66 protein-coding genes (1 of these 66 running past the window's edge) are annotated in these 54,452 nt (G+C 36.4%); all 66 read right to left on the bottom strand.

The window, feature by feature from the left end; translation table 11 throughout:
- Positions 1-669: the 5' portion of a HipA domain-containing protein gene (locus CQA40_RS06510; protein WP_115520094.1), read on the bottom strand. It extends 336 nt beyond the left edge of the window; the window shows 669 of its 1,005 coding nt (coding positions 1-669); its start codon is at positions 667-669; its stop codon lies beyond the left edge, outside the window.
- Between the two features lie 21 nt (positions 670-690).
- Complete coding sequence (locus CQA40_RS06505; RefSeq protein ID WP_115520093.1) at positions 691-1,890, bottom strand: HipA family kinase; 1,200 nt, start codon at positions 1,888-1,890, stop codon at positions 691-693.
- A 15-nt stretch (positions 1,891-1,905) separates the two neighbouring features.
- Entirely contained in the window at positions 1,906-2,205 is a 300-nt protein-coding gene (locus tag CQA40_RS06500) for a hypothetical protein (protein ID WP_115520092.1), read from the bottom strand.
- A gap of 5 nt (positions 2,206-2,210) precedes the next feature.
- A complete protein-coding gene (locus tag CQA40_RS06495; protein WP_115520091.1) occupies positions 2,211-2,705 on the bottom strand; it encodes a hypothetical protein in 495 nt (164 codons plus the stop codon).
- Positions 2,705-4,837: a Fic family protein gene (locus tag CQA40_RS06490; protein WP_115520090.1), complete on the bottom strand. Its 2,133-nt coding sequence runs from the start codon at positions 4,835-4,837 to the stop codon at positions 2,705-2,707. Before CQA40_RS06490 ends, CQA40_RS06495 begins: the two co-directional genes overlap by 1 nt.
- 11 nt (positions 4,838-4,848) lie before the next feature.
- Positions 4,849-5,232, bottom strand: a complete 384-nt coding sequence (locus CQA40_RS06485; protein WP_115520089.1) for a hypothetical protein — start codon at positions 5,230-5,232, stop codon at positions 4,849-4,851.
- A complete protein-coding gene (locus CQA40_RS06480; RefSeq protein WP_115520088.1) occupies positions 5,229-6,590 on the bottom strand; it encodes a HipA domain-containing protein in 1,362 nt (453 codons plus the stop codon). The genes CQA40_RS06485 and CQA40_RS06480 overlap by 4 nt, the downstream gene beginning before the upstream one ends.
- Positions 6,591-6,602: 12 nt before the next feature.
- Positions 6,603-6,983 (bottom strand): hypothetical protein, encoded by a 381-nt coding sequence (locus CQA40_RS06475; protein ID WP_115520087.1) that lies wholly within the window; start codon positions 6,981-6,983, stop codon positions 6,603-6,605.
- Between the two features lie 14 nt (positions 6,984-6,997).
- Positions 6,998-7,507 (bottom strand): hypothetical protein, encoded by a 510-nt coding sequence (locus tag CQA40_RS06470; RefSeq protein WP_115520086.1) that lies wholly within the window; start codon positions 7,505-7,507, stop codon positions 6,998-7,000.
- A complete protein-coding gene (locus tag CQA40_RS06465) occupies positions 7,504-9,366 on the bottom strand; it encodes a type IV secretory system conjugative DNA transfer family protein (RefSeq protein ID WP_115520085.1) in 1,863 nt (620 codons plus the stop codon). The genes CQA40_RS06470 and CQA40_RS06465 overlap by 4 nt, the downstream gene beginning before the upstream one ends.
- The gene (locus CQA40_RS06460; RefSeq protein ID WP_115520084.1) at positions 9,366-10,235 is read right to left on the bottom strand and encodes a hypothetical protein; all 870 of its coding nucleotides are present in this window, start codon (positions 10,233-10,235) and stop codon (positions 9,366-9,368) included. Before CQA40_RS06460 ends, CQA40_RS06465 begins: the two co-directional genes overlap by 1 nt.
- A 9-nt stretch (positions 10,236-10,244) precedes the next feature.
- Complete coding sequence (locus CQA40_RS06455; RefSeq protein WP_115520083.1) at positions 10,245-10,631, bottom strand: hypothetical protein; 387 nt, start codon at positions 10,629-10,631, stop codon at positions 10,245-10,247.
- Positions 10,632-10,724: 93 nt separating this feature from the next.
- Positions 10,725-11,903, bottom strand: coding sequence for a hypothetical protein (locus CQA40_RS06450; protein WP_115520082.1), 1,179 nt, complete (start codon positions 11,901-11,903; stop codon positions 10,725-10,727).
- Positions 11,904-11,936: 33 nt separating this feature from the next.
- Positions 11,937-14,324: a hypothetical protein gene (locus CQA40_RS06445; protein ID WP_115520081.1), complete on the bottom strand. Its 2,388-nt coding sequence runs from the start codon at positions 14,322-14,324 to the stop codon at positions 11,937-11,939.
- Positions 14,325-14,582, bottom strand: a complete 258-nt coding sequence (locus CQA40_RS06440; protein WP_115520080.1) for a hypothetical protein — start codon at positions 14,580-14,582, stop codon at positions 14,325-14,327.
- Positions 14,579-15,148, bottom strand: coding sequence for a transglycosylase SLT domain-containing protein (locus CQA40_RS06435; RefSeq protein WP_115520079.1), 570 nt, complete (start codon positions 15,146-15,148; stop codon positions 14,579-14,581). The genes CQA40_RS06440 and CQA40_RS06435 overlap by 4 nt, the downstream gene beginning before the upstream one ends.
- Positions 15,148-16,569 carry a BRO family protein gene (locus CQA40_RS11170; protein ID WP_181882864.1) on the bottom strand — a complete coding sequence of 474 codons (1,422 nt, stop codon included), beginning with the start codon at positions 16,567-16,569 and terminating at the stop codon, positions 15,148-15,150. The genes CQA40_RS06435 and CQA40_RS11170 overlap by 1 nt, the downstream gene beginning before the upstream one ends.
- A 168-nt stretch (positions 16,570-16,737) precedes the next feature.
- A complete protein-coding gene (locus CQA40_RS06420) occupies positions 16,738-16,992 on the bottom strand; it encodes a hypothetical protein (protein ID WP_115520078.1) in 255 nt (84 codons plus the stop codon).
- Complete coding sequence (locus CQA40_RS06415) at positions 16,989-17,189, bottom strand: hypothetical protein (protein WP_115520077.1); 201 nt, start codon at positions 17,187-17,189, stop codon at positions 16,989-16,991. Before CQA40_RS06415 ends, CQA40_RS06420 begins: the two co-directional genes overlap by 4 nt.
- Positions 17,190-17,198: 9 nt before the next feature.
- Complete coding sequence (locus CQA40_RS06410; protein ID WP_115520076.1) at positions 17,199-18,215, bottom strand: hypothetical protein; 1,017 nt, start codon at positions 18,213-18,215, stop codon at positions 17,199-17,201.
- On the bottom strand, positions 18,212-18,685 hold the full coding sequence (locus tag CQA40_RS06405) for a hypothetical protein (RefSeq protein WP_115520075.1): 474 nt from the start codon (positions 18,683-18,685) through the stop codon (positions 18,212-18,214). Before CQA40_RS06405 ends, CQA40_RS06410 begins: the two co-directional genes overlap by 4 nt.
- Positions 18,682-18,975: a hypothetical protein gene (locus CQA40_RS06400; protein WP_115520074.1), complete on the bottom strand. Its 294-nt coding sequence runs from the start codon at positions 18,973-18,975 to the stop codon at positions 18,682-18,684. Before CQA40_RS06400 ends, CQA40_RS06405 begins: the two co-directional genes overlap by 4 nt.
- A complete protein-coding gene (locus tag CQA40_RS06395; RefSeq protein ID WP_115520073.1) occupies positions 18,972-19,478 on the bottom strand; it encodes a hypothetical protein in 507 nt (168 codons plus the stop codon). Before CQA40_RS06395 ends, CQA40_RS06400 begins: the two co-directional genes overlap by 4 nt.
- Entirely contained in the window at positions 19,475-25,681 is a 6,207-nt protein-coding gene (locus tag CQA40_RS06390) for a DEAD/DEAH box helicase family protein (RefSeq protein ID WP_115520072.1), read from the bottom strand. Before CQA40_RS06390 ends, CQA40_RS06395 begins: the two co-directional genes overlap by 4 nt.
- The gene (locus CQA40_RS06385) at positions 25,678-26,277 is read right to left on the bottom strand and encodes a hypothetical protein (RefSeq protein WP_258864484.1); all 600 of its coding nucleotides are present in this window, start codon (positions 26,275-26,277) and stop codon (positions 25,678-25,680) included. Before CQA40_RS06385 ends, CQA40_RS06390 begins: the two co-directional genes overlap by 4 nt.
- Positions 26,274-26,870 carry a hypothetical protein gene (locus CQA40_RS06380; protein WP_115520071.1) on the bottom strand — a complete coding sequence of 199 codons (597 nt, stop codon included), beginning with the start codon at positions 26,868-26,870 and terminating at the stop codon, positions 26,274-26,276. Before CQA40_RS06380 ends, CQA40_RS06385 begins: the two co-directional genes overlap by 4 nt.
- 11 nt (positions 26,871-26,881) lie before the next feature.
- Positions 26,882-27,637 carry a hypothetical protein gene (locus CQA40_RS06375; RefSeq protein ID WP_115520070.1) on the bottom strand — a complete coding sequence of 252 codons (756 nt, stop codon included), beginning with the start codon at positions 27,635-27,637 and terminating at the stop codon, positions 26,882-26,884.
- Positions 27,630-28,202: a hypothetical protein gene (locus CQA40_RS06370; RefSeq protein ID WP_115520069.1), complete on the bottom strand. Its 573-nt coding sequence runs from the start codon at positions 28,200-28,202 to the stop codon at positions 27,630-27,632. Before CQA40_RS06370 ends, CQA40_RS06375 begins: the two co-directional genes overlap by 8 nt.
- Positions 28,203-28,212: 10 nt before the next feature.
- On the bottom strand, positions 28,213-29,301 hold the full coding sequence (locus CQA40_RS06365; protein WP_115520068.1) for a hypothetical protein: 1,089 nt from the start codon (positions 29,299-29,301) through the stop codon (positions 28,213-28,215).
- The gene (locus CQA40_RS06360) at positions 29,255-29,449 is read right to left on the bottom strand and encodes a hypothetical protein (protein ID WP_115520067.1); all 195 of its coding nucleotides are present in this window, start codon (positions 29,447-29,449) and stop codon (positions 29,255-29,257) included. Before CQA40_RS06360 ends, CQA40_RS06365 begins: the two co-directional genes overlap by 47 nt.
- Complete coding sequence (locus CQA40_RS06355; RefSeq protein ID WP_115520066.1) at positions 29,434-29,649, bottom strand: hypothetical protein; 216 nt, start codon at positions 29,647-29,649, stop codon at positions 29,434-29,436. Before CQA40_RS06355 ends, CQA40_RS06360 begins: the two co-directional genes overlap by 16 nt.
- Complete coding sequence (locus tag CQA40_RS06350) at positions 29,646-30,380, bottom strand: hypothetical protein (protein ID WP_115520065.1); 735 nt, start codon at positions 30,378-30,380, stop codon at positions 29,646-29,648. Before CQA40_RS06350 ends, CQA40_RS06355 begins: the two co-directional genes overlap by 4 nt.
- Positions 30,374-30,538, bottom strand: coding sequence for a hypothetical protein (locus CQA40_RS11165; protein WP_181882863.1), 165 nt, complete (start codon positions 30,536-30,538; stop codon positions 30,374-30,376). The genes CQA40_RS06350 and CQA40_RS11165 overlap by 7 nt, the downstream gene beginning before the upstream one ends.
- On the bottom strand, positions 30,535-30,873 hold the full coding sequence (locus CQA40_RS06345; protein WP_115520064.1) for a hypothetical protein: 339 nt from the start codon (positions 30,871-30,873) through the stop codon (positions 30,535-30,537). Before CQA40_RS06345 ends, CQA40_RS11165 begins: the two co-directional genes overlap by 4 nt.
- Positions 30,870-31,496 carry a hypothetical protein gene (locus CQA40_RS06340; RefSeq protein WP_115520063.1) on the bottom strand — a complete coding sequence of 209 codons (627 nt, stop codon included), beginning with the start codon at positions 31,494-31,496 and terminating at the stop codon, positions 30,870-30,872. The genes CQA40_RS06345 and CQA40_RS06340 overlap by 4 nt, the downstream gene beginning before the upstream one ends.
- The gene (locus CQA40_RS11160; RefSeq protein WP_181882862.1) at positions 31,493-32,701 is read right to left on the bottom strand and encodes a BRO family protein; all 1,209 of its coding nucleotides are present in this window, start codon (positions 32,699-32,701) and stop codon (positions 31,493-31,495) included. Before CQA40_RS11160 ends, CQA40_RS06340 begins: the two co-directional genes overlap by 4 nt.
- Positions 32,698-32,958, bottom strand: a complete 261-nt coding sequence (locus tag CQA40_RS06330; RefSeq protein WP_115520062.1) for a hypothetical protein — start codon at positions 32,956-32,958, stop codon at positions 32,698-32,700. Before CQA40_RS06330 ends, CQA40_RS11160 begins: the two co-directional genes overlap by 4 nt.
- Positions 32,955-33,572 (bottom strand): hypothetical protein, encoded by a 618-nt coding sequence (locus tag CQA40_RS06325; protein WP_115520061.1) that lies wholly within the window; start codon positions 33,570-33,572, stop codon positions 32,955-32,957. Before CQA40_RS06325 ends, CQA40_RS06330 begins: the two co-directional genes overlap by 4 nt.
- Positions 33,573-33,588: 16 nt before the next feature.
- Positions 33,589-33,825 carry a hypothetical protein gene (locus CQA40_RS06320; protein ID WP_115520060.1) on the bottom strand — a complete coding sequence of 79 codons (237 nt, stop codon included), beginning with the start codon at positions 33,823-33,825 and terminating at the stop codon, positions 33,589-33,591.
- A 97-nt stretch (positions 33,826-33,922) separates the two neighbouring features.
- On the bottom strand, positions 33,923-34,678 hold the full coding sequence (locus CQA40_RS06315) for a hypothetical protein (RefSeq protein ID WP_115520059.1): 756 nt from the start codon (positions 34,676-34,678) through the stop codon (positions 33,923-33,925).
- Positions 34,675-35,550: a Bro-N domain-containing protein gene (locus CQA40_RS11435; RefSeq protein WP_220271901.1), complete on the bottom strand. Its 876-nt coding sequence runs from the start codon at positions 35,548-35,550 to the stop codon at positions 34,675-34,677. Before CQA40_RS11435 ends, CQA40_RS06315 begins: the two co-directional genes overlap by 4 nt.
- Positions 35,547-36,056, bottom strand: coding sequence for a hypothetical protein (locus CQA40_RS06305; protein WP_115520058.1), 510 nt, complete (start codon positions 36,054-36,056; stop codon positions 35,547-35,549). Before CQA40_RS06305 ends, CQA40_RS11435 begins: the two co-directional genes overlap by 4 nt.
- Complete coding sequence (locus CQA40_RS06300; RefSeq protein ID WP_115520057.1) at positions 36,053-36,430, bottom strand: hypothetical protein; 378 nt, start codon at positions 36,428-36,430, stop codon at positions 36,053-36,055. Before CQA40_RS06300 ends, CQA40_RS06305 begins: the two co-directional genes overlap by 4 nt.
- Positions 36,431-36,442: 12 nt before the next feature.
- Positions 36,443-36,856 carry a hypothetical protein gene (locus CQA40_RS06295; RefSeq protein WP_115520056.1) on the bottom strand — a complete coding sequence of 138 codons (414 nt, stop codon included), beginning with the start codon at positions 36,854-36,856 and terminating at the stop codon, positions 36,443-36,445.
- Positions 36,857-36,866: 10 nt separating this feature from the next.
- Positions 36,867-37,181, bottom strand: a complete 315-nt coding sequence (locus CQA40_RS06290) for a hypothetical protein (protein ID WP_115520055.1) — start codon at positions 37,179-37,181, stop codon at positions 36,867-36,869.
- Positions 37,182-37,197: 16 nt separating this feature from the next.
- The gene (locus CQA40_RS06285; RefSeq protein ID WP_115520054.1) at positions 37,198-37,845 is read right to left on the bottom strand and encodes a hypothetical protein; all 648 of its coding nucleotides are present in this window, start codon (positions 37,843-37,845) and stop codon (positions 37,198-37,200) included.
- Between the two features lie 36 nt (positions 37,846-37,881).
- Positions 37,882-39,165, bottom strand: coding sequence for an ArdC family protein (locus tag CQA40_RS06280; RefSeq protein WP_115520053.1), 1,284 nt, complete (start codon positions 39,163-39,165; stop codon positions 37,882-37,884).
- 3 nt (positions 39,166-39,168) lie between these two features.
- Positions 39,169-39,315: a hypothetical protein gene (locus CQA40_RS11155; protein ID WP_181882861.1), complete on the bottom strand. Its 147-nt coding sequence runs from the start codon at positions 39,313-39,315 to the stop codon at positions 39,169-39,171.
- 10 nt (positions 39,316-39,325) lie between these two features.
- Complete coding sequence (locus tag CQA40_RS06275) at positions 39,326-41,662, bottom strand: ATP-binding protein (protein WP_115520052.1); 2,337 nt, start codon at positions 41,660-41,662, stop codon at positions 39,326-39,328.
- Positions 41,659-42,174 carry a hypothetical protein gene (locus CQA40_RS06270; protein WP_115520051.1) on the bottom strand — a complete coding sequence of 172 codons (516 nt, stop codon included), beginning with the start codon at positions 42,172-42,174 and terminating at the stop codon, positions 41,659-41,661. Before CQA40_RS06270 ends, CQA40_RS06275 begins: the two co-directional genes overlap by 4 nt.
- Positions 42,175-42,176: 2 nt before the next feature.
- Complete coding sequence (locus tag CQA40_RS06265) at positions 42,177-42,833, bottom strand: Rha family transcriptional regulator (RefSeq protein ID WP_115520050.1); 657 nt, start codon at positions 42,831-42,833, stop codon at positions 42,177-42,179.
- A 51-nt stretch (positions 42,834-42,884) separates the two neighbouring features.
- Positions 42,885-43,151, bottom strand: a complete 267-nt coding sequence (locus CQA40_RS06260) for a hypothetical protein (RefSeq protein WP_115520049.1) — start codon at positions 43,149-43,151, stop codon at positions 42,885-42,887.
- Positions 43,152-43,334: a hypothetical protein gene (locus CQA40_RS06255; RefSeq protein ID WP_115520048.1), complete on the bottom strand. Its 183-nt coding sequence runs from the start codon at positions 43,332-43,334 to the stop codon at positions 43,152-43,154.
- A 10-nt stretch (positions 43,335-43,344) separates the two neighbouring features.
- Positions 43,345-44,484 (bottom strand): AAA family ATPase, encoded by a 1,140-nt coding sequence (locus tag CQA40_RS06250; RefSeq protein WP_115520047.1) that lies wholly within the window; start codon positions 44,482-44,484, stop codon positions 43,345-43,347.
- Positions 44,485-44,664: 180 nt separating this feature from the next.
- Positions 44,665-45,075 carry a hypothetical protein gene (locus CQA40_RS06245; protein ID WP_115520046.1) on the bottom strand — a complete coding sequence of 137 codons (411 nt, stop codon included), beginning with the start codon at positions 45,073-45,075 and terminating at the stop codon, positions 44,665-44,667.
- Between the two features lie 11 nt (positions 45,076-45,086).
- Positions 45,087-45,593 (bottom strand): coiled-coil domain-containing protein, encoded by a 507-nt coding sequence (locus tag CQA40_RS06240; RefSeq protein ID WP_115520045.1) that lies wholly within the window; start codon positions 45,591-45,593, stop codon positions 45,087-45,089.
- 236 nt (positions 45,594-45,829) lie between these two features.
- Positions 45,830-46,654 carry a hypothetical protein gene (locus tag CQA40_RS06235; protein ID WP_115520044.1) on the bottom strand — a complete coding sequence of 275 codons (825 nt, stop codon included), beginning with the start codon at positions 46,652-46,654 and terminating at the stop codon, positions 45,830-45,832.
- 9 nt (positions 46,655-46,663) lie between these two features.
- Positions 46,664-47,533, bottom strand: coding sequence for a nucleotidyl transferase AbiEii/AbiGii toxin family protein (locus CQA40_RS06230; protein ID WP_220271900.1), 870 nt, complete (start codon positions 47,531-47,533; stop codon positions 46,664-46,666).
- The gene (locus tag CQA40_RS06225) at positions 47,530-48,177 is read right to left on the bottom strand and encodes a hypothetical protein (RefSeq protein ID WP_115520043.1); all 648 of its coding nucleotides are present in this window, start codon (positions 48,175-48,177) and stop codon (positions 47,530-47,532) included. The genes CQA40_RS06230 and CQA40_RS06225 overlap by 4 nt, the downstream gene beginning before the upstream one ends.
- 133 nt (positions 48,178-48,310) lie before the next feature.
- Positions 48,311-48,607, bottom strand: coding sequence for a hypothetical protein (locus tag CQA40_RS06220; RefSeq protein WP_115520042.1), 297 nt, complete (start codon positions 48,605-48,607; stop codon positions 48,311-48,313).
- Between the two features lies 1 nt (position 48,608).
- Complete coding sequence (locus CQA40_RS06215; RefSeq protein WP_115520041.1) at positions 48,609-49,322, bottom strand: nucleotidyl transferase AbiEii/AbiGii toxin family protein; 714 nt, start codon at positions 49,320-49,322, stop codon at positions 48,609-48,611.
- The gene (locus CQA40_RS06210) at positions 49,315-49,710 is read right to left on the bottom strand and encodes a hypothetical protein (protein WP_115520040.1); all 396 of its coding nucleotides are present in this window, start codon (positions 49,708-49,710) and stop codon (positions 49,315-49,317) included. Before CQA40_RS06210 ends, CQA40_RS06215 begins: the two co-directional genes overlap by 8 nt.
- A 9-nt stretch (positions 49,711-49,719) precedes the next feature.
- The gene (locus CQA40_RS06205; protein WP_115520039.1) at positions 49,720-51,561 is read right to left on the bottom strand and encodes a hypothetical protein; all 1,842 of its coding nucleotides are present in this window, start codon (positions 51,559-51,561) and stop codon (positions 49,720-49,722) included.
- Positions 51,558-52,586 (bottom strand): nucleotidyl transferase AbiEii/AbiGii toxin family protein, encoded by a 1,029-nt coding sequence (locus CQA40_RS06200; RefSeq protein WP_115520038.1) that lies wholly within the window; start codon positions 52,584-52,586, stop codon positions 51,558-51,560. The genes CQA40_RS06205 and CQA40_RS06200 overlap by 4 nt, the downstream gene beginning before the upstream one ends.
- Positions 52,573-53,136: a type IV toxin-antitoxin system AbiEi family antitoxin gene (abiEi, locus tag CQA40_RS06195; protein WP_115520037.1), complete on the bottom strand. Its 564-nt coding sequence runs from the start codon at positions 53,134-53,136 to the stop codon at positions 52,573-52,575. Before abiEi ends, CQA40_RS06200 begins: the two co-directional genes overlap by 14 nt.
- A gap of 71 nt (positions 53,137-53,207) precedes the next feature.
- Positions 53,208-54,005 carry a replication/maintenance protein RepL gene (locus CQA40_RS06190; protein WP_115520036.1) on the bottom strand — a complete coding sequence of 266 codons (798 nt, stop codon included), beginning with the start codon at positions 54,003-54,005 and terminating at the stop codon, positions 53,208-53,210.
- Positions 54,006-54,452 lie beyond the last annotated feature (447 nt).

The raw sequence follows: 54,452 nt of genomic DNA, 5'->3' as shown, positions 1-54,452 counted from the left end.
ATCTTGTGGATTGATTTTTTTGCCCTGTATTGTAATTGCGGAAGTTGTCTGATTTAGCATTAAGTCGTTAAAACTACCATTGTGAGTTAAATATCGCTTAATATCATCAATGCTTAGCTTTGGATACAGACTAGAACCACAATCGTAAATAGGGGCAATGTCTATTCCATTTTTGCTACTCAAAAATCCCCAATTTCCATTATGCCTATCAAAGTTTGCTATCAAAGTATCAGCTACAAACATTTCCCAAAAAAAATCTTTTAGCAGGGTAGGGGGGATTGCTTTTTGATTTTCTATCGTGTGTAAAGTCTCATATAGCTCTGTATCAGAATTGCTATTGCTAGATTTTGTATCAAATACCGAGTTTTTTATTTTTCCAAAACTAAAAAGTTGATTTTTGAAATGCTCGAAGTCTTTACACGCTACAACGACTTTATCTTGGTAATATCCTAGCAAAGTATCTTGTGTCTTAAAACCTAAAATCTTAAATATATTTGACGAGATATGCTCGTTAATAGTGCCACTTGCATAGCTATCATTATCGAGGTTGCTTTCTTTTGGGAACTTTAGCATATAAAGCTCATCATTATAATAAATTGATTTCTTTTTGCCATTTAGTCCATCATAATACTTTTTGTATTCTTCTTTGCAATTTGTAAAATCTATCATCTTAGCATTCCTGTTAAATTACTATCTGTGTTTTCTCTTGTGTCTTACATTTGGCTTTGATTGCTTCTTATGGCAAAAATCTATTGCTAGCCTAGCTCTATCTTGGATAGCTTTTTGGATAGATTCTAGCCATTCATCAGGGAGATTAAATTCTTTATGTTTTTTAAATTCAAAGGTTTGTAGTTTTTCTAGGTTTGGGATATGGCGTGGCTGGATTGAATACTCTAATTGATTGTTAAATGATATTTCAAAAGCACTTTTTTCAAACCCTAAAAACTCTTTATCATCTCTTAATTCGTCTGCACTTAAAGTTGTCATCATAGATAATCCATTATCAAATATCGGCGCAGGGCGTAGAAGCTCATTTGTGTTGTTGTCAATTATCATTCCAAAATTACCTAAATGTCTATCGACATTGCAAATGAGCGCGTCAAATAGCATTAAATTTTGCAATGATTCTTTCTCATATATTTTTTCCACTTCGTTAATAAGTGTAAATCCTTTCTCTTTCCTCGTGTTTGTATCTATGCAATAACCAATGGGCATATACCCCTCATTTTCATTAGTAAAGATAGGGCAAGTGCTTACAAGCCTGTTATGAAACATTTTCAAATCATAATGTGCGTGTGAAAAATCTAGTAATTTAGCAACTTGAGACATATAATATTCACTATACACTTCCCCATTTTCATAGATTTTGCTTGAGCCTTTGTAGAGATAGATTTCTCCACTATCTCTATGCCAGCATTTTGGTAGCATTCCATTTGTTGTGTATTCAGGAGAGCTAGTAAAGCCACTTACTTTTTGGGATTGTATTCCAAAAGCAGCTAGTTCTAAAGATTTTGCAAAATCATTAGAATATAGATTATATTGTTGCCACGAATATTGCTTATCTGCGGGAGTAATCCAATAAGAATCATTGAGTGATAAGGCAAATGAAATATTGACATAATCCATTATTTTTTCTTCTCTTGTATTATCTTTGTAAGTTGAAATAATTTTTTTTATATAACTTCTATTTGTAGGAGCTTTGCGCTTTTTAATCCAATTTAATAGATTTTTTTGAATGTTGTTAGAATCCATACTTATAGGTAGCAAATTTTTATCTTTTATGGCAATATTTTCTGCACTTTCTTCAATATTATTACTTATAGCGGAATGTTTGAGTGAAACCTCAAATTCCAAAACAACGCTATCTTTGTTTTTTAACAAATATTTCATATTTTGTTATCCTTATTATTTCTTCTGCTTCTTTGTTCGCAATGTCTTATTTAGTTTTGCTAGCCAAACATAGACAAAACTGCTTAGCTGATTCCCATCTTTTGTGAGATTAAATATCGCCTTGTAATAAAGGAGCAGTAAGACACCATAGGCTAAAAAGACACTCTGCCCATCAAAAAGCCAATAACTTGCAATAGCAATCACTAAAGAGCCTTTTGAGAGGATAAGAGGTAAAAATCCTAGCTTTAAGCGATATTGTTCTTTGTAAAGAATTGTGTAAATGTCATATTTACGCTTGTTAGGTTCATTATTCATTGTTTTTACTCCTTTGGCAATACAAATAGTCTATGCAAATGTGGTGTTGCTTGATTTAGATGAAGTGCACTAAATACAAAGATTTTACGCATAGATTTTACTTCATCGGGCTGAAAATTGATAATATCTTGTATGTTGTTGGCTACGAATTGATGAATTTCATCAAAAGTGCTTTCTACACCAAAATTCATATAGAATATATCACTTTTGATTTGTGTATAGGGTGTGTAGGGCTTTTGTAGCGTTTTTACGCTTTGTAGCAGTCGTTTTTGAGCGACTTCTCTAAACTTCCTATCATCATAGTTTTTACCAAATTCTACCTGTATTGCTTCTTTGATATTTTTGTATTCTCCATTTTCTAAGCAAAAATACAAATTGTGCTTTGTTTGCTCGTTTTCGTGCTTTTGGCTTATGTTGAATAGATATTTTGTAAAATTCTCAAAATGTCCTATACTAGAAAATCCAATCGCTTCATTATAGCAAATATCGATGTCTTGCATTATCTATTTCTCCTTGTTTTTGGTTTAGTTTGCTCGCTAAAAGTGGCTTGACTTTTGAAAATAGTTGTGGTATCATTGCCTAGATTAGTGGGAGATGGCACAGCAGGGAGTGCGGCGTTGTTGATACGCTTTATGTGTGGTTCGATACCACTCCCCACTAATTGATACTTATTCAAGTCTTCTCTCAATACTTTTCTAGTTGTTATTATATAGTTTCCAAATCTGTCTGCATTTAAGTGAAAAGTTACTACTTCTTTTTTATTCAAATCTTGTGTCAGGAAAAAGTTCCTATGCTCGCTATCTATATATGCTTCTTTCGCATTCTCAATAAGTAGTGGAAGTCTTTTTATTATGTCTTTTTCTACGCTTTGATTATATTTTTCTTTTCGTTCTGGTCTAAAATGGTGTAAATCATTTTTCCTAAGATAAGTTTTTGGGGTTTTTGGTATTCCTAAGGTGTGCGCTAGTGATTGTGATAAATTGCCCACATAAATAACATTTGGTGCTTTTTTTAATTTTTCCATATCGCCACTTAATACATCATCTACAAAATTCGCATATTCTTTTTGCGTGATTTTTTTAAGATTTTTGATTTCATTATATTTTAATACTGCGTAAATTTGTAGCTTTTTGGGTTCTTGTGCTTTATCCGCGCTAGCTTGTTCTTGCTTAGCCGCATCCAAAAACGCCCTAGCTTTTTGCCTTTCCTCTGGCGTTAGCTTAGGCATAGCGCGTATTTTATCTGCTGCGCTTTGTGGTGTTAGTGTTTGTTGTGTGGGCGCGGCGGCGTTAGTTTCACTTTGCGCACCTAGCGTGCTTTCGTTATCAAGGGGGTTTATCAAAAAATCGCTAGATATAACTTGACCTTTAAAGGCATTTTTGCTAACATTAACACCGCTAGTAAGAGATGACCCAGATGGGAGGGAGGGAGCTTGCTCCTCTATGTGCGGTTCGATTCCGCTCCTTACTAGCGTGTCTTTCTGCACTGCAAAATCTTGCGGTAAAGTAAAAAACTCATTTGAAAATGAATTAGTTTTTTTTACCAAACAGCCAAACCTGCAAAGCTCATCAATTTCCTTGCTTGCTGTTTGTATATCCACTTTTGAGATTCTGCTATATTTTTTTACACTCAAAAAGCCTCCAAAATCTTTAATACCAATATCTAGCATTTTGCCTAATACTTTATGCTGGCTTCTAGTTAGCCTTAATTCCTTGAAATTATCCCAAAATTTTGTCTTAAATATAATCTGATTTATTTTATCGATTCCTTTTTGCATTGCTGATTCTGTAATGGATAAATGCCATTGTAGCCATTCTGTAATATCACAATTTGCATTAAAGCGGTTTGTTCTTTCCAAAATATCATAATATGCTTTTTTGTTCGTGTTGATTTGACTTGAAATAGAATACAGCTTTACATTCTCATTTGGCAGTGCAAAATCCGCAATAGCCCTAGCTATTCTGCCATTCCCATCATCATAGGGGTGTATTATGACAAACCAAAGGTGCGCGATAGCACTCTTTGCGTATGGATTTATAAAAGCATTGTTGCAATAGTTCAAAAAGGCTTGCATATCCTTTTGGATATTTTTTGCAGGTATAGCTTCGTAGTGTATTTTTTCTTTGCCTATACCGCCCGAAATAACCTGCATTTCATCATTTCTAAATTTAGCAATATTTATTTTATGTAAGCCGCTATAACCACTCTCAAACAAACAATTATGCCAACCGTGCAGTCGCTCGATAGTCAAAGGATTTTTATTAAGATTTGTATCCAACAAAATGCTTGCATAATTGTCGCTTTGCTTTGTCGAGCTGTTATCATTTATGAAATTAAACTCTTTATCAAGTTTTTTTCTAAGGGAGCTTCTAACGCTTTCTCGTTTTAGTATTTCCCCCTCTATACTAGCAGAATTAACAATCTCATCTGTAAGAGCAGTAATCTTTGATTCTAGTAAAATAGGGCTTAGATTGCTTTGTGATATGATTTGATTTAGCTTTTTCTCGCATCTTGCAATCCTATCAAATATCGCTCCCAAGCAATCATCAAAGGTAAAATCAAATATTGTATAACTTTTGTCAAGGAAAAAATGTGGGTATTTTTCACTTTGCCAAATCCATTTTTTATCCATCGCTACTATCCTTACTTGTCCTTTAGTAGTGCAGCAGTAGCTTCCATATCGATATACACAGCTAAAAGTTTTTTGTATTTTTCATATTGAAATGCAAGTTGTTTCTCTTTCAAGGCATTCGCCTTAGAGAGTTCTGCTATGTTTTTAGTATGTGTTTGTTTTTTTTGTGCTTGTGTTTTTATTTGCCCTGTGGTGCTTTTGATTTCTTGGTATAGTGGCAATATATCAGTAGTTATATCCTGTGCTACATCAGTGCCTAGCTGTATAATATCACTACTTGCATCAGCTGAAGTCGAGCAAGTGTAAACTTGGTTGCTATAATATGTAGGACAAAACCCAACCCCCAAACTATGACTTAGTGCTAGTGCTATGAGTGTTGTTGTGAGTTTTTTCATTGCTTGCTCCTTGTTTTTGGTTTAGATTGACTTTGTGCGGATTCTTGTGCTTTATCCGCATTGTGAGCTTGCTTAGCCGCATCCAAAAACGCCCTAGCTTTTTGCCTTTCCTCTTGCGTTGGCTTAGGCATAGCGCGTATTTTGTCTGCTGCGGATTGTGTGGGTGTTTGTGGGGTTTGTTTGTTAGCTAATTTTCTACATTTTTTATAACTTTCATATAATCTATAATAGAAACTAGCGATATTTTTTATGCTAGGTGCTTGAAAAAGTTTCTCTATATAATGTGGATATTTTTCCAAATAGGAATTTTGCATAAATTCTAAATGTTCTTTTACTTTTTCAAAGTTAAGCCCTAGATTTTTGCTCGTCTTGTAAAAATCTCCTATCATTATTTTGTTATGCTTTTTATTGATAGATAATACACATTGCGTATTTTCAAGCCCTTTTACTGCGTAGATATTTAATATATCATACACAGGACTTATTTTAATTTGATTATCTTTGTAAATAAAACTAATGTTCTTTTTATGTAAATCATTGTTATACAATAATGCATTGGCATAAATATACTTAATAAACTTTACTTTTTCTTCTTCATCTAATCGATTGCGTAAAAATGTGGCAATATCCTCAATATTACCCTCGTATTTGTCGCCCCCTCCCATTAGAGAATTTAACGAAATTTGTGGCAATTTATCGCCATTTTCATCAATATCAAATCGCTTGATAAGATAGTGATTTACCTTTAATCGCTTATCATACACGAGCGCATTAAATGGCACTTCAAACCCAAGTTCACGCATAAAACTTACATTTAAATGTTCGTTTTCAGGGAGTTGCGAATAGCTATCGTGATAAGGTTTAATAATAAAATCTCCATAATTGTCTGTGATTATATTATCCACAATACTTGCTTGTAGCTTATGTTGATAGCCACTTAGCGATAGCCTTTGTTTTTTGCCAATGCTTAAATCAAGGTATTGTGGCGAGACTAAAAGACTGGTAGATATATTTATATCACAACGCAAAACATTTGGGAATTTATCAGTAATGTCTATGTTTGAAAGAATGATATTGTTATTGCCTTTAGCTTTTTCCAAGCGAGAAAAACTAAAATCCCCGATAGTGTTTTTAAGATAAGGCAAAAGCTCGATAGGACTTTGCTTATTAAATGCCCTAAGCATTATCTGCAAATCTATACCCTCTGGCAAAATATCAGTGATTTGCGCTAATCCTAAATCATCAAGCACATATTCATTATCTTTATAGGCAAAAAACTGCCCCCCATCGATTTTGCCATAAAGCTTGTTTTGCTTATAGATATATGTTTCTCGTGATTCATTAGTGCCTAAAGACATATATGATTCCTTTTAGCGCATCTTATTCCTAAACTTAGGCTTGCTTACCTCTTTTTGAATTTGGTCCAAGCCTTTAGATAGGGTTGTATTTTTTGTTTGTTCTGTGAGTATCTCATCTGTTAGTCCCTCTTTTTTCATTTTTTCATTTACGCTTTCTCTAGTTTTTTCAAACTTTTTTAGCAAGTCATCTAAGAGTTTGCAAACTGCTGTTTCGCTTAGCAAATCTTGTGTGGCTTGTATGCTATTTCGTGGTTTTTCTTCGCCTGCATTGCTAGCTTGCTGTTTTGACATAGCTCTTAGCTTATCTAGGGCAGGGGTTGCCTTTTTGCTAGCCACTTCCATTGCCTTATTTGTTCCTATTGCTTTTGCTGCAATCACTAATGGTGCTGCCATTTTTCACTCCTTTTTTAGTTTTTGGTAATTAAGAAAAACAACACAATCATACCAAATATCACGATAAAGTTAATGATATTTTGCGCTCCATTGCTTTTCTTTTTTGGTTGTGATGATTTGATTTCTTGTAAAATCTCCTCTTTCATTGCCTTTTCTCGCTCTAGTGTATCATCTTTGATTAGCTTATCGATATAAGCAAAATTATCACTGCTTGGTTTTGTTGCTAATTCTTGGAGTGAAACACCCTCTTTTTCTAGCTTCTCAACCTTTTCTTGTATCGATACTAGACTCACAGCTAATGTTTCAAAATCTGCAAGTAAAGCATTGCATTGCTGGGCTAATGCAAGTATTCTACTATACAATCCTGCTTCATCGCTAGAATCTACCTCATTAGCTTGCATATCGCTTTGTGGCTGTTCTTGGGTAGATTCTAGTTCCTGTGCTTGCGCGTTTTGCGCTTCTTGTGTTGCCTCTGCTACTTCTTGTGCTACCTCTTGGTAGTCTTGTTTAATATCTTCAATCACGCTACATTCTCCTTTTGTTCTTGGGATTGATGTTGTTGTTCTCTAAATTTTTTGTATTCGCTCATTAGTGCAAAAAATTGCTTTTTTGGCATAAATCTTGTTATGGGGAGTGGCTTTTGTATGTCCTTACCCTCATAAGTGATTTTTTTACCTGATTGTTGCAGGGAGTTTTCTGCTTGTGCGATTGCTTTATAAAGCACGCCATCAGCTAGCACAAGCATTTCGCCATTATTCATTGCCACAATGTCATTATGTTCAAAAGCTGGCACTTCTTTAGGGCTAAAGCTCTGTTCTGCTCCCATTTGTCCTTTTGTCCAATCTCGTTTTTCATAATAGGCTTTTTCCATTACTGTGCGCTTAGGTGCAAAGTCTTGGTAAAACTTCGTAGCTTCTGGGTCTGTGCATTTCATTATGATGTGTGTGCCTATCATACCCATAGCTTCTTGTCGCTCGCTGGATTGTCCGCTAAGCATTTTGCCGACAATATCAAGCTGGGCAAATGATTGAAAAATCAACCAAACACTTATGCCTAGTGCGCGAGATTTACTCATAAGCCTACCAAAGCCCTCAACAATATAGCTACCTACTTCATCAAGCATACATACAAAGGGAATATCTGGGTCTTTTGCTTTGCGAGCTTTCTCATCAGCAACGCCTTTGATAAGTCCTAAAATAAGTTTACCTAATTCTTTTGGTGTATCATCGCTTGCCATAGTAGGCAAGGTTACAAAAATGATTTTGTTGCGCTGCACTGCTTCCCACATAGAAATATCAGGTGTTTGAGTATTAAACACTTTTCCATAATTAGATTTTAGATTTGTTACAGGGTCGCGCCACGCTTGTGCGCTCATCGAAGCGTCATAGACACCTTGCAAATCTACATTTGTCGCTTCTTTGCGAACTTGAGCAGCAAACTCCTCACTTGTATCGCTTAAAAATTTGTCATAGGGTAGGGCGATAGAGCCACTTACAAATTGTATGAAGTCCTCAATATCGCCATATTTTTTAGCATATTTGCGATATATTAGTGCTTCTTCTACGAGTTTGGCAAGCGTTAAATATTCTGCTAAAATCCCAAAATCTAGTTTTAGATTTTCATAATCACGCTTCCAAACTAGCAATTTCAAAATACATTTCATAAATTCTTTTTGCTTAGCTTTCCACTCATTTTCTTCGCCTTTTAGCAGGCTTGAGAGAATCTCAAAAATTGCTATTGCGCTACCGCTAAGTAGCGGATTGACTGTATGAGTGTTATCCATATCTAAGAAATTGATATGGTAAAAATCATCTTCTCTACCATAAGCTGCTGCAATTCCATAGATTTCTTTTGCAAATTCTGCTGTGCCTTTACCATCGATAAATAATCCACCACCTCCTAAAATCATAATTTGTTCTATCATACCTTTCATAAGCACAGATTTACCGCCACCTGTTGTGGCAAGAATCACACCGTGCCGCTTGATTGTCTCTGCATCAAGCAGTAAAGGCTTAATCTTATTACCTTTTGCCCTGCCACTTTTGACTGCATCGCCATAGAATTTTTTTACTTGCGTGCCTATGTTTAGCATATATTGCTTTTTGGGTAGATTTTCTACAAGGCGAGAGTTTTCCTCGCCCTCTGGCTTTGGGCGTTGCCCAAAAGCTAAGCCCAAAAGCAAAAAACTACACCACAAAGACATTACAACTACAACTAGGAAGTTTTGAGTAAAAACTCCAAAAATCCCCACCACTGCAAAACAACAACAGATGAATCTCAAAAATTCATCTTCCATTAAGATAGTGTATAGCCTCTCTTTTCGTAGTGAAAAAACAATCTCTTGGACTTCTTTATGCACTCGCATTTTGTGGTCATTTGCCATTATTCAAACTCCTCATATTCTTGGTTTGTAGATTCTTTGTTTTCCTCATTAGATTGCGCTTGCGCTTCTTGCTCTTGTGGCAATTTGTCTCTAAATTCCAAATAAGAATAAAGCAAAGCCGCACCATTGCGACTTATGCTATTTAAGTCAATATTATTCAAAGCTCTAATGAGTTGTCTTTCAATATCGCGTTTAGCATAGACTTCTAGCCCTGCTACACCGATATTGATGTCTTGTGTATAGCATTCCCATAAATCAAGCAAAAAATACTCTGCAAAATTACCATTTCTTTCTAAAACCTCTTTCATATCCAAATCATCAATCTCTTTTTCAGTGATGATTTTTTTAAGTCTAGCAAAAATGGTGTTATATAGCCCAAACTGCGCTATATCATCGATTTTGCTAAGTTTTGTTAAGTGTAGATTCTCATAATCCAAAAATACATTAGCACTCATATAGCTTTCATTGTGAGCTTCGCCATATTTGCGTTGCCACACCTTTGTAAAACCATTGATTTGTATATCTACACGCTTTTTCTTGCTATTATCTCTGCGAAAAATGAAAAAATCAGTGATTATGCTAGGCTTAATCCCCCAATAGCATTCTTGCCTAGCAACGACATTTATGGGTAGTGGGGTTAGCATTTTTCTAAACGCCACTACAAAAAGGCAAAAAGCAAAGATAAACACAATGCCAATCCAAATATCTGCTAGAATCTTGTTTGTGTCATTATCCATAAGCATATAGCTTCCCCAAACAAAAGAAATGCCTAGTAGCGCACACATTGTGAATATTTCTCTGCGGCTTTTGTCGTTGTTAAAAAATCTAAACCACAGACAAAAAAATGTTGCCAAAATACAAAATATCATTTTGCACTCCTATTTTAGTAGCTCTTCTAGCTCTTGGCTAATTTCAAATCTCTTAGATTCTGCCTTAGTATCAACTAGCACCGATTCTAATTTGTTAATCACTTCTGTGTTAAACATAAGCTGATAACTGCTAAGCGTGCTGTCTTTATCAACTTGTTGTGTGTGTCGCAAATGTTTTTTTGCACCTGCAGTGCCACTTGTATCTGTTTCATTGTTTTTGCCTTTTATCTCATCTTCATTGCTTTTAATCTGGTCGATGATATTGGCAAGTGATTTATCCGCTGTTTTTGCGCTGTTTTTGGCTGTTGTTTTTGCTGTGCTTGCTGCTCCGCCAAAATCTTGGCAAGCAAAGACAAATTCCACACATAACACAACTAAAAGTATGCTAATCCTCATCATAGTCCTCCTCGATATTATCTAGCTCATCGCATTCTTGCATTTGCTTAATTTCATAGTCCTCATAGCCTGCTGCTTTTAGCAGATTTTCGTCTAGCCACTCATTAGGATAGACTTTTGATTATTTTGCGTAAGAGGTGGTATAATGTCTTTTGATACTGCAGATGACGATGTGCTGAAGTCATCGCCGCGAGCCTCGCTTTTGTGCGGAAATGCTAAGCGAGGGGTATCGTTTTTCTTGCTAGATTCTGCGCGTGTCGAGCAGCTGAAGTCCGCGCCGCGAGCCTTGCCTTTGTGCAAATCCGCTAGGTTAGGGGAATCTAGCTTATAACCTGTCAATACCCACTTATCATATTTGCCTTTGTAATCTAGCGCAACTATCGCTCTACTATCATCTGTCGTAAGCAAGATACGATTCTTTGTTTCATTTAATGTTGCTTTTCCTTGTGTTATTATTTCGCTTAGCTCATTTTTTACAAAATCTAACGCTTTTTGCTGTGCTTCTTTTTCGTCCAATTTTAGCTTGTCTATATTGTCCTGTGTCCTGCGCTCAATGATATGAGCTAATCCCTGCTTAGAATCCCCCCAAGTTAGAGTAATATCTCCTAAATCATCTCTAAAAAACGCTCCTGTTACCTGTCCTTGCTTCTCTGCTAGCAGTTTTTTTACTGCCCTTGTGCTATCGTGGTAAAATTCTGCATAGTTTGTGCCAAATTCTGCTAATGGCACAATATCAGCATATTTTTCAATCTCTGCACGCAATTCCTTAAAAAATTCCTCTGAGGCAAAGAAATAAGTATCAATGATTTCTTTGTCTGTGTGTTTAGGCAATATTTCACTATCAAAAACCATTTTACAATGTGAAATTTTGTAACCAAGCGAGTTCCACAAATCTTTATCTTTGTCTTGTGCTTTTGCTATTTTGTAGTCATTTTGAAATGATTTCATCGCTAAAAGCGGATATTTTACCCAGCCTTGCACTTCGTCCTCATCTAGTGATTTTATCCATTCTTTTTTGAAATGTTCTATGTTGTGCGGTGGTAAATATGGTGTTACGAATTTTTCTAAACACAACTCTTTGTATCTCTCTCTATTTGCATAGATTTCATTCAGCATTCTATGATGTCGTGCGGTCATATCGCCGCTCTTATCATATTTTTCTAACCAAATTTCTAGCTTGCTTAATTCTAGCTGTTTTTCTTTTGAAAACAGGCTAGGGGAGGGCATAGGCTCTTTGATTCTTTCGTAAAGTTCGTTTTGTAAAGCTGTCATCTGCGTTTCCTTATCTTAGGTTTAGTTTGCTCGCTATATGTGCATTGAGTAGCGTTCTAGTCTTTGAGAAATCCAAGAAGCTGTCGAGTTTGTATCTTTTAGTCCTATGTGTTCCATTATCGTGCCTACTCCTCCCATAATGGTTTTCCACACAATGATGATACTTGCGATAACTGCGATAATGCTTATTAGCGTTTCGACTAATCGCAACACGATACCTAACCAAAATCCTGTGTTAATCGTGTATAGAGTTGCGTATTGCAGTTTTGCAAACGCGATTATGGTGTCATTTATGAGTGTGTGCAAAAAGATTGCAAAAAATATCAATATCACTAGCAAAACAGGCTTAAAAAATAGTTTTAGCCCTGATACCAAAAATTCCACGATTTTGTTTGTGCTTCTCTCTGTCATCGCATACGCTACGACAAAAGGCGAAATATAAAAGTAAAATGCTAAATCCACCAAATACCCAACAAATACGATGATTCCACACACCATTGCAACGATTAGAGGTAAATATTTCAACACCAAATCAAAGATTTTTTGCATCATCACATACGCAATAACAAAATCCCCGCCCATTGCTACCAATCTTTTGCCTGCGGCATACCCTCCTGCTGCACCGCCTAGTGTGGTAACTATTGCCAATGCACCATTCGCTGCTTCATAGCCTGTAACAGCTCCCATCGCTGCTACAATTGCTCCTCCATATTCTTTAGCAGCATTTTTACCAAACTCATATATTGCATTTGCGCCCGGGAGTAAAAAATAAGGAGTGCCAGAAAATAGCCAACCGATTTTATCCGCACTCCAGCTTAAAAGAGTTTTATCGCTTTTTTGCTTGGCTTCTTCTACGATTTTCTCATTATTATCCTCTGTGTCTTGCATATTTTGATTTCCGTCTTCAATGAGCGATAATGCACTAATTAGTGCCGCAGTGCTAGGAATTATCACTGCATTTGCCCATCCTAGTTGTTCTTGTCTATTATTAACTTCTGTATTGATTGTGTTTAGCAATCCTTGCAGTTTTCCATTCCCTTTGTAGTTTGATTGAATCGTGCTAACCATTTTTTCAGATTGTTTTCTAAGTTTTTGTGTGCTTAAAGCCTTGTGTTCGACTTCAGCACACGCAGAGCCTGTAATAACATCGCTACTTTGATTTAAGTCAAAATCATCGCCAGCACTTACACCCTCATTGCCTACTACGCCATCATTGGCACTCACTGAAAACCAGCCTTTTCCTAAGCCTATGTCTCGATTATATGTCTTTCCTGTGAAGCGCAAATGCTGTGGATATGCAGTTTTGCAAAACTCTAGTGCAGATTTGTATTGCGCTTCTTGGGCTTTGTAGGATTCTACATCATCTCTCAAAGCCTTTTCCCCAGCTGTGCTTTGCAAACCTACACTATTATAGAGATATTGCAGATAAGTATTTACGCCTACTTGGCTAGCTCTATCTGCGATTGAAATACTTTGCTGTGTGAAATATCTAATGAGATTTTGTATAACTGTGCCATTCATACCGCTTGCTTCGGGTATCGGTGCAAAAAACACTGCAATAGATACAACAGGTATTGCAAATTGTTTTAGGTATTCACTCTCGCCCTTTTTGTCGTTTTCTAAATAGTTCATAATCTTTACGCTACCTAGCTTAAATAAGAAAAAGCCGCCCACAAGGATAAAAAGTAGATTTTGCAAATATGAATACACAATCTTTAAATCCATAAATAGATTTGCATAATAGCCTAGATTGGCTTTGTTTAGAGAATCAGTAGCAGAGAGAAGCTCTGCGTTGATTTCGCCAGAGCCAAAGAAACCACCAAAAAGATTTTTGAAAGAAGCCATAAATGGCGTTTGAGAAGCAACTGATGAAGTTCCATACACTGCGTGAGGGTCATTTAGTTTTAAAATCCCTGTTGTTTGTGTGGATTTGAAGTCAATATAATCCCCATCTAGCGTAGCCATTGCACCTAAGAATTTTGCAAAAGTCATCTTTTGCCCATCAAAAGTGCCTTTGTTGTAAGTAAATTGTGCGCTAGAAGCAGACAATCTACCTTGATATTTCTTGTTTGCATCATCTCGGCATTTGGTATTTGTTTGATTAGCATTGATTCCTGTTGATTTGCCTGCGGCATCAAACACTTCGCATTGTGTTGTTCCGCTTGGGCTATCAATGCCTATAATAGTAGCTTTATATCCTGCTGCGACTTCTCGGCACTTAAAGCTACAAGTGCTTGTCGTAACGATAGAATCTTGCTTAGTAAAGATTCCACCCTGCTCGAGCTTGCTTGTGCGCTCGCTTTCGTGTTCTTTGATGGCAGTATTTGGATTTGTGCCACTTGGGCTTGTTTGTGTTTTTTGTTGCGTATTAGCGCAATAGACTAGGGTAGAAAAAAGCAGTATTATCAAATATTTTTTCATTTAACGCCTCCTTATCTTAGATTTAGATTGCGCACCATAGTGTGTTATAATGGTGTTTTCAAATGGGGAAAGTGGAAGTTGACTCCCTCCCATTTGAAAAACCTTGTCTAATCCTTTTTGTGATATAATTACCCCAGCAATACTTGTGGCATTAGTCCCTTGATTTGTTAGAGTATGAGTTGCGGTGCAGTTGTCGCACGAGCTCATATTTGATTTTGGATTATCTACTACTACTCTAAATCTTAGTTGCTCTTTCATAACCCCTCCTTAGCATAGTATTTGTATGCTTTTAAGAATTTTTGAAAATATGCGTAATTTCTGTGTTTTCTAAAGCCTTTGTTGTAGCATTCAATAATTGATTTTGGGCTTATGCGATAGTATTCAGCGCATTGTGCTAACACATTGTTTGCCTTGATGAGATTGTATTTTGGTTCAAACATTTTAGGAATCTCATTTTCTTTGAAATTCACAGAATTGATTTGTGCTAGTCCTAAATCAAAATTGATTTTACGAGCATATAGCACTTGCGCGATAGAGATTATGGATTCTCTATCTGCGATTATCACTACTCGATTTGGTCTAATGAATTTTAGACTAATGTCGCCTATAATCTTTTTTAGTGGTTTTAGCTCGTTGTAAAATTCTTTGCTAGCGTTGAAAGCAACGATATTGCTTTCCCAATCGCTCTCTATTTTGATAATGGAGTAATACACTTTTTTATCTACGCCGCTTTGCCTTGCAATATCTGCGATAATCTCGCTCACAGGCATTGCAAAGGCACTACTGCTAAATAATGCAAAAAATATCAACATATATTTTTTCATTATCTTTTTCTCACTTTTGTCTTAGATTCTGCATTAGCAGTGATTGAGTTTTGATTCTCTCTTAGCATTTCATTTGGCAAATAACCTTTAGTGATGATAGGCTTTTTGTCGATAGGCACAGGTCTATCATAGACTAAACCTATCCTACTAGAGATTTTTGCCTTGCCTTTTTTAAACTCCTCTGTGTAATTGTATGAAACAAGCTCTGTTGCTATTGCGTTGTGTTTTGCTTCAGCTTTTGCTATATTTTGTATTATGAATTGCTTGCAAGGTGTTTGCACGCTAAATTTTCCACCAAACAATGCTTCATATCGCTTTAGTGATTCATTGATGCTTTGTTGTTGTGTAGCATTGATTTGATATGAACCACTCTTGCGTATGCTTGGTAGGACTTCATTCACTACCCATTGTCTAAAAGGTTTTGCTTTTGGCTTGTCGCTTCGCATAAGCACAAAATAGAGTTCAGGTTCATTGATAAAAGTAAAATTCTGCTTACCGCCTGCGGTTTCTAAAGGGTGTAGATTTAATCTACCCCCTTTGTCAAATTCCCTATCTAACGCGCTTGTAATATCTCTGCTATTTTGAATATCCAATACTTTGCAAATATCACTTAAACAAAATAATGGCTCAGTATCTTTTAAGATTGTCCTTACGCTTCCCAATTCTTCATTAGAGAATGTCTTAACGCTATTCTCTATTGTTGCCTCCTTTGTATTAAGGGTATAACTTTTGGTTATACCCTCTATGAATTGCTTGCAAGGTGTTTGCACGCTAAATTTTCCTCCAAACAATGCTTCATATCGCTTTAGTGATTCATTGATGCTTTGTTGTTGTGGGGTTTGACTAAGCATTTTGTTTAAAATTTGATTTTCTAGGTATTCTAATCTGTCAATAATTTTTGCACGAAGTTTCACATTGTAACCACTTACCAAAATAAGAGCTTCGCGCTTGGGTAAGTGATAGCACTTGTAAAACTGCTTGTTTTGGGGGTTTTGGTAGGTGTGCGCAAATTTGCGCACACCCCCATCATCATAAATTTGTCCTAATTGTTCCTCAATATCCCGAGTTACATCTCTATGATTTTTCCCTGTCAATTCCGCTATTTCTAGTGATGAAATTGTTATATCACGCATATTTTGTGGAATATCACTAAATTTAGTGATATTGTTGTTAGGGGTGTATCCAAATTTGGATACACCCCCCTCATTTGTTACCTTTTTACCCCTTTCTAAAATCTCTTTCACACGACTAACGCGTGGTTGTGGGATTTGTGAGATTTGCGCTTGTTGTGTGGGCGTAGTAGTGTTTTGTATCTGCTCTCTTATATAGGCTATTTTACTCTCTGCGTTAGCAATAGCTTCTTTAGCAGCTACAATCTCATCACACGCTTTTGTTAGTAAATCTAAGTGTTGTGTGTTCATCTCATTCTCCTTAGTTTAGGTTTAGATTGACTTTGTGCGGATTCTTTGGTAGAATTAGTGCTGTCAATCTTGTTGGTGGAATATCGCGAAGCCTGTAAAAGCGTTTGCAAGATAGAATTGGCGTTTGGAGATTGATATATGATTTTTGCCCCGTTTGCTATTTTGTTTTTAATTATGTGGGATTAAAAATTCTCGTTTTTGTGAAACAATCTTAAACAAACTACCTTTTTTGATATATATGTCTTTGCCTAACTTATTTCGCAAATCCTGCGGAATGTTTGCAATAACCTTTTCATCAATACTGTCCAAATCAAAAGTCTTTTTCCATAGCTCCTGTATTTCTTTGGTTAATATATGCTCTCTATTGTGGTTATCTGTGAATACGATAGAAACTATTTCATAATGGTTAAAATTGTTGTTCATTTTCTTTTCCTTATCTTAGTTTGACTTGCATTTGGGATTGTGGTAGAATCTGTGTTGGGATTTGTGCCAAAGTCTTGGTTAGCAGTGTATTTAATCTGCAAGTGGGAGGGCTTAGAGACTTCACCGCCCGATTGTAATATATCACACGCGCCAGCAACTTCACTGCCCTCAAATCCTCTATTTACAATAACTTTCATTGCACTTCCTTACCTGCTTGCTACTTTTTGCCCTTGTGTAACCACTTGCATATCCACATAGATTTTTGTGCCTCCTACGATTTGATATAGATAGGGCAAATCTTTCTTAATCGCACTAGCCAAAGCCTTGCCCGAAGCTGCAAGTATGTTAATCCCACTCTTTGCTAGATAAAGCAGTGGGTCTGGCTCTAGGTAGTTAGTGCTTTGGAGTGGATAGGCAGTTAGCCCTGTTGAATACACTTGTGTGGATTGATAGCGGCGTGATTGCTCGTAAGCTTGCAAATATTGATTTGAAGCGGTTTTGATTTCATCTAGCCCATCGCTTGTGGCAGTTAGTGCCACTTCTGTTACTTTTCTATCATTGACATAGGTAGCTATGTTGTAGCTTGTTTTTGCTTCATTTGTTACATAGCTTGATTTGATTTGGTATCGATAGTTTTTAAACTCGATATACACAGGGTCTACAAATAGCGTAGCGATTTTGTTTTCTGCTCTTAGATTGGCAAACATCGTTACATAGCCTATGTTTGTTTGGCAATCAATACCCAAACTCCCGGGCTGTTTGCCAATATTTACATCTTCTTTGATAAGGCAAAAGCCTTTAACCGTAGTTGTAGGCACTTCATTTTTGCCATTATCCTTGCCATTGGCATTGCCATTTGCATTTACAACGACTTTTACCATTTCGCCTTTAGCACCATTGACTTCAGGGCGTAGTTTGACTTTTTGGGCTTGTATGTAGAAATTGTGCATTATCTCTCGCGTATAGTCTATGCGCTGATTATTATCGATGAATTCCGCTGTGGATTCCTTTACCGCGCTAGTGCCATAAGCACTAGATTCTATGATATTTTGCGCTTCATCGCCCTTAGTGGCGTTAGCAGCTTCTTGTTCTGCTTTGTTATCAATAGGCAGGTTTTCATTGGTTGTTTCTATCGGTGGAGCTAGTATGCCTTGTTGTGCTTCATCAGCCATTATCATTGTTACGCACAATGTAAGGCATAGTGTAAGTGTTAGTTTTTTCATTTGCTATCCTTTGTCAAATTAAAATGCGACACAAGTTTCCCTCTGTCATAGAGTGAAAAAGCCTTAGTGTGCTTATAATCAAAATACGCACTTTTGATAAGCAGTGCTATTAGAAAATATTTCACACTAAAAGCAGCTACTGCTGGCGTCATAAACACTGCGCAAGCAAAAAATATCAGCACAATGACAAATGCTAAGAAAAGCTCTTTTTTGTAAGCTATGAGTAACGCTAAGCCTAAAAACCACTCTGTCGCTCTCTCTAGCGATAGAGAGAAGTCATAGCGAGTGCATATCAAATACACAAACACGAAAGGAATGAAGTATTTAAGTAACAAAAACTTCTTATTTGAAAATTCTTTGTATTGATATGCTTTTGCATTTACTTCTATTTGTGTGCCTAGCTCGCTAGCCTGTGCTTTTTGCATAAACCAAAAAACAAAAGGAAATTTGCCTATTTTGATTTCAATCATCTTACTACCTCTCGTATGTTTATTGGCATTGCTTGCAAATCAACCTGTTGCCAAATATATATTAGCTTGACTTCTTTTGTTGTGTAGAAATTGACACCTGTTAAATTCAAAAGATATTTTGCATTTAGCTTTTTTAGGTTTTTAATCTTTTGATTTTGGTCATCGTAAATCTCTTGTCTGCTTTTTACTACCGATTCGACTTTTTTAAGTGCTTTACAGCTATCACTATCGCATTTTTGCGCTTGCAAAGCACTTAGCAAAAAAACAAGTGAAATCAATGTCTTTATCATCTCATTCTCCTTGTTTTAGGTGTAGTTTGACTTTGATTTGATTCTTTGGTAGAATTGCTATCAGAGTTCACTGAACGCGCATTTGCGCCAGATAGCTCATCTTTTTGGGCTATTAGCTCCTCTGTCGGCAGGTCTCGATGTGTAGAGGGTGTGGGGGTCTCTACCAGTGAAGCTCTTAATTTCTCAAAAGCACTTAACCGCTTTTTGTTTGCGTGTATAATTACATTTTGTCCATCGTTATTAACGATGACAATATCCCCCATTTTTTCACTATTTAATCGCTTCGCTGCAAGCAAAGCATTTGATGTTTTTGCTTCAGTGATGATTTCAGGTTTTTGTGCTACTTCTTTTATCATTTGTGCTACTTCTTCCATATCCTTAAACATTTTATCTTCGCTATGTTTTTCATATAGCCTTTTAATGTCTGCAATAGCCTGCTTATCGCTCAAAAGCGTAGCAAGCTCATTGCAAAGTTCAAAGATTCTTAGAGTGTTTGGGCTCATTGCTTTCTCCTAACAGCCTCACTCTTCACACTCTTATCTACATTCACAGATTCTGCAACATTTTTATTATCCGCGCTAGCTTGCTCTTGCTTAGCCTTAGCCGCATCCAAAAACGCCCTAACTTTTTGCCTTTCCTCTTGCGTTGGCTTAGGCATAGCGCGTATTTTATCTGCTGCGGATTGTGGTGTTAGTGTTTGCTGTGTGGGCGCAGCAGTGTTAGTTTCACTTTGCGCACTTTGCGTGCTTTCGCTCGCTTGTGTTTGTTGCACCTGTTGTGCTGGTTTTTTAGGAGTAAAATCAATGCTAGCAATAACCTCATTAGCACTTGCTAATCTATTAGCTTCTTTGATTTTTTGAATTTCTGCACCGATTTTTTGTTTGATTACATTTTCGTATTCCTCTCCATAAACCTCTTTTGCGATTTGGTCATCAACTCCTGTATTTTTACCCAAAAAGATATTTAGCTCCGCTAGCCTTTGTTGTTTTTGTTTTAGTAGTTGTTTTTGGCTACTAAAATCTTTTGCTTGAGCTTTTTCTATTGCAAGAGTTGCTCTTTGGATTTTTTCATTAGCATCGTTTTTAGCAATAGCAAGAGTGTCTTTTGTTTTGCTTTTTTCTGACAAAAAGACATTGGCATATCTACGAGCATAGTCCATATTGTCCATACTAAACATATCATTAAGTTTGACACTTGCAAACTCAACGCCCTCTTGCATATCTTTGCCAACCATAATAGAAACTCTATCTGTGTCTTTGTGATACTTAATGAGAATATCCTCATTCCCCACAGAACCTATTTTTTCAACACTGCGACTATAATATGAGTCTCTTACTTTTATGCTCATAACTTTATTAAATTCTGCGCGGATTTGGGCGCGAATTTCACTGCTTTTTTCTTTGTCTTTGTCTGTGTAATTTAGCTCAAATCTCTTAGCAGCTACGCCCCCTCCTATTGTTAGCACATCTTTAGAATCACATTTTTCAAACCTATCCAAAAACTTCTCTTTGGCTTCAAAATCCTCGAGATTTTTCTTATATCTTTGCACCTCCGCACTACGCAAAGATATGATTTTTTTGTTGCCATCGATTTCTGTTTGCAAAAAGTCTATTGACTTTTGAATTTCCATAGCCTCCAATAAAATTTCAGCGTTTTCATCAGTTGCTGCTTGCATAGCAGCATAGAGATTATCCTCGCTATCATCTACTATGATTCTGGCGTTATCTTGGTTTGGATTGCCTATCGTTTTGATGATATTTTGCTTCACACCTAAAGTTTGCAATACCACAGAATCAACACTAGCTTTTGTCGCATAAGTGAATATCCTAGCACTAAAATCATCGCCTAATTCCTTGTGAATCTCATTGCCTTGTCTTATGATTCTACCCTCGCGCTGCTCCATATTTGCAGGTGTCCAATCAAAATCTAAGTGATGAATCGCTGTGAGCTTTGCTTGGAAATTGCTACCTGCTCCCATTTTGTGAGTGCTACCCAAAAGTATGCGAATTTCGCCATTGTTGATTTTCTCTCGCAAAATGTTAGCTTTGTGTTCTGTGTGGTAGTCGTGTATGAAAGCGATTTCGTTTTCAGGTATGCCTTTTTCTATGAGTAGAGATTTCATATCTTCATAGACACTAAAACCTCCTGTGCCTCTATCGTATTTGTCTTGCAGTGTCTCTAGTTCCGCTTGTTTTTTCTCTAAATCCTCATATTTGCCCTTAAAATCATCTAACTCATCTTCTAATTCAATGATTCTTGCTAGAGTTTTTTCTTTTTCCTCGTTACTTAAGCTTTTGCCTTTTGGTGTCGAGCTATCACAAAAGATGAGTTGAGTGCCTTTGAAGTCGTTATATTGTTCATATTGTTTTAGCACGACTTCAGCACATTTTGCAACCTTACCATTTGGGTCTCTCTCTAAATTAGGGTTGATTAAACGCATATCTAGGCTTGCTTTTTTGCCATCATTCATTATTACAAGATGATTATCCCCGCCTTTTTCTACGCGTTTGCCCTCTAAATCTTTAGAACGCTTTTTTAACACTTCTTGATACATTGCTTGGTCACTGCTTCGTTCAATTAAGAGATTATATCGTTCCACTTTAGGCTCTGGTGATTTTAAGCCACGCGCTTGAAAATCTTTTTTCATATCCTCTTTAGTTACCACATCAGCAAACATACTGTATGCCTTTTTTAGCTCTGGGATATTTTGAAATTCTTTCAAACGCGAAGTTTGTTTAAACTCGCCACTTGCCTTGCGCTCAAAAGAACTTGAAGAAAGTGCATAATTTTTACACCAATCATCAAAGCCTAGATTTCCTTGTTTGCTTAATTCCTCCTCGCCTAAATAGCGTTGCAAAATATACATATCACTAATGTAGTTTGTGATAGGCGTGCCTGTGGCAAAAACGACTTTAGAATTATCTACCTCTTGTTGCAAGTGCTTAATTTTCATATAAGCATCAACTGCGCGTTGTGATACTGCTGTGCTAATGCCACGCACATTTTTTTGAGCTGTAATTACAGGCAAATTTTTTAACTTTTGTGCTTCATCAAAAAGCATCATATCCACACCTAAATCATCAAAAAATACGCGTGTTTCACTTTTTGCGCTGTTTTGTATGTGATTGGCTATTGTTTCGCCTGTTTTCTTTATTTTGTTTTCAAAACTTCTGATAACTTGCTTTGAAGCGTTTGGGTCTTTTTTCAAATCATCAAGAACTTTTTTGTGTTGTTCTATTTCTTTTTCGTAATAATCTTGGAACATTGCAGTAGAAACATTCATCGAGCTAAAAGCTGTGTAAGTCGCAACGATTAAATCATAATCATTGTTTTTTAAGTTATCTAGCTCGATATTTTTAGTTTTTTGGCTTATGGCATTTATAAGTTTTATCTTGGCATTTGGGTAAAGCTTTCTTGCCTCTGCTGCAAGCTGCGGAGCGACATTGTTAGGTGTTACAAGCATAGGTTTTTTGCTAATACCGATTCTTTTTGATTCTAAAGCACTAGCTACCATTGTGTAGGTTTTTCCTGTGCCAACATCGTGTGCTAGGAGTGTATTTTTGCTATCTAGCACGCGCTGAACTCCAGCTTGCTGATGTGGTCGCAATGATATATCATCATTTTTGCCAATCAGCGTTAAATGCTTGCCACTATACACGCGTGTAACATTTCTGTTAAAAAGTTCATTGTAAGTTTTTTGCACAGCTTCTGCGTATTCAGGTTTAGATTCTAAAAACTCTTTAAAATCTTTTTGAAGTTGCTTTTTAAACCTCTCTAGTGTGGCAGTGCCTACTTCATCTTTGTAAGTTTTTTGACTGCCATCAGGCATTTTTACACTTCTAGAAACTTCCAAAGTGGCATTATTAAACATTTTTTCTAGATGGTAAAGCGCGTTGTCAGTTTCTTTACCTGTTTTTTGGGCAAATTCTTTGTTTGTGGCAAAAGTATAGTTATCCCAAGAATTTGTGTAAAATTGATTTGCCTCAATCTCATATCCTACGCCAGCGGTATATGAAAATCTACTAAGAGATATGCCTAAATGGTTTTGCAAAAAGTCTTGATAGATTTCTTTTTCTATCCAATTTGCACCAAGCGAGATGCTAATATCATTTAGCTCAATATCCTCTGGGATAACCTCTTTCAAATCATCAAAAGCAATTTTTTGATACTTTGCTTCTAGCTCATTGTCGCTAATTTTAAATGCTTTTGTCGCGGGGTCTTTGAAATATTCTAGTTTTGATTTTACATCGCCCGATAAGAACTCGCCAGCTTCTACCATTGCACCGCTGTAATCCATATACATAATCTTAGAATCTAGCAAGTCTTTTTGTGTTTGTATGCTATCTTGGTTTAAAAGTTCAGAAACTCGAGGGATAGAAATTGTGCCAAATTCGTTTTTTGAGATATTAACCGCACTTTCTAAAGAATCTGCACTTTCTATATATTCGTAAGGCTTTGCCATTCTTTTTTCAAAAATCTGCGCTTTTTGCCCATCTTTGTCTTGCAATGAAAAAACTTCAAAGCTCGTATCATCGAGGTGGAAAAACAAAGAAAATTCTTTCCTTACATAGCCTCTTTTGTCATATAGGCTTCCATTTGTGTTTTTTGTAAGTTGATTGAATTGTTCGTTTAGTTTTGCTCTAAGCAATTCAATTTTCACTTCATCATTACTATTTGCTTCTAAATATCGCAATTCCCCCAAAGTCTCTTGCAAAGATTCAAGTTGTGGCATATATTGCACATACAAATCTATGCGTTTTTGCAAAGCATTTGCGCTTTTTGTCCATTCGTGTTTTCTAAGCTCTGTTTCTTTTGCCAAATCAATGACAACATTTTTGCTAATATTTCCCCTATTAACAATGTCGTTCTCGTTTGTCGCGCGGTAAACTTTCCCATCGCGCAAAAAAATCGAGCCAATGGGCTTGTTTTCATAATTCGTTCGAGTTTCTTTATACGCTTTAGGCAAATCTTGTGGAGCGTTTAAAAATGCAGGGCGCAAAGATATATATCGCGCTAAATCTAAATTATCTAATGGGGAGGGTTTAGTTCCTAAATCTATAACTCCTAATTGTTTTCCGAATCGCGTATTTTTTGCTATGAATGCGCCCAAAACATTATTAGGATTATTGGCAAAATATGAACTAACCTTTAGCCCTTTAAACTCGCTATCTTGGGTTTGTGTCCACGATTTGTCGAGTGATTCCCTTTGGTCAAGTGGCACTTTTCTAAATGCCACAATATCAGTAGTTACACCTGTATCTGCACCAAAAGCAGTATCTGGTAGCCTAACTGCACCCAAAAATTCTGCTTGCTCGGCAATTTTGTTTTTTGCTTCTGAGTCTTTGTCAAGGAAATTGTGGCTTACAATTTGTATTGAAATACCATAATCAGCAAGATTATCAATGCCTTTAAGCATAAAATAATCAGCTAATGGCATTCCAGCTATTCTATCGCTAGAATAAGGAGGATTGCCAATGACTATATCGTAACTATTTGTTAGTTGCGCTGCTTTTGATTTTTCAAACGCTTCATTTTCAATATGTGCGTTTGGATAGATTTTTTGAGCGATTGCGGCTGTAAGTCTATCTAACTCTACACCGTAAATATTGTATTCATCACCGCTAAATTCATCTAAAAATCTACCAACGCCACAAGAGGGTTCTAAAATGTTGCTTTTTTTCTGTGGCGATAAGTTTTTAACAAAATCCCCCATCGCTTTTACGATATTTTTAGGCGTGTAATATGCAGTATCACTGAATGCGTAAAAAATCCCTATATCAAGCGGTCTATCTGTAAAATTCCTTTTAGGGATTTTTGAATCAATGCTTTTTAACAAGTCGTTTACATATCTCAACCTTTCATCATTGATGTTTGCTTTGCGTATTTTTTGGATAGCATTTGAAAATCTACCACCTGCACCGCTAAAGGCTTTTAGCGTGTTGATTTCATCACTGCTTAATGGCTCACTAGAACCTAAAGATTGGTTTAGAATCTCTAGGGCTTTGACATTAGTGTCAAAAATTTGCGCTTCATCTGCGCTTAATCCTCCTCCTCCTCGTCCTCCCAATCGCTCTCGTCCCAATCCCCCATCGCTTCTGGTAGTAGTGTGTATTCTATTAAGCTGTCCGCTTTCATATAGGCTTGATATGTTTCCTCTTTGCTGATGTCTAGTGTCGTCAATTCCTCCATCGATATTTCGTCCTCCACTTCGTATATCTCCCCATCCTCCTCCTCGAATGTTGTTATCGGTATGTGGTAGCTGTCCATTATCATCTCTTGCAAGTGGAGTGCTGAGCCTACTATCTGCGCCAGCATTGGAATCGCTAGATGAATCTCTATGTCCTCTCTGCCGTTGTATATCCCCTTGCTTACTGCTTTCTCTAGGCTCTCGGGGAATTTCTTGGACATTGTTGCTAGTATGTTCGTTACTTGTTCGACTATCTGCTGCTTCGCTTCTTGCGGTGTCAGCATTCTGTGGTCTATCATTGTTGCGTAATGACTCTCCTCTTTGAGTATTACCTTGATTCTTTCCTCTATTTTGACTATTAGCTCCCCTGTTATCATTTGAGGATACATTTCTTTTAGCTCTGCTAGTGTTTTGCTCAGCATTAGTTGCTCCTTTGGTTTGACTTTGATTTGATATTGTAGCATTGATTTTAGTCAATGCGGACAAAAGACTTTTGTGTGATTGCATTTGTGTGTTCATTGTTTTCTCCTTATTTTAGGTTTAGATTGACTTTGTGCGGATTGTTTGGTAGAATTAGATTCACTAGCAGGTGAATGTGCTTTTTGCACCAGCCCAAGCTGATTTTCTAAATCAGGGTGTGGGAAATGGGCGCACCTACCACCTGCTAGTGAATCTCTTGTAGTAGTCGATGAAATGTTGTTATCAACCAGTCGCCCGTCAAGACTTTGGGCTTGAGTGTAGGGAGTGTGGGCGCACCTACCATCGACTACGATTTCTTTTTTGGCTAACAAACCTAAATTTTTCAATCTTTTTTCATTTGCGTGAAAAATCTTGCTAGCATTCCCATCTTTTCTTATGCCTACTTCTCCCATTTTCTTGTCATCTAGTTTTTTCCCTGCGATATAGTCTTTTTCACTCTGTGGAGTGGGATTTTTGACAATTATGTCAGGCTTTTCAATTACATTTTTGATTAGATTTTCTACGCTTTCAATGTCTCTAAACATTTCAGGGTGTCTATCTAGCAATACTTGCAAATCTGCAATAGCCTGCTTATCGCTCAAAAGCGTAGCAAGCTCATTGCAAAGTTCAAAGATTCTTAGAGTGTTTGGGTTCATTGCTGTTCCTTTTCCAATTCATAATCATCGCCATTTGCTTTGTGGCAAACTACAATATAGGGCAAATCTTTTTTAAGAGTTTTTGCCACACTCTCAAAGTTTAATAGCGCACTACCTGTTAGAACCTCAATCCCATATTCTCTTATCGCCTTATCACGCAAGGCATCTACTATTTCTATTTTCACTACCTCGTCTTTTAGCAAATCTTGCGTATTTAGCTCTGCAATTTCATCTCTATACATAATCACGGAGTATTCACTTTGCAAATACTCTCTTATGGTGCAATTTAAGTCGCAACAAGCATCAACAAAAACACACTCCCAATCTTTAGCCAAAATATCGCCTGCGGTTAGGCTAGCGGGGGTTATCTCGCCTTTATTATCCTTTTGCCAAAATCTACAATCTAGCAGAGGAACAGCCTCATCTGCGCTCTCGCCTGCCTCATCTACATAAAATTCAGCCAATCCATATACTTTTTCTTTTCTCATTACTCCCAAGTTGCGTTCCTCATAATCTATGCAATCCTGCAAATAATGAGAGATTTTGCCTTTATCGATTTTGTTTAGCAGTTTCAATGCTTTTGTTAGTTTCATTTTCTATGTCCTTATTTGTAGATTTTTTGATTATCCACTCGATATTTTCTACCATTGATATGGATATAGCCTCTATCATCATCTAGCACAATTCGATACAAAATATCATCAATATGGATATAGCTAAACTCATCAGTAGGATATTTGCCATACTGCCTAAAAAACTCATAAATTACCTCGTGTGGTTCTCTTTTTGGCTTATTTACATACGAGATAACAAGATTAAGCGCATTATCTTTACTCCTTTCATAGCGAGAAAGGATTAGATTCATCACATAGTTTTGCTTCTCTATGGAGTAAAGCACGCTTAAATTTGCTATTTCAAAGTCTTTTTTAGGTCTAAACATAAGCGTATTTTGGTCAAATTTAAGCACTTCAGCAGGGATACTAGAATCTACAAAGCTAATCTCTGCACCTGTTGGCAGCAAGAATGTCGTAGTGAAATATGGATGCACCATTACACTATCTTGGCTGCTCATCGGGCGAATTTCAGGCTGTGAGTTAATCGTAGCATCATCAAACCTATCTAGGATTTCTTGCGTTTCTTTGTCGCGCTTGATTGCATCTTTTGCTATGTCTTTGTTATCTGGTATATCTAGCATAAACTTCTTTATGCGCAAATCCATAGAATCCTGTGGATTTTCTGCTTCCTCGCGTGGCGTGGCTGGGGCAAAAGTATTGCCCTGTGCCATTTCCTCGCCCTCCGCGAGTGCAAAATTTGCGCATAAATTTGCTAAAACTACCAAAAACGCTAGTTTTTTAAGCATCGTTTTTTCCTTGTAGCAATGTTTTTAGAAAATCCACCATAGCGAGCTTCTCGCTATCATCTTTTGGCTCTTTTTCGTTGATAATTCCTGCTTGGATTTTTTGTTCTTGCAATTCTTGCTTATAAGTGTCCTTTGCAAGATAGTTGATAGCTTCTATGACTTCCTTGCTTAAGATACTTGCTTCTTTGAAAACTTCTTTAATATCAAGTGTGTTTTCTTGTTGCAAGCCTATGATAGAAACATAGCCATCTACAATTTCTTTATTGACTTGATTTGCAAAAGCTGTGCGATACTGCTCCATAGTGGCGTATTCTTCCTCTTTTTTGTTTTGCTTTTCTAAGAAAAGCTCATCTACTAAGGCAAGCACTAAAGGCATTTTGACTTTACTAGGCTCACTCTCTCCATCTTTGTTGCGCACATCGCAACAAGATGCGATTTCCTCTCTTAGTGCGTTTTCTCTATCGACTTTGATTAAATCAAGTCGCACACGCTCTTTGTAGAGTAGATTTAGCTTTTCTAGCAATACCTTAGCTTCGTTTTTTTGTTCTTCATTTAGTATTTCCATTTGTTGCTCCTTATTGTATGAGTTGGTTAATTTCTTGTTCGGCAGAGTCTTTGTCAAACTTCTCGTTTGCAATAACTGCCTTTTGCGCTGCAAGTGATGCAAGATTTTTTCGCACTTCACCTCCTTCTTGGATTTTGGCACGCAAAAGAGCTTGTCTTTGCTGCTGATTTTTGATTTGCGCAATCACGCGCAATCTGGCATCTTTTTTTAGATATTTGACATATTCCTGTGTAGGCATAGCAATATCATCTTTTTGTCGCGCTGCTTGCTCGGCAACTCCCATCATTGCCTTTGTGTTGTTGTCAATCTGCGTATTCACATTGCTGATATGTCTATTTGCTTCACTCTCTGCATCACTTCCCTCTTTGCCATTTAGTTTTTGCTTTAGCACACCTGCTACATTGCTAGGCGCACCTACGATATACCCATTTGATATAGCAGCACTAAGCCCATCAACTTCTTTTAAATATTCTGTCATTGTTGCAGGTGCTTGGATTTCATCAATGCTTAAATCAGTAAAATTTCCACTTTTTAGATTCTCATTGTTTTGTTGAATGCTGATTAAGGCGTTGATTTCACTTTGATTGCCTGTGCGAAACACTGCTTTAGCAAAGTTTTCACTCTTTGTGCTAAAGATTGTTTTTGGGCTTGCTTTTTGGAAAAAGCTATCTATATCTAGCCCATTAGCTAATTTTGAGTTCCCTCCTAAGTTGTAGTATGCTTCATAGTTATTGATACTTGCAATGATATTGTTAATTTTATTTTGTTGCGCTGCACAATATGCTTGTAACCCAAAACCACTGATACCTACCGTCTTTTGCTTCTTTTGAAAGCCCGGGACCTGTGGCGCGATATTGCATATTTCTACTTGCAATGAGCCTATTTCATTAAATGCACTGCAAACATCAAATTGTTTGACTTGTTGCATTGTGTAGCACATTCCCACTGCACCAAAGCTAATTTGATTGATTTTATCAAAGATTTTGCTTGCAGCTCCACCTAGCCCGGGAATCATTCCCGCTGCTTGTTTCCAATCAAAGCTAAACACCAAACTATGACTTAGTGCGAGTGCTACAAGTGTTGTTGTGAGTTTTTTCATTGTTTGCTCCTTGTTTTTGGTTTAGTCGCTTTAGTTGTGATTTTGCTTGCGCTAGGGTTTGAGTGCTAGAGATGATTTTGCCCGATTTGTTTTTGATAAGGTAATTTTCCTTTTCTAAAACAATGCAATACTTCATTTTTGACTGCATTTTTGCTCCTTATCTCTTGGATTTTTGATATAGCCTATCATTTGTCCTATTTGGACTAAATGCTGGGCTAAAATCTCAAAGTCTTCTTCTATTTGCTCTATTCTTTTTTGCATATCAGCCATTTGGGATTGCAATGAGTCCTCATTGCTTTGTGGTTTTTCTTGGTTTGTGTTGTTTTTTAGAAAATCTAACTTACTCATTGCATTTTTACCGCCTTTGTTGGTATTTGGATAGAAAAATTCTTAATGCGCAATCCATAAGGATTGTAGTCATTTGCCCTTTGTAAATCAAAATCCCCACTAGCTACGATTCCCACCTCGCCATTTTGATTGACATAGGCATCTTTAGAGATGATGTAGCTAGACATTGCTACTTTGATTTTTAGCTCTAAATTAAACGCATTGCCCACATATTCATATTTAATGACTTCATAGTCTTTAATATTGAAATATTCAGGTAGCTTATCTTTTGCTATTGCGCTAAGTAGCCAATGCAAATAACTCATCAAATCCCCATAGCCTTGCTTATTTTCTGGGTCATCATTTGCACCCAAAAACGACAAATAAATCATTCCTAGCGGTGCATAGTTTTCTAGGATTTCGCTAGCTTGCATAATGTTTTGCGTGAATCCTTTTGTAAGGCTTGCACGCGAAACGATGAAGTTATTTACAAAAGTGCTAATTACAAATTGTTTTAGGTATTCTGCCTTTAGTGGTTCTTTTTCTACACGAATCGCACGCCCATCAATTGTGGTAAAGACTACTTTTGAATTGTTGTCATATACGACTTCTTGCAAATGTGTCATTCTGTCGTTAATGTTGTATAACGCCCAGCATTGCACCAAAATACAAATGATAAGTCCCCAAAACAAAAACTTCCAATTTTTTGCAAAAAACTGCTCTGCTTTGAAGTTTAGTGATTCTTTTACCATTTAAAGCTCCTTGATGAGAAATTCAGCTCATCACACTTTGCTTGTGCTTCTGCAAAATTGTTTGTTACAAAGATAATTTGCAGTGTGTATCCATTCATCACTTCAAATATTAAAACACCGCTATTATCTTGTTTTTTAACATTGATAAAGTAGTTCATTGCTGCTCCTTTTTTGGCTTTTTAGCCTTTTTGTTTGCGTGGAAAATAATGTATTTTCCATTTTTTTTCTTTCTTAAAATAATGTCTGTGGTATATGCTTCATTTAGCCTTTTGTCTGCTTTCACTGCATATTTTTTACCTTTGGCATCTTTTAAGATGATGACTTTGTCGGGCTTTTTTGCTACTTGCTCTATACAAAACCTCAAATCCCCCATTCCGCGAAACATTTCTGCGTGTTTTTTGTAGAGAAATCTTATAGGAGCATAAGCGATTACTTTTTCATTGTTGCCAAGCAGTCTATTAACGATATGCTTGCATAGTTTAACTTTCATCATTTACACACCTTTTTGAATTGCGCACAAAATGCTTTTTTCTCATTTTTGTTAAAAAACATTACCTTGTAATGCTTTTTTTCCTCGACATACACGAGATTTGCGCTTCTTAGTGTTTTTTGATTTTCACTTGTTTTTGAAACTTTCATATAGACAATGTTAGAATCTCTATTAGCAGGGCTTGGCATATCATAAGTGTTAGAATCCCTGCCTGAAAGCATTACGCTGTTATTCAAATCACTAAGTAGCATTTCTTTTTTCTCATCGCCATTTGGTAGCTCGCCAAATTGTGCGAAAATATCATCGATATTTAGCTCTTTTTCGATTCTGCTAGGCAGGATTTGAAAGGTAAGCATTCCATCTTTTTCATTGATGATTTGATAGATTTGTGGGTAGGTTAGTCTCTTATCCTCGATTAGATACTTACCTACCTCAAAAGCTCGCACACGATTTTTGTATTTCTCAACAACTTTTTTAGCGATTTCGATGCCTTTATTTACGCCTGCATCAAATCCTTGATTCCAGCCATTCTCAAAACCGCGCTCATAAAAGAATTTCTCTGCTTCATCAGCAACCACCATTGTTACGCACAATGTAAGGCATAGTGTAAGTGTTAGTTTTTTCATTTGTATTTCCTTTTTCTTTGATTTAGTGCTTGGACTTCTGCAAGGTTTTTAGCGTTTAGCAATGGCGGTGTATCCCATTGCACGCCTATTTCGCAATTTGTGATTGCTTTATTTCCCTTAAACTTCTCTGTAATGGTGTATTCCTTGATAGAATGCACCTTTGCCTTTTTCTCTTTCTCTATGTTTTTAACCGCTTTTAACACCGCTTCTCTGCAAGGTGTTTCATAGATAAGGTTAAAGACTTCTTTTTGTGTTTGGTTATCGATTTGATATGTGCCTGTTTTTCTTATGGAGGGTAAGACTTCTTTGGTTACCCATCGCTCGAATGGTTTAGCTTTTGGGCTATTTGTTCTGTTTAAGATTCTGTATAACCCACTTTCAGCTACAAAATTACTATTAGAGCCACCGTGAGAATTTCTCACGCTGTGTATCTCATCAGCATCAAACCAGCTATCTTTAACCCATTGACGACTTGCGCCAGCCGATAATCCCAAAACTTTTTCAATATCAGTAAGTTTAAAAAACACTATTCCATTTCTATCGATTGTTTCAACCTGCATATCACCAATCTCATTGTTGGTATAGGTTTGCGTATTAGATTCCTCGCTATTCCTAACCCCGCCCGCTAAAATCTCTTTCACACGACTAACGCGTGGTTGTGGAATATCACTAAATTTAGTGATTTTATTATCACTTTGTGATTGTTGCTTTGCATAATAATCCTGCACTTTAGGATTCTTATAAAGCATTTTATTTGTAGCGTTTCTGTCGGAATAGTATGTTATAATTACATCCTTAGAGGAGGATAGAGGCACATCGAGACCCTCTCCTCTAATCTTATCTACAACTACCCTAAACCTTACATCCTCATCATTCTGCCATTCATAGATTTTTCGCCCTCCCTCTTTTTCGATAAAAGGCTCTTTGAATATTGCTAGGTATTCTCTTATGTATTTACCTAGATTTAGAAGCTCGCTTATGCTTATCGCTCCCTCGCTTTCTTTGTCTAAATGCAATTTAATATGCTCCGCACCAAAACCCGAATCTGTCCTAATGTTGTGGTAGCCTTTGGAAAACAATATGGATTTTTCATTTAGATATTTGGCTAGACCATATTCTATTGTTTCCAAATCAGTCCTTAGTGCAGTAGCCTTTTTGGCATTAAAGGTTACATTATAGATTCCGCGTTGCTCTTTGTTGTTCATTTGCTGTGTCCTTGTTTGATACCGATTTCCCATAAAGTCTTTGCTGCAGGGTCTGGCTCTCTAAAATAATCAATAGCCCACAAATCAAAATCTTTTGCTATTTTGATTTCATCGTGGTTTTTGAGTGTTATTTCTCTGTTGTTTGGCAAATGCAATTTGTCTTTGTTTGGCAGTGGATTTGTTTGCTTTTTGCCCGAGCAGCCAAAGCCACAAATACACAAACATATCAACATTAGCGCATTACATAGCTTATTCATTGTGCTTCCTCGATAAATCGCAGATTGTAATGCAAGGCAGTGATATTATCTGCGAATCGCACATATATGGGGTTTATGGACATTATTTGATAGCCCTCAAAGCTCTCGCCTACTTTGTAGTCTTTGTCTTTGTAGCGAAAGCTATCAGCGTTAAGAATGATATTGCCCTGTATAGATTTGAGATATGCGCGTATATCTCTATCTCTATTTGCTAGGGTGGTATCATCTAGCGGAGGAGGTGTTTCATTAAACTCTTGCTTAACTACAATCATATTATTTGTAGAGATTCCTTGCTCGGCTGCTTTTAAGTCTTTTTCGATTTTGTCAAGCTGTTGGTCTAGGGTAGGGGCTTTTTTGGATTCTCTTAGTGCTTTTTCATCTAGCTCTAGATTTTCAGTGCTTCCCTCTTCTTCTTGTTCCTCTTGCTCTTGCGGTGGTGGTGCAAGCATATCTATTTCTTTTGGCTCTCCTAAGCCTAGCAATAGATACACAGCACCACCAAATAGTAGCAACGCTCCCGCAAGTGCTAGATATAGCTTTAGATTTTTGTCTTGCTCGAGTTTTTTTAGAAACTTCTCTTTGTATTCCTGCAAGGTTTTTAGTATTTTTTCCATTTGTTACTCCTTATTTCTATTTGTTTGGTTTGCGTAAATATCTAAAAAACATTACTGCGATTATCACAGCAGCGATATGTATCGCCAGCAACATTTCTTCGTTCATTGCGATTTTCATTTGCTGTAAGATAAGTGCTAATCCACTAACTACACACGCAAATACAAAAAATGCAAGACTTGCCACAAGTGTGAATCCTTGAAATTTTGAGCGTGTGTATCTCTCTACGCTTATGGGTGTTTTTGACTTTTTCATCGCTTACTCCTTAGTTTAGATATAATTACATTCTCAAAGAGGGAGAGAGGCGCAATAAGACCCTCCTCTTTGACTTTGTCTATCGCTACCTTGCTACTCATTTGCTATCCTCCTCCACATCTTCACTAGAGAAGTAAAGATTTTTACCTTTTGCTTTGATAAAGACTTCGCCCTCGTTTGTAACGATGACTTTTTCTTTTCCATAGCGCATTTTTCCTTTGATTACCTTGTATTCAACGAAACTTGCGCTATTAACTGCGTTTTCCTCTTGCAAAATATAGCTTTGTGTAAGTGCGTTTTTAAGTCTAAAAGACTTCACACCACTACCAAAGCCTTGATTATTATTGCTCGTTTGTGCTACATATCTTGTTTTTGTTAGTTTGTCTGTATAGATTAGATTGCCATTTTCTCTAGCTTCTCTTATAAACATATCATAAGCCTTTTGGGCTAGTATAGGATGGACATAAAAAGTCTGTCCTTTGGCTATCTTGGCTGTGATATTGTAGTTTTTGGCAATTTGCTTGACTGCGTCTTCGGCATCTGCTTGCCTAGCAAATCTGCCAAACACTAATTCATCTTTTGTAAGCAGTGTCTCAAAATTATCCCTATTTGCCATAAATTGCAAGTAGAGAATCTCTGCCATAGGCATTTTAGTCGTAGTCGCATATACGACATAATCACTCACGCTAAAAGGTGCTTCACGCACCGTTACGCCCTCGTTTTGCAGTTGAAATTCAAACATCGCTAAACCTGTCTTAAATCCATTTTTGAAAGCGTCTTGCTCTCTTGGTGTGATTGCCACCACCATTGTTACGCACAATGTAAGGCATAGTGTAAGTGTTAGTTTTTTCATTTGTATTTCCTTTTTCTTTGATTTAGTGCTTGGACTTCTGCAAGGTTTTTAGCGTTTAGCAATGGCGGTGTATCCCATTGCACGCCTATTTCGCAATTTGTGATTGCTTTATTTCCCTTAAACTTCTCTGTAATGGTGTATTCCTTGATAGAATGCACCTTTGCCTTTTTCTCTTTCTCTATGTTTTTAACCGCTTTTAACACCGCTTCTCTGCAAGGTGTTTCATAGATAAGGTTAAAGACTTCTTTTTGTGTTTGGTTATCGATTTGATATGTGCCTGTTTTTCTTATGGAGGGTAAGACTTCTTTGGTTACCCATTTTTTAAATGTTTTAGCCTCAGGCTTATTGCTACCTAGAATCGCGCTATATAATCCGCTTTCATTGATAAGCGTAATACCCCTACCACCCGAGCTTGTGCCCAAACCGCCAATTTGGCGGTTTGAGATTTCATCATCATCTAAACGCCTTGTCATTTGATAGGCATCGCTATAATCTAGTGCCTTTGCTATATCCATTGCTATGAAATAAGGCTCATCACCGATGAGCATTGCGCGAATCTTTACACTATCATTAAGTGTAAATTCTTGTAATTCTTTATCCTGTGCGGATTCTTGTGCTTTGCTAACCCCGCCCGCCAAAATCTCTTTTACACGACTAACGCGTGGTTGTGGAATATCACTAAATTTAGTGATTTTATTATCACTTTGTGATTGTTGCTTTGCAGTGTTGTTATTGCTTTGCGTGCTTGCAAGTGATTTGACTAATTCGTGGTAGTCTTTTTGCAAGCTCGCAAGATTTTGAGATAATTCTGCGTTTTTGGTTTTTAGGTCTTTTAGCGTTTCGACTAGCAAATCTATATCTTTTTGTGTCATCTGCACTTCCTTACCTTAGTTTGACTTGCATTTGGGATTGTGGTAGAATTGTTTTGAGAGTTCACTGAACGCGCATTTGCGCCAGATAGCTCATCTTTTTGAGCTATTAGCTCCCCTGTCGACTTTTGCTCTAGCGATTGTCGATGTGTAGAGGGTGTGGGGGTCTCTACCAGTGAACTCAATAATCTATCAAACTCTTTCATTCTTTTCTTATTCGCGTGGATTATTTCATTCATTCCATTGTTGTTTTTCACAACAATATCCCCCATTTTTTCACTATTTAATCGCTTCGCTGCAAGCAAAGCATTTGATGTTTTTGCTTCAGTGATGATTTCAGGTTTTTGTGCCACAGATTCTATGGTGCTGATTAAATCTTTCAAATCTGCAAACATTTCGGGGTGGTGGTAATAGAGTTTTTGTAAGTCGGCTAATGCTTGTTTGTCGCCACCAAGTGCATTAGCTAGCCTATCGCCTAGCCTAAATAAGTGCATTGCGTAATTTTTCATTCTAAAATTCCTTTTTCGCCTGCTTCTAGTATTTTTATTTCAATCATTTTGTTGGTTTTTTCCATATAATAATTCACTTCATCGAGTTTCAAAGAATTGTATTTCTTTAGCTCTTGTAGCTTCTTGTATAGCTTGACACTATCTTTGTATTTTTCTAAATAATTGTTGTATTGCTTTTTTAGCTCTTTTACTGCTTCTTTTAGTTTTTCAAATTCTGGGTCTATTTTTCCCTCTGCTCCGCTTTTTTTGCCACTTGCATAACCCGAACAATCAATCTTAGTGCAGCTACCTATTGTTTGACAAATAACTGCATAAGCCCAAATGGGCAATAATGCTATGAGCGCAAACGCTCGTAATGTCCGCAATATGCCCATTTGTGTCCCTCTCTATTTTTGTGCGGCAACGCCACCTGTAAGCACAGAACGCCAAAAACTATTGACAATCTGCACGCCCTCGCTAGCACTTCCCATAAGTCCTGCTCCTAGCACTGCGGCTAAAATCACGCCGACAAAAAATCCTAGAATCGCACTAATGAAAGTGATGATAGCTACGCGAGTAGTGTCTTGGTCTTGCTCGGCTTTTTTGGAAGCGTATCGATAGCCACCTACACCGATACCGATGAAAGATATAAGTGGCAATAGTCCAAAAAACCACGCTCCAAATGTCCCTAGTGTGCCTTTACCGCTCGTATTTAGCGCACCCACAGTGCTATCAATACTCGTAAAAGCACCATTGTTTGCTAGCACTACGGTTGTGCTTAGTGCAGTAGCGACAAGTAAAAAAGTTACAAATCTTTTCATTGTTTACTCCTTAGTTAAAGTCTGAGTAATTCTTTTCTTTCCAAATGATTTCGGTAAAGAAGCCATCGCGGTCTAAGTTTAGTTTCATCGTGGCATCTTTGTTTTTGATTTCGCCACCATCAAGTAGTGTGCGAATATCCCCATCGCTTAGCTTTCTGCCGAAGCTCTTTTGCTCGTAGTTGATACGAAAATTACACTCGCCGACTGATTCATAATCTTTTCCATTGCGTGTAAATTGAAGCTTTTTGCAGCAAATTCCATATTCTCTTTTTTGAAGTTCTCCATCGCGACCGTCTCGTTCGCATAGTGGGCATTTTCGTGCCATTTTTAATCCTTTCGTATTATTGTTGTTGGATAGCGTTTGCTAGCACTTCTCTATAAAAGTTAGCAATCCTATCAAAAAGGTTACCCTCTGGCAAAAATAGTGCTGGACTTGCAATATGCGCCCAAGCTGTGTAAAGCACCGCGCAGCATATTGTAGAGATGATGCACCACGAAGCTAACTCCGCGTAAGATTCTTTGTAGGAATCTTTTTTTGCCAACATAACACCATAAGCAATAGCAAGGATAAAAGTTATGAGTGGTGAAAGCGCGTGGGCAAATTCTGTAACCACATACACTAAGTGTAAGATTACATAACTGCCCATCGCTTCACTGCTATTGCCACCGCCGACTAAGCCCATCACAGCTCCTTGATTACCACCATTCCAAAAGACTTGAAATACTTTTTGACTAAAGTATCCGCTTTGATTAGGGTTGAGCTGGTCTAGGGCATAAACAGAAGCAATAAATGCTACGCAAGAAACGATATGCACTACTAAGGCTTTAATAATAACGCCTAAGATAGTAGAGCCACCTGAAGTATGCTGCTCGCTTTTCATTATGCCTGTTACGATTACAAACACAAAAGGCACAATGCTAAAAACGACTGCAGCACCTCCAAATACGCTTGCTTGCGTAATAAGTTTTGCTCCTGTTACATCTGTCATTAGTGATTAACCTCCTTTGTGTTGGGATTAGAATCTTTAGAATTTTTTGTAGTTGATTTTTACTCGAGGAGGTCGCGCTTCCTCACTCTTCACACTCTTATCTACATTCACAGATTCTGCGACATTCTTATTATCCGCGCTAGCTTGCTCTTGCTTAGCCTTAGCCGCATCCAAAAACGCCCTAGCTTTTTGCCTTTCCTCTTGCGTTGGCTTAGGCATAGCGCGTATTTTGTCTGCTGCGGATTGTGTGGGTGTTTGTTGTTTTTTTGATTCCACCTCGTTTAGAGATTCCAAAAATCTATCTAAACGCTTGGAATTAACATCTGCTGAATAGCCACTACTAACGACTTTTAGCGTTTCTTTTTCTATTGCAAAGAGTTCTTTCCAAATCTCTGGAGAGTAGTAGCCTTTGCCTTTTTCTTTCATATTGTCTTTAATGAAATTAAAGGCTTTTTGCGCTTGATTGACTTGCAACTCCTCTAGCGTGTTATTCATCATTGTGGGCAAAACTCGTTGCGCTAGTTTCCTTCCCTCTTTAAGCGCAAGCAAGACATCATCTTTGCTAAACTTGCCATTTTGCGCATATTCTTCTAAATACCCTGCTTGTTTTTTGTGGTAGTATTTATCTTCTTTTTTAGAGTCAAATTCAGCATTGCTGGCACGAACTACAATGAATTTTGCAATCTGCTCTTTTAAAAGTTGAATATGCTCTGGTAGAAAATCATCTTTGTGGTGTTGGAAATCAAGGTCATCTTGGAGGGCTCTATCAAAATTTTCTTGTAGCAGTTTGGATTCTTCGATGTCAATCGATGGCTTAAGTCCTGTTGTAAGCGCATCTACGACTTCCATATCTGCTTTTGAGAAATCTACTTGATTGTGTCCAAATACCGTAAAACTTTTTATGTAAGTTTTTTGTAGTTGTGCGATTTCCTCTTGGCTTGGGTGAGGCTCGCCTAGCTCATCGAGTTTTGCGAGTAAATCTTTGATTTCCTCATCGCTTCTACCTCTGTGGTAAAAAAGCACTTCTTGCCCTTTTTCGCCTTTTTTGATTTGCGCACCTAATTCTTTTGCTTGATTAAAAGTAAACCAACTTGTATTAGATTTTCCTTGCTCGGCTGCTTTGCTTTCAAGCAACAAATCATTAACGCCACGATAATTAGTGCTTGTAACAGGCGAATTATTTCTAAAAGCACTTACCCATTTATCAGAAGTCCTTAGTAGTGGGCTTGTCCCATTTGCTAGAGTTCTTATAATAAGCTCCGCGTTTGCTGCTTTCTTTTGCTCGATGATTTGTTTGTAGTCTACTTTTGCGTTTTCCATTTGTTACTCCTTATTGCCTTTGTCTTGTTGTGCTTCATCAGCAATTTGCTCGTTTTCTGGCTGTCCTAGATAGAGTATATCCTCTAGCTCATCTTTGCCTAGTTCCATTTCTTCTTCTTTGTTGAGTTGCTCTAGTTCTTCATCACTCATTTGTTGCTCCTTATGCTACGATATTAGGATTGGTGTTAAACACCGACATTTCTATGTCACTAATCTCAAATTTGAGATTAAACACACCTTCGCTATACCAAATACACAATTCGTGTTTTTCGGTATTATTTAGTGCCTCGATTACTTTTTCGTTGGGTTGGAAATGTTTTTTTATTTCATTGATTGTTTCTCCTTTCTTGCTTGGAATTAGTAGAAAAATTCTTGTTGAAAGCTGCTTTAGTATCCCTGCTGGGATATGCTCGGGCAACTGCGCGATAAAGCACAGATGCACATTGTATTTACGAGCTTCAAAAGCGAGCTTTTTTAGCATTACTTCAAAATAAGGCACTTCAAAGAAGTTACGCGATTCCTCTATCGCGTAAAATAGCTTTGGTTGCACGCGTTTTTCTCGCTTGCATTTAAGTGCGTTATCCCTGTCCTTGAGATAGGTTTTTTGAAAAATGCAAAGAAAAATAGGGGTAAAAAGGCTAGATTCTTTGAAATTATTTAAATCCATTGACAAAAAGTCTGTATCTGTGATATTGACCTTATCAAAGCGGCTAAAAATGTCTAATTGCTCGACTGCTAGACATTTCATAGCCAAAGACGAATAGGCTTTTCTATCCTCCTCTTTTAGCTGCTGATTGCTTGAATTTACTTTGCAAAACGCTGTAATGTCGCTCAAAAGTGGTTTGCGCAAAAATTCAAACTCATCGCCCTCCAAATCAGCTAAGTAGTAGTTATCATCAAAGCCTAGATTTTTGAGTTTCTCATACATTTCTGTATTTGTATCTTTTAAGAAAAGCACGCGATAGCGGCGATAATTGTTGTCTTTGTAGATTTTTTTAATCGCTTCTTTAAATAGTGCAAGCTCGCTAATATTTAGTGCTTCTGCGTTTTGTGATTCTAGGATAACGCTCATCAAATCACACGCAAAGACTAAATCCGCTTCAAATTCCTCTCTGCTCGCATTTGGATTAACATTGACTAGATTATAAGCAAAGCTCGCAAAATCACTTGAGAGAATTGCTATGTTGTTTTTAGGATTTGATTTGACTAGATTTACAAAGACTTCATCGCTAAATCCCACATCATAGCTGCGGATTTTTACCTTGCCTAGCTCGCTAGCATAGCCTGTTGAGAAGTCTAGGTTAATCATTTGTGCCATAATCTTTTGCTTGGATACTGATTTACCGCTACCCGATTCTGCGATAATACACATATGAGGCGTGTTATTCTCGCCCGAGAAGCTATAATTGACAAATGCGCGATTTTTGTCAAGTCCAAAAATATCAGCATTTGGATAGCTTCGTTTGTGTAGCGTGGTAATGTAGTTTTTGAAATATGCTTTGTCCACCAAAATATCAAACTCGCCATCGCGATATTTTAGTGGTGTCCTGCGTATAGAATCTGCCCTAAAAATGTCTTTAGGGATATAGGCATTTTTTAGACAAGTGCCTAGCGCACCTATTGTGCTAGATTCGTATTTTTTCAAAAATGCTAGTGAATTAACTATCATCAAATCCACTTCGCCTGCGATATACTGCTCTTTTAGAGAAGTGAAAATTTCTTTGTTCCCGCTCCATTTCGCAGCATTTAGTAGGCTTGTGATTGCAATCTCTATGCGTTTGGTGTAAAAATCAAAATATGTCCATACAACGCCCTCAAAATTGATTGAAAATAGCTTTTGTATATCTGCCCTGCTTACGCCCTCTATTGCCTTATAGGCTTGGATTAAATCCAAATCTGTGAGGTTTTTGTAAATTGCTTGCCTAGAGATTTTCTTAAAACTCAAAAAGCCCGGTGTCTTGTCGTTTTCAAAATCGATATTTACGCTACGCTTTAGCATTTTTTCATCGACATAGTAGCTGTTTTGTAAATTCAAATCATAGATAGTATTTAGAATATCTTGCCCGCTCATTAGCTTGGTTTCATACACTGCACCGATGACTTGCAGTAGATTTTTGTTGTGGCTAAAGATATATTGTTTTTGGAGTTTGCCTTGCTTGTGAATAGCATAAAACAAAAACGCATCATCAAACTTCTTAAAATCTCTAAAAATTTCCTCTATTGTGGCTTCTGGCAAATAGTTTAGAGTGTTATCAAATCCTACAAGCTCGATAGCATAGAGTTCTTTTAGTGGTGTATTTGTGCAGACATAGTCTTTTTCTACCAAATCAATGATTAAGCCATTGTTGCTTATATATTCATCAAAAAGCGAGCTAAAAGGCACTGCTACGCGTTCAAAAAAGCAACTAGAAAGCTGTATATTTGGGTCTTTGCGCTTCATACCATAGTATGCGCCCGCACCTGCCAAACCAAGCAAAGATAACATAGCTAGATTCATCTACGCCTCCTTATCTTAGTTTGACTTGCACTTGGGATTGTGGTAGAATTGCTTTCAGCAGGCATTGAAGGTGCTTCTTTGCACTTAGGCAAATCATTTGATTTGCTAGCGTAATGGTCTAACCTTGTGGGTGCTGCTTTTGCAGATGACGCCTCCACCAATGTCTGCGATTTCTCAATTTTCCTAAATTTTGAAATATTCTTTTTGTTGGTGTGAAAAATGATATTCACGCCATTATCATTGCGAATCCCCACATCTCCCATCTTTTTGTCATCTAGTTTCTTAAAAACCATAAAATCCCTATCACTCTTTGCTTTTGGATTTTTGATTATCAAATCAGGTTCGCGCACGACTTGTTCTATGATTTCCTCTACCTCGCTTTCATCTCTAAACATTTCAGGATGTCGCTTATAGAGTAATTGCAAGTCGGCTAATGCTTTCTCTTTGCCCAAAAGCTCTACAAGTGCTTTGCAAAGAGTAAATAGCGTGTTTTTGCGCGTGGATTGGTTCATTATTACGCCTTATTGAATTTTTTTGCTATTCTGCCTCGTGTGAGGTTTTGTATTTCTTTTGCGTCAAATGGCAATGGCGGTGTATCCCATTGCACGCCTATTTCGCAATTTGTGATTGCTTTATTTCCCTTAAACTTCTCTGTAATGGTGTATTCCTTGATAGAATGCACCTTTGCCTTTTTCTCTTTCTCTATGTTTTTAACCGCTTTTAACACTGCTTCTCTGCAAGGTGTTTCATAGATAAGGTTAAAGACTTCTTTGGGCTGCTCTAGTGTAGCAGTAGCATTGTCTTTGATTGCTCTTAGCTCGTTTTCCATATAGTTAAAAGCATTGATAAAAGATATTTTCCACTCTAGTGCTTTCGTTCCTGTGAAGCCCATCGCCACTAGAGAAAACGCATCACGAGTTAAGGTATACATTCTATTGTTGCGCTTAGCACCATAGCCGAGTTGTTGCTCATATAACGACTCCCCAATTTTGGGGAGTTGTTTCAAATGCCCTAAGTCGCGCATTTGAAACAATAAAAACTCTATGTCTCTAATGATATGGTCGTGTCGCTTTTCAAACACTTTCGCTATATCCAAGCTCGTGCAAAAGATTTCGCCTGTGGTTTCATTTTTTTGAAATTCTACTTCTTTGTTGCCTATGCTGATTTTCATTGTTTGCTCCTTGTTTTTGGTTTAGCAACTGCGCAAAATTGCGCAGTTGTTTCAAATGTCCATAAAGATAACGCTGCTTTGGCGTTTGTTTGCGTGTGTATATTTGACTTCCACACTGCTAGGAAACACGCTGTGAGGAATGTCGCTTATACGCACATCGCTAATGCGATTAAGAAACTCATCTCTTAGATTCCACTGCGCTAGCACTTCATCATTTGTGTATCTGCTTGTGTTGCAAGAGATTTTTGACAAAGGCGCAATATTGCGTTCTTGTTCTAAATGCCCTAAATTGCTTTGTTTGTTTTGTCTTAGCCACATTTAACGCCTCCTTATTTTAGGTTTAGTTTGACTTTGATTTGATTGTGTGGTAGAATTGCCCTTATCAGAGTCGCAATATATGGATAGGTCATTGTGTGGGGCTGTATCGTCAAAACTGAGCGATTTTGCCACCTCTGTTTCTTTCACACTAGAAACATAAGGAGGTGGGTTTAATTCTTTCATTCTCCACCCCTTACACAAGTAAAAATAGCTCTTTTTGGGCTAGCATTCTATTGATACCCTCTTGAGCTGATTTGATGATTGGGATAATTAAGCGAATCGTGTTTAGTATGTGGTCTATATTGATTTCGCCATACACGAGCTTGTAAAAAGCTAGCTTTTTACAAAATGTTTCTATCTCTGCGCTGGTGTAGGGGAATTTGTCAGGGTCGTTATTGTCTTTTTGATAGGCTTGCTCGATTTGTGTCAAAATATTATCTAGGGTCATCACTTGTTCTAATTCATCTTTGATTTTTAGTTTGCTAAGGTAAATTTCAAACACGCCCTTTGCCATTTCTACGCTTGGCAAAGATATAAAAAATAGCTCATCAAATCGCCCGCGCCGCAAAAGCTCTGGGTTGTTATCCAAAATAGAATTTAGATTGTTTGCAGTTGCAAAAAAGATAGCATCAAACTTGTATTCTGCTGCTGGAGTGTGCATATCATTTAGCACAGTTAGCAATCGCCCTAGCATACGCTTTTCTACTGCTTCGGCATTGCCTATCATTTTTTCGATTTCATCTATTAGCAACACAAATCTTTCATCTGGGTGCTGCTCGTGCCTATTTGTAAGGTATTCAAATACAGAATTTAGCTTATCAATAGGCTCTTGTGCCTCCATAATAAGCGTTAGGTTTAGTTGAATCAAAAGTCGTTTTGTTTCGCCTGCAAAGCATTTGGGAAAGAAAGTTTTGCCTGTGCCTGGTACACCTACTAAAAACACGCCTTTTGCGCGGAATCCCTTTGATTCTGCTATGAGAAGCTCGCGCGTAAAGTCTTTTAGTGTTTGTGCGCCACCGACATCTGCAAGGGTAAAAGGGGAGTTAATAACACTTAAGCCTAATCTAGTTTCTAATGCTTTAGATTCTGGCACACCTGCGTGCTGCTCTTGCGTGGTAAGCACACCAAATTTGTTTGGTAGTGATTTGATAACAAAAAGTGAGCGAATATGTTTGGGAGGGTAAAAAGGTGCGATGAAGCCTACTTTGCCACCTAAATGCGTAGCAATATCGGCTTCACTCGGAAGTGAGATGATTTTGTCTAAATTGTGTTGTGATTGTAAAGAATCTAAGTCTTGATAGTAGGCACAATCCTCCGCAATGAACCATATCATAGCCCGCCTCCTTGCAAGCGATGATATGGTAATGCAATGGATTTTGTGAGAGAGTAATTGTGTTTTTTAAGGCTAAAAGTTAGGGAATTATGCCCCCCCCCCCCCCACGACAACATTATGGGAATCTGTCGCGTTTAGTGGTAAGGTAATGTTTTGGATAGACTTTTTCATCATTTTGCCTTAAGTCATTTTTATCATAGCAAGCATTAAGCCTGAAATTGCTAATTGCGCGGTTACAATCCATTTTAGCAAATCATATTTAGATTCTATGATTTTGTTGTGCAGTTTTGAAATGTCTGTTTTTAACTCTGCAATGTCTTTCTTAGTTTCTTCTCTTAAGTTTGCAATGTCTTTCTTAGTTTCTTCTCTTAAGTTTGCAATGTCTTTCTTAGTTTCTTCTCTTAAATAAGAAACATCGCTTTTTGTGGCAAGATTATTTACTTCTTTATTGCTTTGCTCTAAAAGAGAATCAGCAATATCTACGACACTTTCTTTTATTTGTTCTCTATTTTCATTAGAAAAATTAGAAAAATATGTGCCAATAAAGTTGTCAATTAGGATTGTAGTGCTTTTATTTAATGTTGCTGGCATTTTCAAATCCTTTAAATTTTTAACACAGCTGCCAATATGCCTATGGCTGCGATTATGACACCTAACGAAGCAATTTGAATGCCCATAACCCACTTAAGTGTGTTTGTTTGCGTTTTTGCAATCATATCTTTGACTTCAGTGCGTAAATCGTTTATTTCTTGCTTTACTTCAGCTCGGAGTTCGTTTATTTCTTGTTTTACTTCAGCTCGGAGTTCGTTTATTTCTTGTTTTACTTCAGCTCGGAGTTCGTTTATTTCTTGTTTAAGCTCGGTGCGAAGCTCATTGATGCTTTGTTGCAATTCTTGCTTAAATTCTGCCCTTGAGGCTTTGAATTCTGCTTGCAATAAGTCTTTTGTTACAATTTCATTTTTAATTTCATCAATGACTTGTTTTTTTAGTTTTTGTGAATTAAGATTAAAGCTCGCTTCAAATGCTTTTTGGGCAATAGAAGCCTTTTCCTTGCCAAATGCTTCAATAAAAAAGACATTTACTTCATCGCGTGTAATTTCTTCTAGCATTGCTAAGTCCTTAATTCATATTTATGGCACTCTTTAGCATTATAAACGCCAAAGAACCAACTACAAACACCATAAAAACAGCTATAAAAATATCTAGCATAAAAACCTCACTTTATTTTTATTCCTTGTATTTGGAGCGATTGCCTTTGGCAAAGACATCAAAGAAACCATTGTTAAGGAACGGTCAGACAATCGCAGAGATATTATAGCTAAAACTTTTTAAAAAAACGAAATTTTTACATACGCCTATTTCGTCTTATATTTGCGTGAGTTTGTTTTAGTTCAGCCAAACTCATAGATTTTACTTCCCTTATCATATCAAACCTAGTGCGTTTTTGCCTTGTTGCTGATATATTTGCCTTTTTCTCAAAATTACTTAGCATATCTCTAAAAGATTTTGTCTTTGCCTGCATAGATTTTAGTAAATCATCAATACGAGTTTTTGTGATTTCTTTAGCTTTTTGTTCTTTTTGCTGTTCTAGTGCTTTTGTTGCTTTGTATTGTTCTCTATCATCAATTACTTGTAGATACTCTTTGATTGTTTGCTTGCGTGGCAAGAGTTTTGAATCCATTTGTATGTATGCTGCCCTTGCTTTGCTATTTAATGCACTTTCTAAATTGTCTTCATAGCTATTATTTACGATGATATTGCCTATTATCTGCTCTGCTTTTTTGGCATTAGTGCCGACAAATTGAATGTGTGTAGAATTTACCTCTCTATCTTGTAAGTGAATCTCTACCACCCCCTCTATGTTCTCTTTTTGTAATGCTATTTGGATTTGATTTTTGATAGAATCTAGTGCTTCTCTCTCAATAGGTAGCCACCGCGCCCAGATATTTGCAGTTTTTACTTCGCCTTGCTGTTCTAAATAGGCTAAAATATGCTCTCTTGCTTCTTTTGCTCCTGTGTAGGTAATGTTTGGGTCTTTGCGCTTTTCTACTACGGTTTTAATTAGATTTTGAAATAGCTCTTTTGCAAAATCATCATTAAATAACAATATCGCTTCCTCTGCTTCACGCAGTAGAGAATCTGAGTGTGAGCTTCGTGCTTGTTGTATCATATCTTTTGCCTATCGCTTTCGGATTTTGGGTTTGTGTAGCAAATTTTGTTGATAACACATTTTGGATACCAAAAATTTGAAATAATCTTTGCTCCAAATCTCGAGTGATTCGGGGTTTTTTATAAATGTTTTAATATCATCAATAGCTTGTTGCAAATCAATTTCATCTATTTTTCTTAAAAGCAACTTCTGTAAATCATCTTGTGTGATGATATTTTCACTTGGAATATTGCCAAAATGATTTATTCTATGGCATAAGTGTTCTAAATTAAGTTGCACATTGTGTTTAACATACCATTCAAAATCAAACCAATCTCTGCCTTTCACGCGATTTTTCCAACCCCTAAACAAAAGAGCGTGTATCTTGCTTGCATAAAGATTTGGCAAAGACATTGTTTTAATATTAAAGCTTTTTGGCATTAGAAGCGTTTTTGTCTCTGTCAAAAAATGCAAAGGTGGATTTTTATCCACCTCTATTTTTATTTTAATTGCTTTAATTTCCTTAATCCTTTGAAATTGACTAATATCACTATCCAAAAATGCAGTTTCTACGCTATTCTTTTCGTCTTTTTTCTCTTTTTTTCTAATTGTTGCCTGTATGCCTAAGGCTTCAAATTCGCCGATGATACACTGAAAATATTTTTGTATGTTGAAATTGTCATCTTTGGCTAAAAGAGAAAAATCTAAATCCTCAGAAAATCTAGGCAAATTGTGAAAAATCCTTAAACAAGTTCCACCATAAAAAGTGGCTTTCTCAAAAAAACCACCACTATAAAGTCCCAAAAGCGTAATTTCTTGTAAAATTTCCCTCATTGCGTTACGCATATCCTCTTTTGAAACTATTTCGTATTGTGCTAGCATTTGCTCAATAACACTCATCTTTTTATTCCTTGAATAATTTTAGTTAAGATACCGATTTTATGAGATTTGCTTATGCTAAAATAGTTGTTAAAAATCTCTAAATCAGCATATCTAAACTCATCTAAATCAACTCTTAAATCATCTTGCAAAAATTCCAACATAGCATTTTTGTTTCGCAATTTAATGTTTTTTGTAAAAAATAGTTTGTCGCATAGAGCTTTTTCTTTGGTAGCGATAATATAAGTAGCATTTTGTAGTTGTTCTATGCGTAGCCCTAAATTAAAAAGTTCCCTTTTTATTTGCTTAAAACTAAAAACGCCATAAGATGTTTTAAAATCTTTTGAGCGTTTTGTTGTGACAGAGGTAATCTCATCAACTCTTTCAGGTATGATATTATAATAAGAAAGTGCATAATCAAGCGAAATATAAGAGGGACTTATAAGAATATTTGCAATAAGTTCTGTGGAAAGTAAAACTTCACTATGCAATGGCGCATATACATACAGTCCTTTTTTGACTTGCTCCAAAACCTTATTTTTAATGAGATGAGCTATCTTGTCGTTAATGCGATTATAACCCAGCTCACTAAGGATAGATGAAATTGTAGTGTGTTCTATAACGCGTGTAGGTATTTTTTGTAATTGTTGTTCTATTGTTCTCATAAAAACTACTTTTTAACATAGTAAAACTATGTTTTTTCGATTTACTAAGCAATTATAACAAAAAATACCTTACTCTAACTCACTTTTTTAGATTCTATTTCTTGATTCTTGCAAGTGAATACTTGCGAATGCTTTATGGACGAAAGCACAATTTGGCTATGTTAGTAGATACTAAAGCACATTTTCTTTCTTTTTGAAATTTAGGAGGATTAGAACCGTATATACTAGCATAATAGCTACTTAAACTCATAATAGTGGCAACAACAAAAGAGCAAGTCAAATTAAACAGGATTGTTCCTTGTGTTTCTAAAACTTTAGCCATACAAAATACAAGAAATGTTACGCCTACAATCGACAAACTTATTCTTGCAATATCTGTTTTTAGCAGTATTAACAGCAACTCCAAATACATATAAACACTATCAGTCATTTTAACGCCTCCTTATCTTAGGTTTATTGGAGTGAATTTTAATGTCTCTTTTTGCTTTTTGAATCTCATCTATTTTTTGTAAAATCTTTTCTGCATAGTTGCATACCACTTCTATGTCATCTCTTTCTATTAAATTATGCCTTTCTGCCTCTATCATAAGCTGAGCATTTAGCTCATCTGCTCCACTATATTCTATTTTGGTAGCTATATTTGCAAGTGTTTTATCATCAAAGCATTGTGGATATTTTTCAAGCAAAAAACCCACATCGTAGAAATCTCTTATTTTATCTCTTTGACAAAAAGCAAGGGATTTTAAATCAACAAGAGTTTCTATATCATAAACATTTATGTCATTGATTTTTGAATATTTCAAAAGATTATTGTGTAGTCTTATTTTATCTCGCCCGCTTATATCGACTTTTAGCGGATAAATACCTAAGTCTGTCCTTGCACCATAATCAATCGTTAGCCTAACCGATGATTGAGTAACCTTTTTTTCATAGATTTTCCAAGAATTAAAATCTTTGTGCCTTTTTAGTTGTTTGGTTATATCCATATTGTTGCTAATGCTATCAAAATCTAAATCTTCACTATATCTATCTAACCCATAATAAAATCGCAGTGCTGTGCCACCTTTTAGAATAAAGTTATCCCCCACATACCCTAAAATTTCTTTCATAAAGTCTAATCGTTGTATCTGGTAATTTTCAAGCATTATTTTTGTCCTTGAGATAAAACAAAGCAAGCTCTGTTTTCATAAAGTTTTCTACATTTTTGGTTTTATTGATTATTTTTAAATAATTAAAAAGCTCTTGTTTTTCATCATCATTTAGAAAATCCCTAGCACAATAGCGTAGTTGTGCCACTCTGTCCAAATATACCAAATCTGCGATAGCTCTAGCATAGTTTGCTACATAGTGAGTTTCTTGCATAAAAGGGATAAATCGTTTTTTGATTCCAAGCATTTTTAGCGGAGAATTCTCATCATATTCATAAACTTCAGTAGGCTTAAAATCTTTAAAATATACATTACAATGCCAATCGGCAATATGTCCGCTTTCACTTTGAATATTTAGTGCTTGCCACCCTGAAATATATTGCATTTGCAATTCCTATTGTTTCCTAACCCCTCCCGCTAAAATCTCTTTTACGCGACTAACGCGTGGTTGTGGAATATCACTAAATTTAGTGATTTTATTATCACTTTGTGATTGTTGCTTTGCAGTGTTGTTATTGCTTTGCGTGCTTGCAAGTGATTTGACTAATTCGTGGTAGTCTTTTTGCAAGCTCGCAAGATTTTGAGATAATTCTGCGTTTTTGGTTTTTAGGTCTTTTAGCATTGCTTCTAGCTCATCTGTGCGCTTTTGTATAAGCTCGTTTTGAGATTGTAGAGATTTGTTATCTATTACAAGCTCTTTGTTACTGTGTTCTATTGTTTCAAGCATTTTTTCGCGTTTTTGCAGTTGTTCATTGATTATTTTTAGCTCTGCTTCACTTTTTATAAGTGCTTTGTTTTCAGCTTTTAGTGTGTCTATATCTTTTTGCAAAGATTGATTTGTCTTTTTTAGGACAGAGATTTCACTATCTTGCTTTGCGATGAGTTCATCGCTCACTAAGATATTTTTCTCTAACTCCTCTTTTTCTCGTGTATGAGCTTCCTCTATCTCTTGAATCGTGTTTTTTGTTTGTAATTCTAAAGATTCAATAGTTTCCTCCATTTGTTCTTTTAAGAGTCGTAAATCATTTTCTTTTTGCGCTAGAGTGGATTTCATATTATACAAAGAATCCTCTCTTTTTGTGATTTCTATGTCTTTTTGAGTTAGGGCATTATCCCGCTCATTGATTGCTTGTGTAAGTTTTGATATTGTTTGTTCTTTTATGGCTATTTCTTGCAAGTCCCTACTAAGATAAACGCTTGCCATATTCACTGCGTGTTCTTCTCTGTATTTTTGCTTTAGCACATTTAGTGCTTCTAAAATACCCACACCTGAATCTATCTTTGTCCTAAGCTCTTTATAGATTCCCATAGCCACTTCTTTGCCATAGGCAATTCTTTGTTTTAATTTTTCAAGCTCTTTTGCTTCATAATCTTGCAAAGTAGATTCTAGGCTATCTTGCATTTTTATGCTAGAGCTTCCCTCTTTTGAGACTTCTTCATAAGTAGATTCTGGGCTTAGTGATTGCCTTGTTTGTGTGTTTTGTTGTTTAATTTCCTCTTTTGCTATTTGTGCTATATCATCTTGCTTTTGAGTTTTTGTGATATTTTTTGCTTCTTTAGATTTTGCATTTGCAATATTTAGAATCTCATCGCCACTAGCTTTTAGCTCTTTTGTGTCATTGCCTGCTGTGTAAGTAAAACCAAATTCTATATGTGGTAAAGCAATGTCTTTTAACACACCGCTTACAATGAAATTGTTATCTTTAGCAGATTTGAAATTGTCTGTAAGCGTAATTGATGGTTTTGCCTTACAAATCGCTATGCGTTCGCCCTCATTCATCATTCCGCGCCTATTGTAAATATATACGAGCTTATCATTTTCCTCTGAGCGAAAATCAACAAATGAGCGAGAGCTCATCTGATAAAAGCGGTTTTTTATTTCGTCTTTTACTTCTTGTGATTCCCCACTCAAGTCTATCTCTAGTTTCATATAATCATCTACTTCTAAGTTTGGTAAATTTCTATGCTTCATTGCCGCGCGGAGTAAAAAGTTAAACTGCCCTATACTTTTGCTTGTCGCCTTAATAAAACCATTAAAAGAATCGCTGACAACCTTATGTAGTTGTTCAATGTTATCAACATCCCAAGAATAATTAAGTCTAAAATTTTTCATATATTCCATATAATCACTATCGCCACCATTCCAAAAACTTGAAAAAGTAGTATTTGGGATTTGATATAAATTAGCAATGCGAATGTCGCTTAAATCTGCTTTTGTGTGGTGTAGTTTTATCATTTGTGTTTCCTTATTTTTGGTTTAGATTGACTTTGTGCGGATTGTTTTGTTTTATCCGCGCTAGCTTGCTCTTGCTTAGCCGCATCTAAAAACGCCCTAGCTTTTTGCCTTTCCTCTTGCGTTGGCTTAGGCATAGCGCGTATTTTGTCTGCTGCGGACTGTGTGGGAGTTTGTTGTTTTTTTGATTTTAGTTGTTCAATAGCTTGCGTTATGACTTCATTCGTAGCTTTTTTAACATCTGTAAAAAAATCAATGTCCATAATTTTATCATAAAAATCTTTGGTTAAAAAACGATTCAGTTCTGCATAGAATTTTTGTTTTACTTCAGGGATATTATTCACTTCATCGAGTTTTTTAATAAGTTTTTGTGTCAAATTTGACACATTATAATCACTGATTTTTTTGATTACCAAATCAATATCAACCTCAATTCCTTTGTCTTGCAAATATTTAATATCCCAAATATCTCTATATTTCATATAGTCTCTATCGCCAAAGGCAATGATTTTATCAGCTAAAATCTCTTTTTCGCTCTCAACCCTCACTATGATTTCATCTACACTTTTGGGGTAAAGATTTCTAGTAAGCCTTGCAGAATTTACATAACTATTGATATTTGCGACTTCTATATGGATGGCTGGTGTTTTTTTATCTTTTGGGAATGGCACAAAAACTTTTGCAATCCATTTTTTGACTATGGAATTATTATCTTGCTTAGGTTCTTTTACCTCCACTTGTAAACCATATTTTTGCATAATAGATTTTGTAAAATCATCTTTAAATTTTTGCATAACGCTAATATCAAATTCCTTGCCATTGGCAATACAAAAATCCAAATCCTCGCTATATCTCACACCACCATAACATAACCTCAATGCTGTGCCACCTTGAAAAACAAAAGTATTCAATGTTTCTTTATTGGAATATATGCTTTTTAAGATTTCGTAATGCAGAAGTTCTTTTACAATAGTTTCTGTTAATTCACTATGAGTGGAATATTCTTTAGCTAATTCAATGATGTCCATAATATTCTCCTCTATCTTTTGCTGCTTGCTCCTCAATCAAATCTACCACCCTATTAAAATTATAAGCATCATCAATAGCTTGCTGTGTGTTTGCCACCCAAACACCTTTATACTCATCAAAATAGCAGTTTTTATGTAATGTCTTTATGGGTCGTTGAGTATGCGTGTATTCTAGTATTCCATAGCGAGTAACAAACACAGCACTTCGCCCTTTTGAAACAAAAGTATATCGGTTAGGCATTTGAGAAATCACGCCATCATCGCTTAGGACTGTTTCTAAACTAAGATAACTTAACCCCTTATCTCTAATATAGTTTGAAATATATGCAAGAGAATCTTTAGTTAGTTTTCTGCTAAAAGCTCGGGGATTTGCATAAATGCCTTTATAAACCTTGTCGATGATTCCATTTTTTGCGTGCCTAGACAATGAAATTTTAATGTTTTGTGGGGACTCACCGCTAAAAATCGCATAAAGCTCTGTAATCCTAAAAATCCATTTACCGCTTCTATCCCATTCATCCAATGCTTTTAATAGCTCTGCTTGCGTCATTTTAATTCCTTGCATATAATATTCTAATTTGTATATTATATGCAATAAAATATTAAAAATAACTTAAAAAATTACGAATCAAACAATCTAGGTGCAGAGTTATCTAGTTTGGTTTGAAGCTCAAGCTCTTTAATGGATAATTCTTTGGCGCGGTTTTGAAGCTCAAGCTCTTTAATGGATAATTCTTTGGCGCGGTTTTGTTCTTTTAAGACATTAAGCTCTAAAGAATTAGATTCTGAACTAGGTGCTACAACAATCTCATCATCAGTTTTATCTTTGTGCTTTAAGGTAAGCTCAATATTTGATTCATTTTCTGTTTCTTTTTTTTCAACATCAATGAGATTATATTTATGCGGATTTTGAAGTATATCCATACCTGTGGAAGTTATGGAATCTGCGCTGACCGTTCTTATTATCTCGCCCTTTTTAAAGTCATATTGAAATTCTATACTTTGTCTCAATTTTTCGACATCGATAAAACTTCCTTGACCAAAAATATGAGGGTTTAACACAAAATAATCTCTATCGTTTGTTGCTTTAATGATTTGCTTTTCTATTAGTTCTTTCATTGCTTTAGTAACCAAATTAGGATGAACTTCAACTGCACTACCAATGCGCTTTTTCATACCGTGAGCCATAGAGACAATATTATCCCTCGTAGTAGCCATATTCAAAATAGCAAATAACACCTTAAATGAGCTTGCAGAACTTAGTCCATAAAGAGAACCGACATTTTCTACAAAAATTTTGAAAAACTTTTCTGCATCGCGCTCAACCCTTAAAATCTTTGTTTCACGCTTTGAAGCAATTTCCCCTGTTGAAAAATCCACAGCTTCTTGAACGCCCTCATAGGTTACAAATTTCCTCATATCAAATCCTTTCTCTAAGAGATTCTAATTTTCTAAAAGTGGATTCTAACATAAAATGATTAAATTCACTTCTAAAAAGTGGATTTTTAAATGATTTTTTATGCTAAAATCCACTAAAAAAAGTTGATTTATTAGGTTTTGTAAAGTTTTTAAATTTTGCAAAGATTTTGCAAAAAAAAAAATGCTTAATCATAACTTAATATAATCTTAAAATAATCTTAAATAAAAATCACTAAAAAAAGTTGATTTTTGGCTTTTATGAGATTTATTCATAAAAACAAAGCCACTAAATATAGTGATTTTACTCACTAAATATAGTGATTTTACTCACTAAATATAGTGATTTTAAAAGCAAAATTTTTACCCCTGCAAACCTCGTGTAGAACGATATTTAAAGGCACTTTTTTTATAAAAACCGCCTTTCTTCTTCTTATTATGGGACAAATC

Origin of the sequence: Helicobacter sp. MIT 01-3238, assembly GCF_003364135.1 — a bacterium.
In the GTDB taxonomy this organism is placed as follows: domain Bacteria; phylum Campylobacterota; class Campylobacteria; order Campylobacterales; family Helicobacteraceae; genus Helicobacter_B.
This window is presented reverse-complemented; position numbering and strand designations above follow the sequence as displayed.

What these genes read in the sequence shown, in the direction of transcription:
- CQA40_RS06505 (WP_115520093.1), bottom strand. Translation starts at nt 1,890, where the DNA reads ATGAAATATTTGTTAAAAAACAAAGATAGCGTTGTTTTGGAATTTGAG.
- CQA40_RS06500 (WP_115520092.1), bottom strand. Translation starts at nt 2,205, where the DNA reads ATGAATAATGAACCTAACAAGCGTAAATATGACATTTACACAATTCTT.
- CQA40_RS06495 (WP_115520091.1), bottom strand. Translation starts at nt 2,705, where the DNA reads ATGCAAGACATCGATATTTGCTATAATGAAGCGATTGGATTTTCTAGT.
- CQA40_RS06490 (WP_115520090.1), bottom strand. Translation starts at nt 4,837, where the DNA reads ATGGATAAAAAATGGATTTGGCAAAGTGAAAAATACCCACATTTTTTC.
- CQA40_RS06485 (WP_115520089.1), bottom strand. Translation starts at nt 5,232, where the DNA reads ATGAAAAAACTCACAACAACACTCATAGCACTAGCACTAAGTCATAGT.
- CQA40_RS06480 (WP_115520088.1), bottom strand. Translation starts at nt 6,590, where the DNA reads ATGTCTTTAGGCACTAATGAATCACGAGAAACATATATCTATAAGCAA.
- CQA40_RS06475 (WP_115520087.1), bottom strand. Translation starts at nt 6,983, where the DNA reads ATGGCAGCACCATTAGTGATTGCAGCAAAAGCAATAGGAACAAATAAG.
- CQA40_RS06465 (WP_115520085.1), bottom strand. Translation starts at nt 9,366, where the DNA reads ATGGCAAATGACCACAAAATGCGAGTGCATAAAGAAGTCCAAGAGATT.
- CQA40_RS06460 (WP_115520084.1), bottom strand. Translation starts at nt 10,235, where the DNA reads ATGATATTTTGTATTTTGGCAACATTTTTTTGTCTGTGGTTTAGATTT.
- CQA40_RS06455 (WP_115520083.1), bottom strand. Translation starts at nt 10,631, where the DNA reads ATGAGGATTAGCATACTTTTAGTTGTGTTATGTGTGGAATTTGTCTTT.
- CQA40_RS06450 (WP_115520082.1), bottom strand. Translation starts at nt 11,903, where the DNA reads ATGACAGCTTTACAAAACGAACTTTACGAAAGAATCAAAGAGCCTATG.
- CQA40_RS06445 (WP_115520081.1), bottom strand. Translation starts at nt 14,324, where the DNA reads ATGAAAAAATATTTGATAATACTGCTTTTTTCTACCCTAGTCTATTGC.
- CQA40_RS06440 (WP_115520080.1), bottom strand. Translation starts at nt 14,582, where the DNA reads ATGAAAGAGCAACTAAGATTTAGAGTAGTAGTAGATAATCCAAAATCA.
- CQA40_RS06435 (WP_115520079.1), bottom strand. Translation starts at nt 15,148, where the DNA reads ATGAAAAAATATATGTTGATATTTTTTGCATTATTTAGCAGTAGTGCC.
- CQA40_RS11170 (WP_181882864.1), bottom strand. Translation starts at nt 16,569, where the DNA reads ATGAACACACAACACTTAGATTTACTAACAAAAGCGTGTGATGAGATT.
- CQA40_RS06420 (WP_115520078.1), bottom strand. Translation starts at nt 16,992, where the DNA reads ATGAACAACAATTTTAACCATTATGAAATAGTTTCTATCGTATTCACA.
- CQA40_RS06415 (WP_115520077.1), bottom strand. Translation starts at nt 17,189, where the DNA reads ATGAAAGTTATTGTAAATAGAGGATTTGAGGGCAGTGAAGTTGCTGGC.
- CQA40_RS06410 (WP_115520076.1), bottom strand. Translation starts at nt 18,215, where the DNA reads ATGAAAAAACTAACACTTACACTATGCCTTACATTGTGCGTAACAATG.
- CQA40_RS06405 (WP_115520075.1), bottom strand. Translation starts at nt 18,685, where the DNA reads ATGATTGAAATCAAAATAGGCAAATTTCCTTTTGTTTTTTGGTTTATG.
- CQA40_RS06400 (WP_115520074.1), bottom strand. Translation starts at nt 18,975, where the DNA reads ATGATAAAGACATTGATTTCACTTGTTTTTTTGCTAAGTGCTTTGCAA.
- CQA40_RS06395 (WP_115520073.1), bottom strand. Translation starts at nt 19,478, where the DNA reads ATGAGCCCAAACACTCTAAGAATCTTTGAACTTTGCAATGAGCTTGCT.
- CQA40_RS06390 (WP_115520072.1), bottom strand. Translation starts at nt 25,681, where the DNA reads ATGAACACACAAATGCAATCACACAAAAGTCTTTTGTCCGCATTGACT.
- CQA40_RS06385 (WP_258864484.1), bottom strand. Translation starts at nt 26,277, where the DNA reads ATGAACCCAAACACTCTAAGAATCTTTGAACTTTGCAATGAGCTTGCT.
- CQA40_RS06380 (WP_115520071.1), bottom strand. Translation starts at nt 26,870, where the DNA reads ATGAAACTAACAAAAGCATTGAAACTGCTAAACAAAATCGATAAAGGC.
- CQA40_RS06375 (WP_115520070.1), bottom strand. Translation starts at nt 27,637, where the DNA reads ATGCTTAAAAAACTAGCGTTTTTGGTAGTTTTAGCAAATTTATGCGCA.
- CQA40_RS06370 (WP_115520069.1), bottom strand. Translation starts at nt 28,202, where the DNA reads ATGGAAATACTAAATGAAGAACAAAAAAACGAAGCTAAGGTATTGCTA.
- CQA40_RS06365 (WP_115520068.1), bottom strand. Translation starts at nt 29,301, where the DNA reads ATGAAAAAACTCACAACAACACTTGTAGCACTCGCACTAAGTCATAGT.
- CQA40_RS06360 (WP_115520067.1), bottom strand. Translation starts at nt 29,449, where the DNA reads ATGCAGTCAAAAATGAAGTATTGCATTGTTTTAGAAAAGGAAAATTAC.
- CQA40_RS06355 (WP_115520066.1), bottom strand. Translation starts at nt 29,649, where the DNA reads ATGAGTAAGTTAGATTTTCTAAAAAACAACACAAACCAAGAAAAACCA.
- CQA40_RS06350 (WP_115520065.1), bottom strand. Translation starts at nt 30,380, where the DNA reads ATGGTAAAAGAATCACTAAACTTCAAAGCAGAGCAGTTTTTTGCAAAA.
- CQA40_RS11165 (WP_181882863.1), bottom strand. Translation starts at nt 30,538, where the DNA reads ATGAACTACTTTATCAATGTTAAAAAACAAGATAATAGCGGTGTTTTA.
- CQA40_RS06345 (WP_115520064.1), bottom strand. Translation starts at nt 30,873, where the DNA reads ATGATGAAAGTTAAACTATGCAAGCATATCGTTAATAGACTGCTTGGC.
- CQA40_RS06340 (WP_115520063.1), bottom strand. Translation starts at nt 31,496, where the DNA reads ATGAAAAAACTAACACTTACACTATGCCTTACATTGTGCGTAACAATG.
- CQA40_RS11160 (WP_181882862.1), bottom strand. Translation starts at nt 32,701, where the DNA reads ATGAACAACAAAGAGCAACGCGGAATCTATAATGTAACCTTTAATGCC.
- CQA40_RS06330 (WP_115520062.1), bottom strand. Translation starts at nt 32,958, where the DNA reads ATGAATAAGCTATGTAATGCGCTAATGTTGATATGTTTGTGTATTTGT.
- CQA40_RS06325 (WP_115520061.1), bottom strand. Translation starts at nt 33,572, where the DNA reads ATGGAAAAAATACTAAAAACCTTGCAGGAATACAAAGAGAAGTTTCTA.
- CQA40_RS06320 (WP_115520060.1), bottom strand. Translation starts at nt 33,825, where the DNA reads ATGAAAAAGTCAAAAACACCCATAAGCGTAGAGAGATACACACGCTCA.
- CQA40_RS06315 (WP_115520059.1), bottom strand. Translation starts at nt 34,678, where the DNA reads ATGAAAAAACTAACACTTACACTATGCCTTACATTGTGCGTAACAATG.
- CQA40_RS11435 (WP_220271901.1), bottom strand. Translation starts at nt 35,550, where the DNA reads ATGACACAAAAAGATATAGATTTGCTAGTCGAAACGCTAAAAGACCTA.
- CQA40_RS06305 (WP_115520058.1), bottom strand. Translation starts at nt 36,056, where the DNA reads ATGAAAAATTACGCAATGCACTTATTTAGGCTAGGCGATAGGCTAGCT.
- CQA40_RS06300 (WP_115520057.1), bottom strand. Translation starts at nt 36,430, where the DNA reads ATGGGCATATTGCGGACATTACGAGCGTTTGCGCTCATAGCATTATTG.
- CQA40_RS06295 (WP_115520056.1), bottom strand. Translation starts at nt 36,856, where the DNA reads ATGAAAAGATTTGTAACTTTTTTACTTGTCGCTACTGCACTAAGCACA.
- CQA40_RS06290 (WP_115520055.1), bottom strand. Translation starts at nt 37,181, where the DNA reads ATGGCACGAAAATGCCCACTATGCGAACGAGACGGTCGCGATGGAGAA.
- CQA40_RS06285 (WP_115520054.1), bottom strand. Translation starts at nt 37,845, where the DNA reads ATGACAGATGTAACAGGAGCAAAACTTATTACGCAAGCAAGCGTATTT.
- CQA40_RS06280 (WP_115520053.1), bottom strand. Translation starts at nt 39,165, where the DNA reads ATGGAAAACGCAAAAGTAGACTACAAACAAATCATCGAGCAAAAGAAA.
- CQA40_RS11155 (WP_181882861.1), bottom strand. Translation starts at nt 39,315, where the DNA reads ATGAGTGATGAAGAACTAGAGCAACTCAACAAAGAAGAAGAAATGGAA.
- CQA40_RS06275 (WP_115520052.1), bottom strand. Translation starts at nt 41,662, where the DNA reads ATGAATCTAGCTATGTTATCTTTGCTTGGTTTGGCAGGTGCGGGCGCA.
- CQA40_RS06270 (WP_115520051.1), bottom strand. Translation starts at nt 42,174, where the DNA reads ATGAACCAATCCACGCGCAAAAACACGCTATTTACTCTTTGCAAAGCA.
- CQA40_RS06265 (WP_115520050.1), bottom strand. Translation starts at nt 42,833, where the DNA reads ATGAAAATCAGCATAGGCAACAAAGAAGTAGAATTTCAAAAAAATGAA.
- CQA40_RS06260 (WP_115520049.1), bottom strand. Translation starts at nt 43,151, where the DNA reads ATGTGGCTAAGACAAAACAAACAAAGCAATTTAGGGCATTTAGAACAA.
- CQA40_RS06255 (WP_115520048.1), bottom strand. Translation starts at nt 43,334, where the DNA reads ATGAAAGAATTAAACCCACCTCCTTATGTTTCTAGTGTGAAAGAAACA.
- CQA40_RS06250 (WP_115520047.1), bottom strand. Translation starts at nt 44,484, where the DNA reads ATGATATGGTTCATTGCGGAGGATTGTGCCTACTATCAAGACTTAGAT.
- CQA40_RS06245 (WP_115520046.1), bottom strand. Translation starts at nt 45,075, where the DNA reads ATGCCAGCAACATTAAATAAAAGCACTACAATCCTAATTGACAACTTT.
- CQA40_RS06240 (WP_115520045.1), bottom strand. Translation starts at nt 45,593, where the DNA reads ATGCTAGAAGAAATTACACGCGATGAAGTAAATGTCTTTTTTATTGAA.
- CQA40_RS06235 (WP_115520044.1), bottom strand. Translation starts at nt 46,654, where the DNA reads ATGATACAACAAGCACGAAGCTCACACTCAGATTCTCTACTGCGTGAA.
- CQA40_RS06230 (WP_220271900.1), bottom strand. Translation starts at nt 47,533, where the DNA reads ATGAGTGTTATTGAGCAAATGCTAGCACAATACGAAATAGTTTCAAAA.
- CQA40_RS06225 (WP_115520043.1), bottom strand. Translation starts at nt 48,177, where the DNA reads ATGAGAACAATAGAACAACAATTACAAAAAATACCTACACGCGTTATA.
- CQA40_RS06220 (WP_115520042.1), bottom strand. Translation starts at nt 48,607, where the DNA reads ATGACTGATAGTGTTTATATGTATTTGGAGTTGCTGTTAATACTGCTA.
- CQA40_RS06215 (WP_115520041.1), bottom strand. Translation starts at nt 49,322, where the DNA reads ATGCTTGAAAATTACCAGATACAACGATTAGACTTTATGAAAGAAATT.
- CQA40_RS06210 (WP_115520040.1), bottom strand. Translation starts at nt 49,710, where the DNA reads ATGCAATATATTTCAGGGTGGCAAGCACTAAATATTCAAAGTGAAAGC.
- CQA40_RS06205 (WP_115520039.1), bottom strand. Translation starts at nt 51,561, where the DNA reads ATGATAAAACTACACCACACAAAAGCAGATTTAAGCGACATTCGCATT.
- CQA40_RS06200 (WP_115520038.1), bottom strand. Translation starts at nt 52,586, where the DNA reads ATGGACATCATTGAATTAGCTAAAGAATATTCCACTCATAGTGAATTA.
- abiEi (WP_115520037.1), bottom strand. Translation starts at nt 53,136, where the DNA reads ATGACGCAAGCAGAGCTATTAAAAGCATTGGATGAATGGGATAGAAGC.
- CQA40_RS06190 (WP_115520036.1), bottom strand. Translation starts at nt 54,005, where the DNA reads ATGAGGAAATTTGTAACCTATGAGGGCGTTCAAGAAGCTGTGGATTTT.